This window comes from Streptomyces halobius (assembly GCF_023277745.1).
GTDB classification, from domain to species: Bacteria; Actinomycetota; Actinomycetes; order Streptomycetales; family Streptomycetaceae; genus Streptomyces; species Streptomyces halobius.
The window spans coordinates 2817868-2874745 of the sequence record NZ_CP086322.1; the positions used below are offsets into that span (position 1 = coordinate 2817868).

Here is a 56878-nt window from a genome sequence, read left to right on the forward strand (position 1 = left end):
GAACAGACCGCCCAGGTCCACCCGGCCCTCGCCCGGCTCCTTGACCTCCGAGGCGTCCCAGGGGCCGTCGGGCCGCGGCGCCGGCGGGAGGCTCACCCGCTCCTCCTCGTCCGCGACGGTCTCGTCCGAAGCCGCTTCCTCGGCGAGCTCCGCCACCTCGGCCGACTCTTCAGGAGCCTCGTTCTTCTTGCGACGTCCGAACACGTCACTGTCCTTCCCGGTCGGCACCGACCGATGCGTATTCATTCCCGCCCGTGGAGCCGCCCACCGCCGCATGACCGCCGGTGGAACCGAATCCCCCCTCGGCCCGCGCCGAGCCGGGAAGCTCCGCCACCTCGTGGAAGCGCACCTTCTCGACCTGCTGGACGACCAATTGGGCGATCCGGTCGAACCTCTCGAACCGCACGCTCTCGCGCGGATCCAGATTGACCACGATCACCTTGATTTCCCCACGGTACCCGGCATCCACCGTCCCAGGGGCATTCACCAACGCCAGTCCGCAGCGGGCCGCCAGACCCGACCGCGGATGCACAAAGGCGGCATAGCCGTCCGGCAGCGCGATCGACACTCCGGTGGGGAGCACGGCGCGCTCCCCCGGGGCGAGCTCGGCGGCCTCGGTGGTCACCAGATCCACTCCCGCGTCGCCCGGATGCCCGTACGCGGGGACGGGCACCTCCGGGTCCAGCCGCCGCAGCAGCACATCCACCGGATTCCGTACCTGACTCACGGGTTCACCTCAAACGCTCGCGCACGCCTGACCTGGTCCGGGTCGGCCATCGCCGCCTGGATCTCCTCGGCCCTTCCGTTGTCGATGAAGTGGTCGACCTTCACCTCGATGAAGACGGCCTGCGCGCGCACCGCGACCGGGCCGTCCGGGCCGCCTATCCGCCCGACGGCCGTCGAGTAGATCTTCCGCCCGTGCACCGCGGTGACCCGCGCGTCCAGATGCAGCACGGTGCCCAGCGGCACCGGCCGTACGTAGTCGGTCACCAGCCGGCCGGTCACCGCGATCACCCGCAGCAGCCAGTTCAGCGCGCCGAGCGTCTCGTCCAGCGCGGTGGCCAGAACCCCGCCGTGCGCCAGGCCGGGTGCGCCCTGGTGGGCCTCCTTGACGGTGAACTCGGCGAGCACGCGCACACCGTCACCGGCCCGCGCCTCCAGGTGCAGGCCGTGCGGCTGACCCGTGCCACAGCCGAAGCACCGGTCGTAGTGCGCGCCGAGGAGTTCTCCGGGCGCCGGCGCGTCGGGATGCCGGACCGGAGCGACGGCGTCCTTCGGTGGCGTCAGCCGCGGCAGCTCCGTCCTCGTTTCGTCAGTTCCACTCACGAGTGCAGACCCTACCCGCGCGCGTAACGGGCCCGCGCCGCCGTGCCAAGCTGGAGCCATGCAGTCGTACGAAGAACGCCTCACCGTGCCCCGCTCCTGGTGGGTGATCGCCGGCCTGGTCGGCGTCGCCTGTGCCCTGATGCTGCTCCCTCTCGGGACGCTGCCGATGCTCGGCGGGCTGATCGGCGGCGCGGCGCTGGCGGCGGTGGCGGCCAGCTCGTACGGCTCGGTGCGGATCCGGGTGGTCGGCGGTGCGCTGGTCGCGGGCGACGCGAGGATACCGGTGACGGCGCTGGGCGAGGCGACGGCGCTGAACGGGGACGAGGCGCTGGCGTGGCGTACGCACAAGGCCGATGCCCGTGCGTTCATGCTGCTGCGCGGCTACATTCCGACCGCGGTGCGGGTGGAGGTCGACGATCCGTCGGACCCGACGCCGTACGCGTACCTCTCGACGCGGGAGCCGGAGCGGCTGGTGGCGGCCCTGAAGGCGGTACGTGCCTAAGGAGGGGGTCGGCACGTAGTGCCGTCTTCTGGGGCGGAGGCGGGTGACGGGAGGGAGTCAGTCACCCGATCCGGGCCGGGCGGAGCCGGCCCACTTGCCCACCAGGAGGGCGTCACGCGAGGCGCCGGGCAGGACGTCCCACGGCACCCGCCGGGCGCGCAGATCCCTACGGACCCGGTCGGCGAGCTTTCTGGTGTCCCGCCGGTTCATGAACGCCCCGACGGCGGCGCCGATCATGAACGGCGCGAGGTTGGGAAGGTTGCGCAGGGTGCGCTTCATGATCTGCTGGCGCAGTTCGCGCTTCAGCTGCCCGCCGAGTGCGGCGTTCACCGTGGCCGGTTTGGTGACCTCGATGCCCCGTTCCTCGGTCCAGGACGTCAGATAGGCCGTCGCGCGCTGCTTGAGGTTCCCGGCCGGCCGCAGGCCGTAGACCTCGTGCAGCTCGGCGATCAGCTTGATCTCGACCGAGGCGACGCCGACCACCTCGGCGGCCAGCTCGGCCGGCATGGCGGGCGGTACGGGCAGCATCGCCGCCGCACCCACGCCCGCTCCGACGGTGGCACTGCCCCGGCAGGCGCCCACCACGAGCTTGTCGGCCAGTTCCTCGGGGGGCAGGCCGGGGAACTGGGCGCGCAGCGTGGCGAGGTCGCGGACCGGGATCCGCGGGGCGGTGTCGATGATCCGGTCGGCGACCGCGGCGAGCAGCCCCCGCAGCTTCGCGCGGGAGAGGGCCCCGGAACGCGCGCTCACCTTGCCGGCACCGCGCCGGACCTCGGCCGCGAGCGAGGCCGGGCGGCCCCGCCCCTGCACGGCGCGGGTGATCCGCTCCGCGGGGAAGGCGGTCGGGGCGGCGGGCACGGGCGCGGTGTCGTCGTGTGATCGTGCGCCGGCCGCCGGGCCTGTCCCGCCCTTGCGTCCCTTGCGGAACAGGTTCGCGCCTGCCACGGCGTCTGCCCGTCTCAGGCCGCGCAGTCGCGGCAGATCGGGTTGCCGTTCTTGTCCTCCGCGGCGAGCTGGCTGCGGTGGTGCACCAGGAAGCAGCTCATGCAGGTGAACTCGTCCTGCTGCTTGGGCAGAACGCGGACGGCGAGCTCCTCGTTCGAGAGGTCGGCGCCGGGCAGCTCCAGGCCCTCGGCCTGCTCGAACTCGTCGACGTCGACGGCCGAGGCGGACTTGTCGTTCCGCCGCGACTTCAGTTCCTCGATGCTGTCCTCATTGAGGTCGTCATCGGTCTTGCGTGGGGTGTCGTAATCCGTAGCCATTTGTCGCTCTCCCCCTCTGGGTGTCTGCGGTGTCTCAGCGCAGGTAACGCGTGAGAGGCCGGACTTGTGCCCGACCTGAGGCGGAGATTTTGCCTCACATCAAGGTCTGTTACTCAATCGACACCCAACCGGCCCCCTGAAGAGGTGATCGGTTTGGATGGCGATCAGGACCGTACACGGTCCGAATGTCGCACCTCGCGCAGCCCATCACGTGTACTTCCCGTGATCAGGGCCTTGGGAAACCAGGATTTTCCCGGCTTTCCACCAGGCGGTTTGATCACAGAACGTAGATGGCCGGAAATTCGCGGCTGTGAGGGATCACACACGATCAAGGTGGCCGGCGGACCGGCCGAATTCCGCGCAAAGCGAACTTGGCGAAGGATCCCCGCCGACCCACCCTCTCGTCAAACCGGCGGCAGGTCGCCGGACGGCGGCGCGGCGGGCGATCGTACGCACAGAAGTCCTACGGGGCGCCGGGGCCGCGCGGCGTTCACGGCCCGTACAGCCCCATACCGTTCCGTTACCGTCCCCGCCCTCCCGTCAGAGCGGCAGGACGACCCGCACCACCAGCCCGCCGCCTTCGCGGGGCTCGGCGGTGATGGCGCCGTCGTGCGCCCGCACCACGGACTTCACGATGGACAGCCCCAGACCGACGCCCTTGTCGCTGCCGGTCCGCTCGGTGCGCAGCCGCCGGAAGGGCTCGAAGAGATTCTCGATCTCGTAGGCGGGGACCACGGGGCCGGTGTTGGTGACCACCAGCACCGCGCAACCGGGCTGCGGCTCGGTGGTGACCTCGACCCAGCCCTCCTCGGGAACGTTGTAGCGCACCGCGTTCTGCACGAGGTTCAGCGCGATCCGCTCCAGCAGCACACCGTTGCCCTGGACGAAGACCTGCTGACGGACCCCGCGCAACGCCACGCCCTTGGTGTGCGCCTCCTCGCGGGTCTGCTCGACCGCCTGCGCCGCGACCTCCGACAGATCCACGGGCTTCTTGTCGACGACCTTGTTCTCACTGCGGGCGAGCAGCAGCAGCCCCTCCACCAGCTGCTCACTGCGCTCGTTCGTCGCCAGCAGCGTCTTGCCCAGCTGCGCCAGCTCCGGGGACGCGTCCGGATCGGCGAGCTGGACCTCCAGCAGCGTGCGGTTGATCGCCAACGGGGTACGCAGCTCGTGCGAAGCGTTGGAGACAAAGCGACGCTGCGACTCGAAGGCCCGGTCCAGCCGGTCCAGCATCTCGTCGAACGTATCGGCCAGCTCCTTGAGCTCATCGTCCGGACCGCCCAGCTCGATCCGGCGGTGCAGATCCGAGCCGGCCACCCGCTGCGCGGTCCGCGTGATCCGGCCCAGCGGCGACAGCACCCGCCCCGCCATCGCGTACCCGAACGCGAACGCCACCACGGTCAGCCCCATCAGCGCCATCAGCGAGCGCTGGAGCAGGGTGTCGAGGGCGGCCGCCCGCTGGTGCAGCAGACACTGACTGACCTCGCTGTTCAGCTGCGGGATGTCCCCCACCGCGGTCAGCCCGGGACAGGTGCTGCTGTAGATCTCCAGCTGCTTCGCGCCCACGATCTTGAAGGGCAGTTGGTTTCCGGCGCTCAGCGCGTTCGCGGCCAGCATGTAGATGATCGTGAGCAGCACGATGCCGGCCATCAGGAACATGCCGCCGTACAGCAGCGTGAGCCTTATCCGGATGGTCGGCCGCAGCCAGGGGAAGGGCCGGACATTGACCGGCTTGGGGTCCCAGGTGGGCTTGGGCGGAGCGGCGGGCGGCGGGGTGGACGCCGCCTTGGAGAACGAGGGCAGGGAGGGCATCGCCGGTCAGATCCGGTATCCCGAGCCGGGGACGGTGACGATCACCGCGGGTTCGCCGAGTTTGCGGCGCAGCGTCATGACCGTGACCCGTACGACGTTGGTGAACGGATCGGTGTTCTCGTCCCAGGCTTTCTCCAGAAGCTGTTCGGCCGAGACGACCGTGCCCTCGCTGCGCATCAGGACCTCCAGGACCGCGAACTCCTTCGGCGCGAGCTGCACCTCCCGGCCGTCGCGGAAGACCTCACGGCGGTTGGGGTCGAGCTTGATACCGGCCCGCTCCAGGACGGGCGGCAGCGCGACGGTGGTCCGCCGTCCCAGGGCGCGTACCCGGGCGGTCAGCTCGGTGAAGGCGAACGGCTTGGGCAGATAGTCGTCCGCGCCGATCTCCAGGCCCTCCACGCGGTCGCTGACGTCGCCGGAGGCGGTGAGCATCAGGACGCGGGTCGGCATACCCAGTTCGACGATCTTGCGGCAGACGTCGTCGCCGTGGACCAGCGGGAGGTCGCGGTCGAGGACGATCACGTCGTAGTCGTTGACCTCGATCCGTTCCAGGGCGGCCGCGCCGTCGTAGACCACGTCGACGGCCATGGCCTCCCGGCGCAGTCCGGTGGCCACCGCATCGGCGAGCAGCTGCTCGTCCTCGACGACGAGAACACGCACGTCGCTAGTCCTTCCTCAGGGCCCTCTCGGGCAGGGCACAACAATGTCTCGGAGCCCTTCCATCCTGCCCCGTAGAGCCATAAACCGGCAGTAAGAGGGGTGCGGAGGGGCGGAGCCGGATTCCGTCGGCCTGATCGGCGGGATTCCTCCACGGGTTGAGGTTTCCCTGAGGTTGCGGGTGGGGAGGACGACTGCACACCCGCGATCACGCCCTGTACGGCGCCACGCCACGACCCGGTCCACCGCAGGGGCAACGCCGTGATCACCCACCCGTCGGCACACCCCCGTGCCACCGACCCACGACGAGGGGGCGCACCATGGACGCGTTCACCGCAGGCATTCTGCAGCGCATAAAGAACACCGAAGCCGATCTGGACCGGGCCCGCGCGGCCGGCGACGACTTCCTCGCCGAGGTCGAGCAGGGCGAGCTGGAGGACCTGCAGCGCCTGGCCGTCGAGCACGGCGTCAAGGTCGGGGTCAGCAGCGTCTGATTCCCCGGCGCTCGGACATCGGCGCCCCGGCACCGCGTGGACGGTGCCGGGGCGCTGTCGTGTCCGCTACCGCGTCGCGGTCAGTCGTGCCAGGCGCCGAGTTCGTCCAGGAGCGGCTGGAGCTCCTCGAAGACGGCCGGGGAGGCGGCGACGGTCAGCTCGTGGGAGGCCGGCTCGCCGGGACGGCCCCCGGTGAGCGCACCGGCCTCACGGGCGATCAGCGCACCGGCCGCCAGGTCCCACGGATTGAGGCCGCGCTCGTAGTAGGCGTCGAGCCGGCCGCAGGCCACATCGCACAGGTCGATCGCGGCCGAGCCGCCGCGCCGGATGTCGCGCACCCTCGGGATGAGCGTGCGCACCACGTCCGCCTGGGCGGCCCGGCGCTCGGCGAGGTAGCCGAAGCCGGTGCCGACCAGCGCCTGGGAGAGCGGCGGCGCGGGCCGGTGGTGGACGCGCTCGCCGTTGTTGAACGCGCCGCGGCCGAGGACGGCCCGGTACGTCTCGCCGCGCATCGGGGCGGCGACGACCCCGACGACCGTCTCGCCGTCCTTCTCCGCCGCGATGGACACGGCCCAGGAGGGCAGCCCGTAGAGGTAGTTGACGGTGCCGTCGACCGGGTCGATGACCCAGCGCACACCGCTGCTGCCGGCGACGCTGGCGCCCTCCTCCCCCAGGAAGCCGTCGTCGGGCCGGTGCTCGGCGATGAAGCCGGTGATCAGCTTCTCGGAGGCGAGGTCCATCTCCGTGACGACGTCGATGGGGCTGGTCTTGGTGGCGGCCACGCCCAGGTCGGCGGGCCGGCCGTCGCGCAGCAGCGTTCCGGCGCGGCGGGCGGCCTCCAGGGCCAGTTCGAGGAGTTCGTCGTACAGCGGATCGTCGGACGCGGACGGTCCGGGCTTCTGTGGGTCGGGCACGTTGCTCCTTGCTCGGACGAGCGGTGGTCAGGGGGCGGCGGGGTGTCCGTCGGACTCCCGCCGGCAGGACCTACGAGGCGGGCGCCTGGGCTTCCGCGACCGGGCCCTCCCAGTCCGCGCCGGCGGCGGCCGGGCGCGGGGTCCGGGCGGGGCAGCAGCCGACCGGGCACAGGTCGTGCGAGGCGGCGAGGGCGCCCAGTGCGCAGCGCTCCGGGGAGCGGCCCCGTTCGGTCGCGGCACGCTCCAGGAGGAGGTCGCGGACGGCCGCGGCGAAGCGCGGGTCGGCGCCGACCGTGGCCGACCTGGCGACCGGCAGCCCCAGCTCCGCGGCCTTGGCGGTGGCCTCGGTGTCGAGGTCGTACCTGACCTCCATGTGGTCCGAGACGAATCCGATGGGGGCCATGACGACGGCGGGGACGCCCGCGCGGTGCGCCTCCTCCAGGTGGTCGCAGATGTCCGGCTCCAGCCAGGGGATGTGCGGGGCGCCGCTGCGGGACTGGTAGACGAGCTTCCAGGGGTGCTCCACACCGGTCTCCGCGCACACCGCGTCCGCAATCACCCGCGCCACGTCCAGGTGCTGGGCGACATACGCACCGCCCTCGCCGTCCCGGGTGTGGTCGGCGGGCGGGCCCGAGGTGTCGGCGGCGGCCGTCGGGATCGAGTGCGTGGTGAACGCGATATGGGCGCCGGCCCGCACGTCCTCGGGCAGTCCGGCGAGCGAGGCCAGCACGGCGTCGGCCATCGGGCGGACGAAGCCGGGGTGGTTGAAGTAGTGCCGGAGCTTGTCGACCCGGGGAACCGGCAGGCCCTCGGCCTGGAGGACGGCGAGCGCGTCGGCGAGGTTCTCGCGGTACTGGCGGCAGCCCGAGTACGAGGCGTACGCGCTGGTGGCCAAAACGGCGATACGGCGGTGACCGTCGTTGACCATGGTGCGCAGGGTGTCGGTCAGATACGGCGCCCAGTTGCGGTTGCCCCAGTAGACCGGCAGATCCAGGCCGTGCTCGGCGAAGTCCTCGCGCAGCGCGTCCAGCAGCTCACGGTTCTGCGCGTTGATGGGACTCACGCCGCCGAACAGAAAGTAGTGCTGCCCCACCTCCTTGAGGCGCTCTGTGGGGATGCCGCGGCCGCGGGTGACGTTCTCCAGGAACGGGACGACGTCGTCGGGGCCTTCGGGGCCGCCGAAGGACAGCAACAGCAGGGCGTCATAGGGGCTGGGGTCCCCTGCGGGGCGACTCAAGGGAGCTTCGCGCTGTTCGGGCATGTCGTCGATCCTGCCACCCCTGCCCCGGACAGGGCGGGCAGACCCCTGCGTGCCGTGGGTGCGGGCGGCCCGGTACGGCCGGTGTCACGGAGGGCGAAAAATCGGGAGCATCCGGTGACCCACCGCCCGTAAGCTGTATCGGCCCGAGTCATCCCTTACCGATTTTTCGGTCCTCACCGGCGGAGCACCCGTTGCCCAGTCCCTACCGCGCCATATTCGGCCGCCCCGGCACCATGTCGTTCTCCGCCGCCGGGTTCCTGGGCCGTCTGCCGCTGTCGATGATGAGCATCGGCGTCGTCACGATGATCTCCCAGCTGACCGGGCGCTACGGGCTGGCGGGAGCGCTGTCCGCGACGCTCGCGCTGTCCGCCGCGGTGATCGGCCCGCAGATCTCGCGGCTGGTCGACCGGCACGGCCAGCGCCGGGTGCTGCGCCCGGCCACCCTGGTCTCGCTCACGGCGGTCGCCGGTCTGCTGCTGAGCGCACAACAGGGCCGGCCGGACTGGACGCTGTTCGTCTTCTCGGCCGGTGCGGGCTGTGTGCCGAGCATCGGCTCGATGATCCGGGCGCGCTGGGCGGAGATCTACCGTGGCTCCCCGCGCGTCCTGCACACCGCGTACGCGTGGGAGTCGATCGTCGACGAGGTGTGCTTCATCGTCGGCCCCATCGTGTCCATCGGGCTGTCCACCGCCTGGTTCCCGGAGGCCGGGCCGCTGCTGGCCGCCGGCTTCCTGGCCGCCGGCGTCTTCTGGCTGACGGCGCAGCGCGCCACGGAGCCGGTGCCGCAGCCGCGCGAGCAGCGCTCCGAGGGCTCCGCGCTGCGCTCGCCTGGGCTCCAGGTGCTGGTGGTGACGTTTGTGGCAACCGGCGCGATCTTCGGGGCGATCGATGTGGTGACCGTCGCGTTCGCCGAGGAGGCGGGCCACAAGGCGGCCGCCAGCCTGGTGCTCGCGGTCTACGCGCTCGGCTCGTGCGTCGCCGGAGCCGTCTTCGGGCTGCTGCACCTCACGGGGCACGCCGCCCGCCGCTGGGTGATCGGTGTCGGTGCGATGGCCGTGAGCATGGTGCCGCTGCAGCTGACCGGTTCCCTGCCGGTACTGGCGGTGATGCTGTTCGTCGCGGGGCTGGCCATCGCGCCGACGATGGTGACCACCATGGCGCTGGTCGAGGAGCATGTGCCGCGGTCTCAGCTGACCGAGGGCATGACGTGGACCAGCACCGGACTCGCGGTGGGCGTCGCGCTCGGTTCGTCGGCGGCCGGCTCGGTCGTCGACGCCGCCGGGGCGGGACGCGGCTACCTCGTGCCCCTTGCGGCGGGGGCGCTGGCCGCGCTGGTGGCGGTCGCGGGCTACCGCAGGCTCCGGCCGCGTCCTGCGACGCCGTCGGCGGCGGTCGCGGAAGGCGGCCCGGCCGCGCGGCCGCGGGACGCGCACAGCGAGTCGCCCTGCTGACGCCCGTACGCGACCGGGCGTCATCGCACGCCACGGCGGTGTTCTCCGTTACCGGCGGTAGGCCATGCCATGGAGCCGAACCACTCCGGACCGCCCCTTGATCATGTGATTCCTGTCACCCCGCCTGGATGTCGCGTCGGTGGCTGACATCATGCGCACACACCAGCGGCCGCCGAACACGGCGGGCCCGTGCGGAGGGAGGGGACGTCACCATGGCAGTCAGCAATGCCGTCGGCGGCTCGGGAGGGCACGGCGCGACCACGTCACCACCACGGCCGTGGCGCAACTGGGCGGGCAATGTCACCGCACGGCCCGCACGGACCGTGGCCCCCGCGAGCACGGAGGAGCTGGCGGCCGCCGTCCGCTCCGCCGCCGAGGACGGGCTGACGGTCAAGGCCGCCGGCACCGGCCACTCCTTCACCGGGGTGACCGCCACCGACGGACTGCTGATCCGCCCCGAGCGGCTCACCGGCGTACGGAAGGTCGACCGCGCCGCCGGGACGGTGACAGTGGCCGCCGGCACTCCGCTCAAGCGCCTCAACGAGACGCTGGCCGCGCACGGACTGTCGCTGACCAACATGGGCGACATCATGGAACAGACCGTCTCCGGGGCCGCCGCCACCGGCACCCACGGGACCGGCCGCGACTCCGCCTCGGTCGCCGCCCAGATCACCGGCCTCGAACTGGTCACCGCCGACGGCACGGTCCGCACCTGCTCCGCAGGGCAGAACCCGGAGGTCTTCGCCGCGGCCCGGCTCGGCCTGGGCGCGCTGGGCGTGATCACCGAGCTCACCTTCGCCGTGGAACCGGAGTTCCTGTTGACGGCCCGCGAGGAGCCGATGCAGTTCGACGAGGTGACCGGCCGGTTCGACGAGCTGATCGCCGAGAACGAACACTTCGAGTTCTACTGGTTCCCGCACACCGGCAACTGCAACACCAAGCGCAACAACCGCAGCCAGGGCCCGGCCGCGCCGCCCGGCAAGGTCAGCGGCTGGGTCGAGGACGAGCTGCTCTCCAACGGTGTCTTCCAAGCGGCCTGTGCCGTCGGCCGGGCGTTCCCGGCGGCGATACCGGGCATCGCCAAGATCTCCAGCCAAGTGCTCTCGGCCCGTACGTACACCGACATCCCGTACAAGGTGTTCACCTCGCCGCGCCGGGTGCGGTTCCTGGAGATGGAGTACGCGGTGCCGCGCGAGGCCGCCGTCGCGGCGCTGGGCGAGCTGCGGGCGATGGTCGCACGCTCGGGCCTCAGGGTCGGCTTCCCGGTGGAGGTGCGGACCGCGCCGGCCGACGACATCCCGCTGTCCACCGCCTCGGGCCGGGACACCGCCTATATCGCCGTGCACATGTACCGGGGGACGCCGTACCAGGCGTATTTCGCGGCCACCGAACGGATCATGACGGCGCACGGCGGGCGCCCGCACTGGGGAAAGCTGCACACCAAGGACGCCGGCTACCTGGCGGACGCCTACCCCCGCTTCGCCGAGTTCCGCACGCTGCGTGACCGCCTGGACCCCGAGCGACGGTTCACCAACGACTATCTGCGGCGGGTCCTGGGCGACTGACCGCCGCCCGGCACATACAGCCGCGCCCCGGCGCCCGCCTCGGGCACCGGGGCGCGGCCCTGGCCGGTCCGCCCCGTATCAGGAGGCGTGCGGATCCGGGCTCTGCTGGGATTCGGAGTTCTCCTGCTCCTGCTGGGCCCCCGTCCCCTTGTCCTGGCCACCGTTCGAGCCGTCGCCGGAGTCGTCACCCGTACCGGAGCGGCTCGGGGACGGCGCCCCGGACGGGGACGTCTCGGGGTCCGGCGAGGTCTCGCCGCCGCCGGACGGTGTCGGCGTCGGGGACGGCGTGCCACGGCCCGGGTCACTGCCGGTCCGGCCGGGGTCACCGGGATCCGTGGACGGCTCGCGGGTGCCACCGCTCGTGCCGTTGCCGGTGGAGTGGCCGGGATCGGGCGTCTGCGGGGTGCCGGGCTGGTGCCGGCCGGAGCCGCCGCCGGTGATGAGCCGCCCCAGGGTGGTGCCCTTGCCGCCGCTCGGCGTCCGATCGGTGATCAGCTCGGTGGCGGTCACCGCGCCCATGGCGAGGACGAACACCGCGAGCGCGCCGAGCGCCGACCGCTTCCAGCCACGCAGCCGGGTGCCGTACGTCGTGGAGTTGACCTCCTCGACGTCCGCCGTCCCGTGGTCAGCGGACGTGCGGCCGGCCGGGCGGGGAGCCTCCTGGCGCAGTGCCATGGTCGCCTCGTCGAGGCGCGGCACCAGCTGCGTCTTGTCGGTGGGCCGTGCGTCACCGGGGAGCCCGCCCCGCGGGATCGGCTGGGTACGGTCCGTGCCCGGACCGGGGTTCCTGTCCGCGACGGACGTGATCGTGTCCGGCGCGCCCTGTTCCTCGAAGGTGGGCAGCACCATGGTGGGGTCGGCGCGGCGCGCGTCCCGTGGTGTGGATCGTGAGTGGGAATCGTCGGGATCGGAGCGGCGGCGCGGGACGCGGCGCGGCTTCGGCCGGGTGGTGACCGTGGCTTCCTTGAGCTGCTCGCCGGTGCGCCGGAACAGATGCTGGAATATCGAACCGCCGGTCGTGGCCACGACACTGACCACACCCGCGCCGATGATGGTTCCGTAGAGGCTGAACTGCCCCGCGAGATACGCGGCGACGGCCGCCGCGAGGGCGCTGCCCGCGACCTGAGCCAGACTCAGGTCGATCCGCTTCTCCTTCTTCTTCGTATCGCTCTTCTTCGTATCGCTTTCGGATTCTTCGCCCATCTCCTACCTTTGGTTGCCCCTTCGATCCGTCTTGCACAGAGAAGGGACCATTTGGCGGAGTGAGTAGTTCCGAAACTGGGGGATCTGTGAACCTCGCCACCTGCGCCGCAGGTAGAGAGGTCGACAAGACGACTCAACTCCGTTGTCCCACCAGAAACTCGGCGGCGCGGCGGTGCACCTCGGTGGCCCGAATGGAGTACTGTGGCGAGCCCTGGCCCCGGTTCCCGTCGGGCTGCCCGGACTCGCGGGAGAGGGCCCTGAAGGCGGCACTCGCCCAGGGGCGCCGCCGCTCGGTACGGGTGATCGGTAACAGGGCAAGCGGCATGGTCACCGAGCGTTGCGAACTGGTAACCGTGTCATAACGGCGTTTCTGGGCCAAGCCACGACACGCCGGGTAACTCGGCAATGTTGTGGCAGGCTGCACCCGGGCAGGCCACACTCGACTAGCGGAAGCAGCGACGCACGTGACGTCGGCAGGCACCACCCGGGAGGTCCCCATGCCCGAACTGCGTGTCGTGGCCGTCTCCAACGACGGCACACGGCTGGTGCTCAAAGCTGCGGACAGCACCGAGTACACGCTTCCCATCGACGAACGGCTGCGCGCCGCTGTCCGCAATGACCGTGCGCGGCTGGGCCAGATCGAGATCGAGGTGGAGAGCCACCTCCGCCCGCGGGACATCCAGGCGCGGATACGAGCCGGTTCCTCCGCTGAGGAGGTCGCACAGCTCGCCGGCATCCCCGTCGACCGGGTGCGCCGCTTCGAGGGCCCGGTGCTCGCGGAGCGCGCGTTCATGGCCGAGCGGGCCCGCAAGACCCCGGTACGGCGCCCCGGCGAGAACACCGGCCCGCAGCTCGGCGAGGCGGTCGCGGAGCGGCTGCTGATGCGCGGCGCCGACAAGGAGAGCGTCCAGTGGGACTCCTGGCGCCGGGACGACGGCACCTGGGAGGTGCTGCTGGTCTACCGCGTCGCGGCCGAACCGCACTCGGCGAGCTGGACGTACGACCCGCCGCGACGACTCGTCCAGGCCGTCGACGACGAGGCGCGGGCGCTGATCGGCGAGAGCGACGACACGCCCGAGCCGAGCTTCCCGTTCGTGCCCCGGATCGCGCGGCTGCCGCGTGATCGGCCGCTGGACCGCGCCCTGGACCGACAGAGCCCGGACCGTGCCGACCGCGCGGGCGCCGGCGGCGAGGAGACCGAGCCGCGGGACGCCGAGGAGGGCAACGGTGAGCGGGAGCGCGAGCGGGATTCGCTGACCAGCCTGCTGGAGGCGGTGCCGAGCTTCCGTGGCGACATGGTCGTCCCGGAGACCACCAAGGCGCCGCAGAGCGAGGAACCGGCCGACGAGGCCGAGGTCGAGGAGCCGCCCGCGGCCAGCGCCGGGGCCGGTTCCGCGTACGCCGATGTGCTGATGCCCAGGGCGGTGGCAGGTCATCGCGACCGGCTGACCGGGACGACGGACCGGCAGGCCGAGGCGGACGGCGTACGGCCGGGCCGCCGGGCCGCGGTGCCGAGCTGGGACGAGATCGTCTTCGGCACCCGGCGCAAGAAGCCGGAGTAACGGGCCGCGCCTGCGGAGAAACGACCCGTCCGGCCGCCCCGCTTCCAGGGGCGGCCGGACGTCGTGGTGCGGGGAGGCCCATCCAGGGGCCCGGCGGGGGCTCAGCCCGGCTGCGGGCCGGTGGCCACCGGGCGGGACGGGTCGGCGCACCATTCGCTCCAGGAGCCGACGTACAGCGCGGCCGGGACGCCCGCCACTGCGAGGGCGAGCACCTGCTGGGCGGCGGACACCCCGGAGCCGCAGTAGACACCGACCTCGGTGTCCGCGGTGGCACCCAGTGACGCGAAGCGCTCGGCCAGCTCGGCCGCGGAGCGGAAGGTGGTGCCGCCTTCGACGACGTTCTCGGTCGTCGGCGCGGAGACGGCGCCGGGGATATGGCCGGCGACCGGGTCGATGGGCTCGGCCTCGCCCCGGTAGCGCTCGCCGGCCCTCGCGTCCAGGAGGACACCACGACGGGCGAGTGCGGCCGCGTCGTCCGCCGTCAGCATGGGCAGCACCCCAGGGGCAGGCGTGAAGTCACCCACCCGCGGAGTCTCTTTATCGATACTCATGGCCCCGCCGGACACCTGCCACGCGGCGAGACCACCATCCAGGACCCGGACATCAGGATGACCCGACCAGCGCAACAGCCACCAGGCACGTGCCGCCGCCCAGCCCTGGCCGCCGTCGTAGACCACCACGGCACGGTCGGCGCTGACCCCGGCACGCCGCATGGCCGTCGTGAAGACGGTGAGATCGGGCAGCGGGTGCCGGCCTGCCATGCCGGGGGGTCCGGCCAGCTCGGCATCGAGATCGACATAGACCGCGCCCGGTAGATGGCCGGCCTCGTACTGGGGGCGGCCGGGCGGCCCGCCGAGCTGGTAGCGGACGTCCAGGAGCACCGGGGCGGCTGACCCCGCCAACTCGCTCGCGAGTTCGGTAGCGGTGATGATGGCATTCATGGGACTCATCCTTGCGTAGCAGCGGCTACGCACAGAAGGCGGGTGCCCACCCTCCGTATGACGGAGTTGCGGCGGCAAGCAACGCCGCCGAAACGGAAGTGAAACATCAAAACGGGCATTCTCCCTCGCGAACGCGCCAATGACGGCGCGGCCGGGGCGCACAGCAGATCAGAGGGTGCGAGCATCTGCTCGGGACCCGCGCCCGTACCTACCCCAAATGGCCACCACCCCTGGTCCGAGGAGAGAGTGACGATGACGACCGAGGCAGCGACTCGGCGGATGCCCGGCGCGCCCTGCTGGGTGAGCCTTCTTGCCCACAGCCTGTCCGCGACGCAGGAGTTCTACGGCGCGCTCTTCGGCTGGGAGTTCCGCCCGGGGCCGCAGCATCTCGGTCCGTACTGCCGTGCCTACCTCGACGGCCGGGAAGTGGCCGGCGTCGGCGAGCTGGCGCCGGACCGTCAGCTCCCGGTCGCCTGGACCACCTATCTGGCGAGTGACGACGCGGATGCGACCGCCGAGCAGATCCGTTCCTGCGGCGGCACGGTCGGCGTCGGGCCGCTGGACGCTGACGACGCGGGACGGATGGCGATCGCCTCCGACCCGCAGGGTGCGATCTTCGGCATCTGGCAGGGCAAGTCGATGCCGGGCACGACGCTCAGCGGAGAGCCCGGCACCCCGGTGTGGAACGAGCTGGTCACCCAGGAGACCGACGCCGTGGGGCCGTTCTACGAGCATGTCTTCGACTTCGAGGCGGAGCCGGTCGTCTCGGCCGACTTCGACTATCTGACGCTGCACCTCAAGGGGCGGGCGGTGGCGGGCATCCACGGCGTGGGCAACGCCCTGCTGCGCGACCGGGGGCCGCACTGGATGACGTATTTCGGCGTCTCGGACACCGACGCCGCGACGCGCCGGATCGGCGAGCTCGGCGGCCATGTGCTGCGGCCCGCACGGGATTCCGCGCACGGGCGGCTGGCGACGGTCGCCGACAGCGAGGGCGCCGTCTTCACCATCATCCAGCAGCGCTAGAGCCGGAGCGGGCCGGCCGGGGCTACTTGGAGGCGTCGACCGGCAGCACATCCGGCGAGAGCACGGCCGCGCGGGCGGTCGCGGAGGTCTGCCGGCGGCGGTGGTGGCGCCGGCACAGCACCTCGTAACCCACCTCGGGCGGCGGGCCGTCCGCCTCCCCGACCACATCGCCGACCACGACCTGCGCGCCCTCGACGACCATCCGGCCATCGACCGTACGGGCGTTGTGCGTCGCCCGTGCGCCGCACCAGCACAGCGCCTCGACCTGCAGCACCTCGACGCGGTCGGCCAGTTCCACCAGGCGCTGGGAGCCGGGGAAGAGCTTGCTGCGGAAGTCGGTGGTTATCCCGAAGGCGAAGACTTCCAGGTCGAGGTCGTCGACAACGCGCGCCAGCTGGTCGATCTGCTCGGGGGCGAGGAACTGCGCCTCGTCGGCGATGACGTAGTCGACCCGGCCGCCGGCGGAGAGGTGGCCGACGACGTGGACGTAGAAGTCCAGGTCGTCCGCCGCCTCGACGGCCTCGGTGACCAGGCCGAGGCGGGAGGAGAGCTTGCCGCGCCCGGCCCGGTCGTTGCGGCTGTAGATCAGGCCCTGCAGGCCGCGGGCCGACCTGTTGTGCTCGATCTGCAGAGCGAGGGTGCTCTTTCCGCAGTCCATCGTTCCGGAGAAGAACACCAGCTCGGGCATAGGAGGTCGCGGGCCTTTCAGGCTCGTACGGACAGGGCGGTGGTGCGGTGCGGGCGGCGGGTGCGTGCGGGTCAGGTACGGACTTCGAGGAGCGGCACCAGCTGCTCCACCGAGGTCATCGAGCCGTGCATCCCGACCATCTCCGATTCACGGGGCTCCCGTTCGGTCGCGATGATGACCATGTCGGCGTGTGCGGCGGCCACCACATCACCGATCCTGCCCCGGACCCGGTCGTCGACGCGCGGGCCGAACCACCCCGCCGCGATGGCCTCTTCACGGCTCGCCACCCACATCTGCTCGCCGACCACCTCACGCCATACGGCGAGCACATCGGCGGCCGCGCCCGGATGCGCGTACACATGCCGGGCCCGGCCCTCGCCGCCCAACAGGCGTACACCGGCGCGCAGTTCCCAGTCCTGGTCGAAGTCGATCCGGGAGTCGGGGTCGAAGGGGATGTCGATCATGCCGTGGTCGGCGGTGATGTAGAGCGCCGAGCGCGGCGGGAGTTGCTCGGCCAGCCGCTGTGCGAGCCGGTCGACATACATCAACTGGCCGCGCCAGGCGTCGGAGTCGACGCCGTAGCGATGTCCCATGCCGTCGACCTCGGCGTAGTACGTGTAGACCAACGCGCGGTCGCCGGCGGCGAGTTGCTGGGCGGCCAGGTCCATCCGCTCCTCACCGGAGAGCCGGCCGTGGAAGGTGCCGCCGCTGAGCGCGATCTTGGTGAGCGGGGTCTGTTCGAAGTGCGGTGCGGAGACCTGGCAGGTGCGGATGCCGGCGGCGTCCGCCAGCCGGAAGACCGTCGGATAGGGCTGCCACGCGTACGGATCGGTCCACGGCTGCCAGCGCAACTGGTTCATCAGTGCGCCGGTGTCCGGGTCCTGGCAGGTGTAGCCGGGCAGACCGTGCGCGCCCGGCGGCAAGCCGGTGCCGACCGAGGCGAGCGAGGTGGCGGTGGTGGACGGGAATCCCGCGGTGAGCGGTCGGCCGGTGCCGTTGAACGAGGTGCCCAGGAGGGAGGTGAGGAACGGCGCCTCTTCGGGATGGGCGCGCAGCAGGTCCCAGCCGAGGCCGTCGATCAGGAAGACGCAGGCGCGGTCGGCGGAGGCCAGTTCCATCCCGGTGGCGAGGTCCGTCAGCCCCTGCCCCGCGGCGATGGTGGGCAGCAGGTCGGCGAGCGAGCCGGTGCCGTAGCGGGGCACCGGGGCGGTGAGCGGATCGAGCGGTTCCGGTTCCGGCCAGGCGGGGACGGCGTGCACCATCAGCGGGTGCTGGTGGTGGGCGCGGTGGCTTCGGAGAGCGCCTGGGCGAAGGCGAGCGTCTCACGGACCGAGTCGGGCCCGTCGCCGGCCTCGCTGACCCGCAGCGAGAGATCGTCGGCGGTGGACGAGCCCGTATAGCCGTGGTCCGCCTCGCAGTTGGGGTCACCGCAGCTGGCGGGCTCCAGGTCCAGGCGGGAGACGGCGCCCCAGCCGATGGTGAGGACGACCTCGCGGGGCAGCTGCCCGGGGGTGTACGACTCGGGGTTGGCGACCACCCGGCTGAGCACCACGGACGAGATCCGGTCCAGCTTCACGGACTCGGTGGAGGTGGTGGCGTACGGCGACGGGGAGGTGGCGTCGGCGGCCTGCTCGTCGGTGTGGCTGACGATGAAGCGGGTGCCGGTCAGGACCAGGACCGTGACATGGCGACGGACCTCGTTGGCGTCGAAGGTCGTCTCCTGATGCACGAGGTACGACACGACCGGCTCACCACCGACGGCGGCCTGCACCGCCTCGGACACGAGGGTCGGGTAATAGCCACTGCGCTCGATCGCCGCGCGCAGCCCCTGGGTCGTCGTACCGGTCTTAGCCATGGAGTCCATCTTACGGGGCGTGCTGTACCTCGGAGACGCGTGCGTCATCAGTCCCTCCGGGCAGCACGAAGGCGCTGGCAGGGGCGGCGGACGAGCCCGTCCCGGCTCAGTAGGCGGGCAGGCGGCGGGGGCCGAGGTCGGTGGTGGCGGGCGGACGGGCGAGGCGGACGGCGGCTCCCAGGACGGAGAGGCCGTGCGGGGCGACGACGACCGGTTCGAGGTCGACACCGACCACCTCGGGGTGGTCGTCGGCGAGCCGGGAGACGCGCAGCAGCAGCTCCGCGAGCGCGGCGGTCTCGACGGGCTGGGAGCCGCGCCAGCCGAAGAGGAGCGGGGCGGCGCGGATCGACCGGATCTGCTCGGCGACATCGCGGTCGGTGGCCGGAATGAGACGGTGCGCGATATCGCCGAGCAGCTGGGAGGGGGCACCGGCCAGGCCGAAGGAGAGAACGGCGCCGGCGGCCGGGTCGATGGCGGCCCGGATGACGGTGTCGACGCCGCGCGGCACCATCGGCTGGACGACCGGACGCAGCTCTGCCGGGGAGCCGAGGAAGTCGGTCAATTCGGCGTAGGTGCGGCGAAGTTCGGTTTCGTTCGCGATGTCCAGGCGGATGCAGCCGAGATCGGCGCGGTGCCGCAGATGCGGGGCGGTGGTCTTGAGGGCGACCGGATAGCCGAGGCGGGCGGCGGCGCGGACCGCGGCCTCCGGGCCGGGGGCCGGGAGGGTGGGCACGGTGTGGATGCCGTAACGGGCGAGCAGGCCCACGGCGTCCTCCGGGGGGAGCGGTACGGAACGGCCGGCGGCGATGTCGGGGGTGAGCCGGTCGAGCAGCCGCTCGATGTCGGCACCGGCCGCCGCCTCCTGGATGTCGTCGTACTCCGGGACGCGGCCCGGGTCGGCGGCCTCCCGGCGCCAGGCCGCGTAACGGACGGCCTCGGCGAGCGAACGCACGGCCCGCTCGGCGGCGGGGTAGGCCGGGATGCGGACCGGCGCAGGACGGGCGCTGGGGGCGGCCGGGGGGACGGCTTCCTCGACGGGGGCGGGCGGGTAGGGCGGGGTGGAGGGCCGGGTGGGGGCGGAGGGCCGCGCCGGGGCCCTGGTGGGGGACGGGGTTTCCGTGGTGGCCGGGGATGCCGCGGGGGCGGGGGCTTCCGTGGAGACGGGTGCTTCGGTGGCGTCCGGATGCGGCGGCCCCGCCGATCGTACGGGGCGCTCTCCCGGCTGCCGCTTCTCCTCGGGCTCTCCCGGCTCCCCCGGTGCCGCGAGCGTCTCCGCCAGGTCGTCCATCGCGAGGTGGACGACGGTCACCGGCTTCGCGGGATGCGCCGCAGCGGCCGCTCGCAAGGCGGCGGCGAGCGCGATGCCCTCGCTCTCGCCGGCGGGCGCGATGTCCTCCTCCCCCACCCATGGAATGGCCGTGACGACGACGGCGTCGCAGTCGTCGCCCGCCAGCGCCTCGGCGAGGGCCGTGTGGAAGTCGTCCGGCGTCGCCGCGGAGGCCAGCACACGGGGGCGCAGCGGCCGCAGCCCTTCCGTCAGGCAGGCGTCGTACGTCAGCAGGGCGAGCGATTCGGAGTTGCCCAGGATGGCGATGCGCGGACCGGCCGGCAGCGGCTGGGAGGCCAGCAGCAGCCCGGCGTCGATCAGCTCGGTGACCGTGTCGACGCGGATCACACCGGCCTGGCGCATCAGGGCGGCGACGGTGCTGTCGGGGATCCGTACGGTGGGCACGGTGTGCCCCAGCGGGGCGGCGCCGGTGTGCCGGGCGCCCTTGGCGACGACGACCGGTTTGACGGCCGCGGTGCGGCGCGCGAGCCGGGCGAACTTGCTGGGGTTGCCGATGGACTCCAGATAGAGGATCACGACGTCGGTGTCCGGATCCTCGTGCCAGTACTGGAGGAGGTCGTTGCCGGAGACGTCGGCGCGGTTGCCGACCGAGACGAAGGCGGAGATGCCGGCGATACCGCCGTCACCGGGACCACGTGCGTGCAGCCCGCTGAGCAGGGCGATGCCGATCGCGCCGGACTGGGTGAACAGGCCGATCCGGCCGGCGCCGGGCATCTGGGGGGCCAGCGAGGCGTTCAGCCGGACGGCCGGGGCGGTGTTGATCAGGCCGAAGGCGTTGGGCCCGATGAGCCGCATACCGTACGAGCGGGCCTGGCGGAGCAGGGCACGCTGCCGCTCGCGTCCTTCGCGGCCCGATTCCGCGTAACCGGAGGAGAGGATCAGCACCCCCTGGACGCCGTGTTCGCCGCAGTCACGGACCACATCGGGCACACGCTCGGCGGGGACGGCGATGACCGCGAGGTCGACCGGGCCGGGGATCTCCCGGAGCGAGCGGACGGCCGGCACGCCTTCGGGCTCCAGCCGCTCCACGCCCTGGGGGAAGGCGTGGTTGACGGCGTAGGTACGGCCCGTGAAGCCGGAGTCGAGGATGTTGCGCAGAGTGGTGCGGCCGATGCCGCCGGGGGCGCGGCCCGTTCCGATGACGGCGACCGAGCCCGGGGCGAGCAGCCGCTGGACGGAGCGGGCCTCGGCGCGCTGCTCGCGGCCGCGCATCACGGCCATGGACTGCTCGGTCGGTTCGAGGTCGAATTCCAGCCGGACCACGCCGTCCTCGAAAGTGCGCTGGTGGGTGTAGCCGGCGTCCGTGAACACCTTGATCATCTTGGAGTTGGCGGGCAGCACCTCGGCGGCGAAGCGGCGGATGCCGCGCTCCCGGGCGACCGCGGCGATGTGCTCCAGGAGAGCGGAGGCGACGCCGCGGCCCTGGTGTGCGTCCTGGACCAGGAAGGCGACCTCGGCCTGGTCGTCCTCGGGGCTCTTGGCGGGCAGCCCCTGGTCGTTGATCCGGTCGTAGCGGACGGTGGCGATGAACTCGCCGCCCACGGTGGCGGCGAGGCCGACACGGCCGACGTAGTCGTGGTGGGTGAAGCGGTGCACGTCGCGGTCGGAGAGCCGCGGGTAGGGCGCGAAGAAGCGGTAGTACTTCGACTCGTCCGAGACCTGCTCGTAGAAGGAGACCAGTCGCTCGGCGTCGTCGGGGGTGATGGGGCGGATGCGGGCCGTGCCGCCGTCGCGCAGCACCACGTCGGCTTCCCAGTGGGTCGGGTACGCGTGGTCAGGCGGCTTCTGCATGCGGACAGAGTACGGCCGGGCACTGACAACGGCTCGGCATGCGTACGCTCGGGGCAGGCCAGGCACTGGGCACCGGGCCTCCGGAGCACTCTCGGCAGCGTGAGAGACTGGTCTAGACAACAGTCGCGACTGAAGGGCAACACCATGGCTGAGCGCCGCGTCAATGTCGGTTGGAACGAGGGTCTGCACGCCCGCCCCGCCTCGATCTTCGTCCGTGCGGCCACCGCGGCCGGCGTCCCCATGACGATCGCCAAGGCCGATGGCAACCCGGTCAACGCGGCTTCCATGCTGGCGGTCCTGGGCCTCGGCGCCCAGGGCGGCGAGGAGATCGTGCTGGCCTCCGACGCCGACGGGGCCGAAGCGGCGCTCGACCGTCTGGCGAAGCTTGTCGCCGACGGTCTTGAGGAGCTCCCCGAGACCGTCTGAGTCCGTCAGGAATCCCACGTCGGCGGCCCCGCCGCGGCGACCGGAAACGGCCGTCGCGGCGGGGCCGCTGCGCGCGCCCGATGCCACCCTGCCGGGGAAGCCGTGCCGGGGAAGTCATGCCGGATGAACGCACACCAGCGCCGCGAATTTCTCACCGGCGCCGGAATTATCGGGGCACGAGCACACCAATTACGGGTACCCGCACACCGAATATCCGGGCACCGGATAATTCCCGCCCCCGGCACTACGAAAACAACGAGCCGAAAGAATGAGGGCGTGCCGAATAACAGGAACGGCATCTCAGCAACGGCAGACGCCATTACGCGCCACCCGAACACCATTCCGCACCCCTTTGTATACGGGGCGTTTGTTAATGGCGGACGCGCGCCGTGTTGACGGGCGGTTTCGAACCGCTCACCTCGGCAGCGCCGGGACGCCGCAACCGGTGCACCAGGAGGGAGCGTTCGATATGAGCGGTCATCAGGGCGCGGGCCCGTTCGGCGTCCCTCCGGGCCACCGCGTCCAGCACCGCGCCGTGTTCGTCCCATGACTCGGCCACCCGGGCCGGCGGTTCCACGGTGTACATCCACTCGATCTTCCGACGCAGCTGGGTCAGCAGCGCCGTCAGGCTGGCGCTGCCGGCCGCCTGGGCCAGCGTTTCGTGGAACCAGCCGTCCAGTTGGCGCAGATCCGCGGGGTGGCCGTGGCGCGCCCGTTCGCGGCCCAGCCGCACCAGGCCGCGCAGCACCTTGAGGTGCGCCGGGCTGCGGCGGGCCGCGGCGCGGGCGGCGCCCAGCGGCTCCAACAGGGCCCGTATGTCCAGGAGGTCGGCCGCCTCCTGCTCGGTGGGCTCGGCGACACAGGCGCCCGCGTGATGACGGGTGGTGACGAAGCCCTCGGACTGCAGCGTGCGCAGCGCCTCGCGCACCGGGACCCGGGAGACGCCGTAACGCGCTGCCAGGATGTCCTCGATCAGCCGGCTCCCCGGCGCGAGCACACCGGAGACAATATCATCGCGAATCGCCGTGCACACCGCATGCGCGGAAATATGACCTCGCATCGTCCGTGCCTCCGCCGTAATCCCGTGGAAACATCGCCGAACGGCGACATTTTCCTCACCCTAGCCGCCGATCGGCGACTTTTCCGCGACTCTATTCGACTGGGGCGGCTTTTCCGACGGACTCCGAGTATTCATGGACATAATTTGGCCATCGGCGCGCAGTCGGCACCGAGCGCGGTCGGATACGCCGGAGCCCCGGCCGGGGCCGGGGCTCTCAAGGACGCTGCGACGGGGGCGGGACGTCAGACGCTGACGCCGTGCGAACGCAGGTAGGCGACCGGGTCGATGTCCGAGCCGTAGTCCGGGCCGGTGCGGGCCTCGAAGTGCAGGTGCGGCCCCGTGCTGTTGCCGGTGCTGCCGGAGAGGCCTATCTGCTGGCCCGGGGTGACGGTCTGGCCGGCCGAGACGCCGAGGGACGACAGGTGGCCGTACTGGGTGTACGTACCGTCGTTCATCTTGATCACGATGTTGTTGCCGTACGCGCCGCCCCAGCCGGCCTCGACGACCGTGCCCGCGGCGACGGCGCGCACCGACGTGCCGGAGGCGGCGTGGAAGTCGATGCCGCTGTGGCTGCCGGAGGACCACAGCCCGCCGGACGCCTTGTACCCGGTGGACACGTAGGAGCCGGCGATGGGCGCGACATAGGCGTTGAGGCGCTTGCGCTCCGCCTCACGGGCCGCGCGTTCCTTGGCGGCGCGCTCCGCCTCGGCCTTCGCCTCGGCCTTCTTCTTGGCCTCCTCGGCGCGGCGCTTGGCCTCTTCGGCCCGCTTCTTGGCCTCGGCCTCGGCCTTCGCCCGCGCGGCGGCGGCCTCGGCGGCCGCCTCCTGGGCATCGGCCTGGGCCTCCAGGCGGTCGGCGAGTTCGCCGCCGAGCACGACGGCCCGGGTCAGACCGGTGTCGGTGGTCGCCTCGTCGGTCGCGGCCAGCGCCGGGGAGGCCATGGAGCCGACGACACCGGTGGCCGCGAGGGTGGCTATGCCGGCGATGTTGCGGGTCGTCCGAGCGGAGCGGCTCGGACGACGGTGTTTCCCGGTGGCACGGATGAATGCCATCTGGTGGCTTGTCCTTTCCTTCCTTCTCGCCTACCGGGTTAGCTGACGGGTTCGGAGCAGGAAGGTCTCCTACGGACTCCTCCGGAGAGAGGTCCGATTCACCCCAGGGGATATGTGGGTCCCCGGCTCCCCTGGCTCGCGCCGTACGGGGACTCGGCGATGACTGTCCGGTGCCGCGGTTGCGGCGTACTGCTGGCGAACAGCCGGACCGACGCTAAACGGGACAACTTTCAATCGGCAAACAGAACCGCACCTTTGTGCCATACGCCACACGGTCACGAAGCAACCGGCCGCAATAATCCGGACATACGGGAGATCCCGTGGCGCGTGCACGCCACGGGATCTCATTTGTCGCGATATGACCAGTGGTCACCGGCTCCGCCGGATCGCTGCCCTGCCGCTCTCCTGCACGTCCCGGCCGGTCCCCTGCCCCTTCCCGCCGGTCTCCTGCCGGCTTCCCGGTCAGGTCCGTGCCACCACGGCGGATCAGCCGCTGACGACCGTCACCTCGCCGATGCCCAGCTCCCGGGCGGGCCCGGCGATCTGCGCCGCGTCGCCCACCAGCACCGTCACCAGGCGGTCCACGGGGAACGCGTTCACCGCCGCCGCCGTCGCCTCGACGGTGCCCGTCTCCGCCAGCCGGAGGTACAGCTGCGCCTGGAAGTCGTCGGGAAGATGCTGCTCCACCTGGTCGGCAAGGGTCCCCGCGACGGCCGCGGCGGTCTCGTACTTCAGCGGCGCGACCCCGACGAGGTTCTGCACGGCGACATCCCGCTCGGCGTCCGTGAGGCCCTCGTCCGCCAGGGTGCGCAGCACCTGCCACAGGTCCTGCAGCGCCGGCCCCGTGGAGCCGGTGTCCACCGAGCCGCTGATGGCCAGCATCGCGGCACCGCCGCCGGCCGCGTCGGACCGCAGCACCTGGCCGAAAGCGCGCACCCCGTAGGTGTAGCCCTTCTCCTCGCGCAGCACCCGGTCCAGCCGGGAGGTGAGGGTGCCGCCCAGGCAGTACGTGCCGAGGACCTGCGCGGGCCAGACACGGTCGTGCCGGTCGGCGCCGATACGGCCGATGAGCAGCTGCGTCTGGACGGCCCCGGGACGGTCCACGATCACCACGCGGCCGGTGTCGTCGGCGGTGATCGGCGACGCCTTCAGCGGCTCGGCGGTGGAACCGGTCCAGGCGCCCAGGGTGTCGGTGAGCGCCGCGTCCAGGTCGACGCCGGCGAAGTCACCGACGATGACGGCGGTGGCCGTGGCGGGCCGTACATGGGCGTCGTAGAAGGCGCGGACGGCCGCCGCGTCGATCCGCGCGACGGTCTCCTCGGTGCCCTGACGGGGCCGCGAAATCCGGGAGGCGGCCGGGAACAGCTCCTTGGACAGGGCCATCGCGGCGCGCCGGGCCGGGTTGGCGAGCTCGTGCGGGATCTCGTCGAGCCGGTTGCGTACGAGCCGCTCGACCTCGCTCTCCGGGAAGGCGGGGGCCCGCAGGGCGTCGGCGAGCAGGCCGAGCGCGCGCGGCAGCCGGGAGGCCGGGACTTCGAGGGAGACCCGTACTCCGGGATGGTCGGCGTGCGCGTCCAGGGTGGCGCCACAGCGCTCCAGCTCGGCGGCGAACTCCTCGGCGGTGTGCTTGTCGGTGCCCTCGGACAGGGCACGCGCCATGATCGTGGCCACGCCGTCCAGGCCCTCGGGCTCGGCCTCCAGAGGAGCGACGAGATTGATCTCGACGGCGACGACCTGCTGGCCGGGACGGTGACTGGTCAGCAGCGTCAGCCCGTTGGCGAGCTGACCGCGCTCGGGCGCCGGGAAGGCCCACGGCTTGGGCGCGCCGCCCCGGGGCTGCGGGTGGAAGACCATAGTGCTCTCGACGGGGCCTGCGCTGGCAACGGCGTCGCTCACTGGGCCGCCTCCTCTTCCTCGGTCTCGGCAGCGGTGTCGGTGGGCTCAGTCGGTTCGGTGGGCTCGGTGGGCTCGTAGACGAGCACCGCTCGGTTGTCGGGGCGCAGCCGGGCCTTGGCGACCGCCTGCACCTCCTGCGGGGTGATCTCCAGTACGCGCTGGACGGCGGTCAGCGCGAGCTGCGGGTCGCCGAACAGGACGGCGAACCGGCACAGTTCGTCGGCGCGGCCGCTGACCGTCGCGAGGCGGTCCAGCCACTCGCGCTCCAACTGGGCCTGCGCGCGCTCCATCTCCTCCGGGGTCGGCCCCTCGGCGGCGAAGCGGGCCAGCTCCTCGTCGACCGCGCGCTCGATGTCCGGGACCTCCACGCCGCCGGACGTCTTCACGTCGAGCCAGCCCAGCGAGGGCGCCCCGGCCAGCCGCAGCAGACCGAAACCGGCCGCGACGGCGGTGCGGTCGCGGCGTACCAGGCGGTTGTAGAGGCGGGAGGACTCGCCGCCCCCCAGGACGGTGAGGGCGAGGTCCGCGGCGTCCGCCTCACGGGTGCCGTCGTGCGGCAGCCGGTAGGCCGCCATCAGGGCGCGGGAGGGGACCTCCTCCTCGACGATCTCGCGCAGCTCGCCGCCGATGACGTCGGGCAGCGTGCCGTCCCGCGGCGGCTGCTTGCCGTCGTGCGACGGGATGGAGCCGAAGTACTTCTCCACCCAGGTGAGCGTTTGCTCCAGGTCGATGTCACCGACGATCGACAGGACGGCGTTGTTGGGCGCGTAGTACGTACGGAAGAAGGCCCGCGCGTCCTCCAGGGAGGCGGCGTCCAGATCGGCCATCGACCCGATGGGCGTGTGGTGGTACGGGTGGCCCTCCGGGTACGCCATGGCCGTGAGCTTCTCGAAGGCCGTGCCGTACGGGACGTTGTCGTAGCGCTGGCGGCGCTCGTTCTTGACGACGTCACGCTGGTTTTCCAGGGACTCCTCGTCGAGCGCGGTGAGCAGCGAGCCCATCCGGTCCGCCTCCAGCCAGAGCGCGAGCTCCAGCTCATGGGCGGGCATGGTCTCGAAGTAGTTGGTGCGTTCGAAGCTCGTGGTGCCGTTCAGCGACCCGCCGGCACCCTGGACGAGCTCGAAGTGGCCGTTGCCCTTCACCTGTGCGGACCCCTGGAACATCAAGTGCTCGAAGAGGTGAGCCAGGCCCGTACGACCCTTGACTTCATGGCGTGAGCCGACGTCGTACCACAGGCACACCGCCGCGACCGGCGTCAGGTGGTCCTCGGAGAGCACCACGCGCAGGCCGTTGGCCAGCCGATGCTCGGTTGCTGTCAGGCCGCCGGAGCCGGCTTGTTCTGTGGCCGTGTGACCCATGGGCATGTACGTCCCTTCGATCCGCTTGCGAGGAAGTTCTGTCACTGTATGCAAGCGCGTCGGCATCTGGCGAAGTTACGGTCCGAGCAGCCCCGTACGGGGGTCGTGTGCCGTTCCCCGGAGAGCCGAAAGGGGAGTCGCGGTCGGCATTGTCAGTGGGGCGGTCCACAATGGTCCGCGTCAGACTCAGGCAGAGTCGGCGGCCGGTCCGACAGCCGACCGCCCGACAGCGTTGATCCAACATCGGCAGTAGACGCAGCAGAAGGAGCCGCAGCCGCGATGGCCCGCCGCAGCACGAAGACCCCGCCGGACGACTTCGAGGAGAAGATCCTCGACATCGACGTCGTCGACGAGATGCAGGGTTCCTTCCTTGAGTACGCGTATTCGGTCATCTACTCCCGCGCCCTGCCGGACGCCCGCGACGGCCTCAAGCCCGTTCAGCGCCGCATCCTGTACCAGATGAACGAAATGGGGCTGCGCCCCGACCGCGGGTATGTGAAGTGCGCCCGCGTCGTCGGCGAGGTCATGGGCAAGCTCCACCCGCACGGCGACGCGTCCATCTACGACGCGATGGTGCGGATGGCGCAGCCGTTCTCGATGCGGCTGCCGCTGGTCGACGGGCACGGCAACTTCGGCTCGCTGGGCAATGACGACCCGCCCGCCGCGATGCGGTACACCGAGAGCCGGATGGCGTCGGCGACGTCCCTGATGACGGAGTCCATCGAGGAGGACACCGTCGACTTCGCACCGAACTACGACGGCCAGGAGCAGGAGCCGGTGGCCCTCCCGGCCGCGTACCCGAATCTCCTCGTCAACGGCTCGTCCGGCATCGCGGTCGGTATGGCGACAAATATGCCGCCGCACAACCTCGGTGAGGTCATCGCCGCGGCCCGCCATCTGATCCGGTATCCGAACGCCGATCTCGATGCCCTGATGCGCTTCGTGCCCGGGCCCGATCTGCCGACCGGTGGCCGGATCGTGGGCCTGAGCGGCGTACGGGACGCGTACGAGAAGGGCCGCGGCACGTTCAAGATCCGCGCGACGGCCACGGTGGAGAACGTCACGGCCCGCCGCAAGGGACTGGTCGTCACCGAACTCCCCTTCACCGTCGGCCCCGAGAAGGTCATCTCCAAGATCAAGGACCTGGTGGGCGCGAAGAGGCTCCAGGGGATCGCCGACGTCAAGGACCTCACCGACCGCGAGCACGGCCTGCGACTGGTGATCGAGGTCAAGAACGGCTTCAATCCCGAGGCCGTGCTGGAGCAGCTCTACAAGCTCACACCGATGGAGGAGTCCTTCGGCATCAACAACGTCGCACTGGTGGACGGCCAGCCGCTGACACTGGGCCTCAAGGAGCTGCTGGAGGTCTATGTCGACCACCGCTTCGAGGTGGTACGCCGGCGCAGCGAGTTCCGGCGCGGCAAGCGGCGCGACCGTCTCCACTTGGTGGAGGGACTGCTGACCGCCCTGGTCGACATCGACGAGGTGATCCGGCTGATCCGCTCCAGTGAGAACAGCGCGCAGGCCAAGGAACGGCTGATCGAGCGCTTCGCGCTGAGCGACGTCCAGACGCAGTACATCCTCGACACCCCGCTGCGCCGGCTGACCAAGTTCGACCGCATCGAGCTGGAGTCGGAGCGCGACCGGCTGCAGTCCGAGATCGAGCAGCTGACCCGGATTCTGGAGTCCGACGCGGAGCTGCGCAAGCTCGTCTCCGGCGAGCTGGCCGCGGTCGCCAAGAAGTACGGCACGGACCGGCGCACCGTCCTGCTGGAGTCGGCGGGCACCGCGGTCGGCGCGGTGCCGCTGGAGGTCGCCGACGACCCGTGCCGGGTGCTGCTGTCCTCCACGGGCCTGCTGGCGCGCACGGTCACCGGCGAGGTGCCCTTCGACGCCCACGCCAAGCGTGCCAAGCACGACGTGATCGTCTCGGCGGTGCCGGCGACGACCCGGGGTGAGGTCGGCGCGGTGACGTCCATGGGGCGGCTGCTGCGGCTCTCGGTGATCGATCTGCCGCAGCTCCCGGACACCGCGGCGGCACCGAACCTCTCCGGAGGCGGGCAGATCTCCGAGTTCCTGACGCTCCAGGACGACGAGCGGCTGATCTGTCTGACGACCCTGGACGAGTCCTCGCCGGGCCTGGCGCTCGGCACGGAGCACGGCGTCGTCAAGCGGGTGGTGCCCGACTACCCGTCCCACAAGGAAGAGTTGGAGGTCATCACCCTCAAGGAGGGCGACCGCATCGTGGGCGCGGCCGAGCTGCGCACCGGTGAGGAGGATCTGGTCTTCATCACGGACGAGGCGCAGCTGCTGCGCTATCAGGCGTCGCAGGTGCGGCCCCAGGGCCGGCCGGCGGGCGGCGTGGCGGGCATCAAGCTGGGCGAAAGCGCGAAGGTGATCGCCTTCGCCGCGGTCGATCCGGCCTCGGACGCCATGGTGTTCACGGTCGCCGGCTCGCACGGCACGCTCGACGACTCGGCGGTGACGGCCAAGCTCACACCGTTCGACCAGTATCCGCGCAAGGGCCGGGCGACGGGCGGCGTGCGCTGCCAGCGGTTCCTGAAGGGCGAGGACTGTCTGGCCCTGGCGTGGGCCGGGCCGGCACCGGTGCGGGCGGCGGACGCCAAGGGCGCTCCCGTGCCGCTGCCGGAGCCCGATCCGCGGCGGGACGGCTCGGGGGTACCGCTGCTGAAGCCGGTAGCGGCGCTGGCGGGGCCGGTGTAGCGGGTCCGTAGCCCCTGTGCACGAGGGCTGGGCCCGGTCGGCGTGATGTCGGCCGGGCCCAGCCCTCCTCGCTCTTCCTCACGCCTCCCGGGAGGGCACATACCGCAGGACGCCCCACATGCTGTTCGCGTCAGCGGCCGTCGGCCCGGTCTCCCGGCAGTTCTCCAGCTCCTTGTGCAGGGCCGCCGCGTCGATGCCGCTGCCGATCATGACGAGTTGGGTGCACCTCTCCTCGCCCTTCGGCCATGGCGAGGGGTAGAAGCGCAGAAAGTCCCCGACCGCGTGCACCGTGAACTTCTGGCGGCTGTCGGGGACGTCGAAGTGGACGAAACCCTTGATGCGGTAGAGGCCGGCGGGGCGGCTGTCGAGGAAGTCCATGAGGCGGCGCGGGTGCATCGGCTCCCGGGACGTGAACTCCACGCTCTGGTAGGCGGCGTGGAGATGATCGGTGTGGCCGCATCCGCCCGCGTGAGGGGTGTGATCCGCATGTCCCGGGTCGCCCGACTGCCCTGAGTGATCGCAGTCGTGGTCGAGGCTGCGGGGGCCTGCGGGGCCGTCGGCACCCTCTTCCCGGTTCGCGGTCGCCTCCCGCAACAGGTCCTCGAAGGACAGCTGCCGCACGGCCGCATCATCGTCCTCGCCCGGGCCACGGTCGAAGAACAGCTCCGGGTCGATCCGCCCGTACGCCGTGCAGACCACGGGTCTGCCGGGCGCGAGATCCGCGAGTGTGTCCATGAGCTGCTTCCGTGCCGCGTCATCGATCCGGTCGGCCTTGTTGAGCACCACGAGATCCGCGATGCCGACGTGCCGGTCGAGTTCGGGATGCCGCTCACGGGTTGCATCGAACTCGGCGGCGTCGATGACCTCGATCAGCCCGCCGTAGACGATCCGTTCGTTGTCGCTGGCGAGGATCATCCTGATGAGTTCCTGGGGCTCGGCCAGCCCACTGGCCTCGATGACGATCACATCGATACGGGCCGCGGGACGCGCGAGCCGCTCCAGGTACTCGTCCAGTTCACTGGTGTCGACGGCGCAGCACAGACAGCCGTTGCCGAGCGAGACCATCGAGTCCACCTGTCCGGCGACGGTCATCGCATCGATCTCGATACTGCCGAAGTCATTGACGATCGCACCGATACGGGTGCCGTCGCCGGCGGCGAGCAGGTGGTTGAGGAGGGTGGTCTTGCCCGACCCGAGGAAGCCCGCGAGCACGACGACCGGGATCTGTTGCGGGGCCAAGAGGGCGCCTCCATGGTGCGGGTGGCGGGGCCGCGCGGACCGGCGGCAGACGAGCTGTCGATCGTAACGGACCGCCTACGGCAGGCTCGGCTCACCCTCCCGGACGGACCCTGTCAGCGGGACGCGACAGCGGTCAGCGGAGCGCGACGGCGGGCAGTGACTGCGGCGCGGGTGGGCCGACGTACCGGGCAGCCGGGCGGATGATCTTCGATTCCTCGGCCTGCTCCAGGATGTTGGCGCTCCAGCCCACGACGCGGGCCGCACAGAACGTGGGCGTGAACATCGCACGCGGCAGACCGCACAGCTCCATCACGACACCCGCGTAGAACTCGACGTTGGTGTGCAGCTCACGCCCCGGCTTGAGCTCGGCGAGCAGTGCCTCCACCCTCGCCTCCACCTGGACGGCGAGTTCCACGAGCGGGCCACCGAAGCCCTCGGCGATACCGCGCAGCATCCGGGAGCGCGGGTCCTCGGTGCGGTAGACGGGGTGCCCGAAACCCATGATCCGGTCGCCGCGCAGCACCCGCTCGCGGATCCAGTCGTCGATGCGATCCGGTGTGCCGATCGCGTCAAGCGTGTCCAGGGCGCGACTGGGTGCACCGCCGTGCAACGGCCCGGAGAGCGCGCCGACCGCGCCGACGAGACAGGCCGCGAGGTCGGCCCCAGTGGAGGTGATGACACGGGCGGTGAACGTCGAGGCATTGAAGCCATGATCGATCGTCAAGATCAGATATTCCTCGATCGCCCGTACACGCTCCGGCTCCGGCTCGTGACCGGTGAGCATGTAGAGGTAGTTGGCGGCATAGGACAGGTCGCTGCGCGGCTCCACCGGCGGCTCCCCCTGGCCGAGCCGATGGAGCGCGGTGAGCAGGGTCGGCACAGCGGCACATGCGGCGAGCGCGTCGGCGCGACGACGGTCGGCGTCCATGTCGTACAGCGGCCGGAACCCGGCGGACGCACCCAGCAGCGAGAGCGCGGTACGCAGCCCCGCGAGCGGTCCGGAGAGCGCGCCGGCGCGGGCGATGCCGGGCAATGCGTCGCGTACAGCGGCAGGCAGCTCGCGCAGGGCAGCGGTCTTCGCCGTGAAGGAGGCCAGCTGCGCCGCGTCCGGCAGCTCGCCGTGGAACATCAAGTACCAGGCATCCTCAAAGCTGCGAGCCGCAGCGAGCTCCACAGCCGAGTACTGCCGGTAGTGGTAGAAGCCCTCGCGGCCCCGTACGTCGCCCAGTTCGGTCTCGGTGACGATGACGCCCGCAAGCCCGCGAGGCGCCTCGATCGGCGCGTTCACCTCAGCGATCGGCATAACGAACTCCTTGTCTCTTCCCGCCAAATATTGATCCGACTGTCTACGCTTGACTCAACCCTTGTCAATGTTGATTGAATCAATGCACATACGGCTGGATACGGTGGACCCATGGCGGATCAAGACACGGCTCACGGCACAGCGCATCCCCCTGCCGACAACTCGACAGGGCGGCGGCTGAGCACCCGGGAAGCGGCCGACAGGCTCGGCGTGAAGCCGGAGACGGTGTACGCCTACGTCAGCCGCGGCCAGCTGACCAGCCGCCGCGAGCCCGGCAGCCGCGGCAGCACCTTCGACGCGAAGGAGGTGGGCGCACTCGCACGGCGCGGCGGCCGACGCGAACCATCCGCCTCCGGCGGCGAGTTCGCGGTTCGTACAGGCATCACGCTCATCGACCGCGACCACTGCTACTTCCGCGGCGTCGACACAACGGAACTCGCCGCCAACTACAGCTACGAGGAAGTCGCCGAGTGGCTGTGGACCGGCGAAATGCGCCGCGGCATCCGCTTCGCGGCACCGCCCGACCCACTGACCTCAGCCCGCCGCGCCGTACAGGCGCTGCCTGCACACGCCGGGCCAATGGACCGATTGCGCGTCGCGGTGATCGCCTCGGCGGCCGCCGACCCGCTGCGCTTCGACTTGTCCGAGGACGCTGTCCTCAACACCGCCCGCAGCCTCATCCCGACCCTCGTCGACTCACTGCCGCAACAGGCCGCCGAGCAGCACGAAACAACCCCACTGGCACCGCGGCTGTGGTCGCGGCTGGCCTCCGCCCCGGCCGACGCGGCGTCACTGCGCGTCCTGGACGCAGCGCTGGTACTGCTCATCGACCACGACCTCGCTGCCTCGACACTCGCGGTCCGAGTCGCCGCTTCAGCACGCGCCCATCCGTACGCGATCGTCTCGGCCGGCTTCGGAGCGCTGGACGGCACCCTGCACGGCGCGGCAAGCGGTCTCGCCCACCGCATGCTGCTTGAGGTCCTGGAACGTGGCAGCGCAGCCGCGGTGGTCGCCGATCACCTGCGAGCAGGTCGGCGGGTACCGGGCCTCGGCCACCGCCTGTACCGAGGCGAGGATCCGCGAGCCCGCGCGCTCTTCCGGCTGCTGGAGGACGTACCGCTGGCGCGGCCGGCCCTGCAGGCGGCACGCCAGGTGATCACGACCACAGCCCGGCACGCAGAGCTGCACGCCAATGTCGACCTTGCGCTGGCCGTCCTGACCGTATCGGCTGGCATGCCGGCCGAAGCCGGCGAGACGGTCTTCGCCATCGCCCGTACGGCCGGCTGGATCGCACACGCCATCGAGGAGTACGACGAGCCCCCACTGCGAATGCGTCCCAGCGGCCAGTACCAAGGCCCCCGCCCGCCACAGCCACTGCCGTGATGGCGCGGACCACTTCTGCTGGAGCCTGACGCTGACGAACGGCCTCACTCGGGAGATGTCGCCGGCGGCGAAGGTGTCACTCGCGTCACCTGCCGCCGGGCCGGACCACGCCGTCGACGGTGACCAGGCCGCCGTGTCCGCCCAGGCGCTGTTCCAGCCGGGCTCGCCGCACCCTTCAACGACGGAGGACGTGCCGCTGCCGCTGCCCTGGCCGTAGATGAAGATCCGGCCACGTGGGAAGTGGAATCCGTCACCACCCTCCCCTCCCGACCTCAGCCCTCCCACGGCGCGGGTTAGGCTCACCTTTGTGAGCACCTGCGCGACCGCCTCCCGCGAATCGGCCGAGGCCCTGGCCGGAACCGCGGCCACTGCCCCGACCTGGCTGCTCATCGAGCAGACCGGGCCGTGGGGCGCCAAGGCGCTGACGGACAGCCACCTCGACCCTGACATCGGCCGCGCCCTGGAGGCCGCGACCGACGGCACAAATGTTCGCGTCGCCTTGATCCGTCGGCCTGGACGCCATGCCGACTGCCACGGCGTCTCCCGGCGTCGGCTGTTCATCGCGCACACCGCGCCGGGCCACTCCTGGATCCGTACGACCACCGTCACCGACCCGAGAGCGGCTCTCGGGCTGGACTTCGCCGCGCTGGGGGCCGGAAAGCACGGCGGCCTCTGGGAGCCGTACACCGGTGAACCGCTGGTCCTCGTCTGCACGAACGGCAAGCGGGACCGCTGCTGCGCGCTCCTCGGCCGCCCGCTGGCCGCTGAGGTCGCCGCCAGCGGAATCGAAGCCTGGGAAGTCACGCACATCGGCGGCCACCGCTTCTCCCCCACGCTTTTCGTCCTCCCCTACGGCTACGCGTACGGACGGGCCTCGGCTCATCTGGTCAAGGACGCTGTCGAGGCGGCGCGCAGTGGACGGATCATGTTGGACGACTGCCGCGGGCGCTCGGCGTGGGACCCGCCGGCCCAGGCCGCCGACCTCGCGGTCCGCGAGCTGATCCGCGAGGAGCGGGCGGACGCACTCGACGTCGTAAGGGCCGACGCGGTGCGGCCCGAACCGGTGCGGGGCGATGGCCCGGCGCCCGTCAGCGGACCGATCACGGGAAGCTCCCCTGCCTGGACCGTTTCCATCGCGCACGCCGACGGCCGCACGTGGCGCGTCACGGTCGAGCAGCGGGCCGATGGTGCTCCTGCGCCCGCCAGCTGTGGTGCGCCGCTCAGTCCACCGGCGCGTATGACGGTCACGGCCATCGCGGGAGTCACTGCCTCGGCGTGGCCCATCGCGGCCGCTGCTCCGCTCCCCTGACGCCGGGGCAATGTCCGGCTGAACGGTCTTCCCGTGGCACCGGCAGCGGCATTCCTCGCCCTGCAGCTCCGCTCGCGCTCTTCGCCCCCTACCGAACACCACCCCTATCGTCATCCCCAGCGTCACGGCCAGACCCAGACCGAACACCGCCGCCGCGACCTGCCCCGCGGAGATCGGGCGCGCATCCCCCCTCTTTGCCGGCCCCTGTCCTCCGTTGCCCGCAATCGAGCGCATGGGCGTTCCCCTCCTGTCTCTGGCCTCGTCGTGTCCGTCGGGCTGCAACTGCCCGCAGCCGAGCAGAGCGCCAGTGCCACTCACCCGCAACCGCCCTGGCCACGCCAGAGCCGCTTTGAGCGCCCCGAACCGACGTTCACGCTGCGAAGCTAGGCGCGTACGATCTGCGGCCGAAAGCCCTGTGGATAACTCCGCACAGTCCTCCCCGCCTGCCGATAAGTCGCGGCGAGCATGCCCGGCCCCCTCCGGAGTCAGAACAGCGAGAACTACCGGAACTGCTGCCGCCACGCTTACTGTTCATCCGTATGGGCGAGAGGGACGCATCGGCTCCACACGCGAGCGCCGCCGGGTCTTCGGGTTCCGCACCATTTCCCAGCGACTCGCCACACACCGGTGCCTCTACGGAAGAGACATGCAACGCCGGTCCTGCCGATCAGCCTGACCGCAACCGGTGGGCCACCGACGGTCCGTCCCCGGCCAGCAGTCGGCGAACAGCCCCGTGGCTGCGCCTGACACACCCTCGTCTGGGCTGGCCACGCCGGGTCTTTTCCCAGGTGCTGATGATGCAGCTGGCCATCGCCACCGGCGTCACCGCGCTCGCAACCGGCCTGTTCCTCGCCCCGCTCAGTGCCGAGCTCGACGAGCAAGCCATGCACCGCGCGCTCGCCATCGCGCAAACCACCGCCGCCGAGACACACCTGGACGATGACCTGGAGGCATCACGCCCCACGCGCCACGGCCCCGTCCAGAATGAGGCCGAGCGGATACGCGCCGCCACTGGCGCCAAGTACGTGGTGATCATGGACAAGCACGGTGTGCGCTGGTCCCACACCGACCCAGACGAGATCGGACACCACGTCTCCACCGACCCGACTGTCGTGCTCTCGGGCCGAGAGATTATGCAGATCGACGAGGGCACACTCGGCCGCTCCGCGCGGGGCAAGGTCCCGCTGCGGGACGAGGCCGGCAAGGTGGTTGGAGCCGTATCCGTGGGCATCGCGTACGAGAGCGTGCAACAACGATTGCTCTCCACGGTCCCCGAGCTGCTCGCCTACGCGGGCGGAGCGCTCGCCGTGGGTGCCTTCGCCTCGTACCTCGTCTCCCGCCACCTCCAGCGCCGGACCCATGACCTGGCATTTTCCGACATTTCCGCGTTGCTCACCGAGCGCGAGGCGATGCTGCACGGCATCCGTGAGGGGTCCCTCGCGCTCGACAAGCTCGGCCGGATCCGCCTCATGAACGATGAGGCGCGGCGCCTTCTCGACCTGCGCGCCCAGGACACCGGCCGCCCGCTGGACGACGCCCTTCCACCGGGACGTACCACCGATGTGCTGGCGGGGCGGGTAGCCGGCGTGGATCTGCTGGCCGTCAGGGGTCAGCGTGTCCTCGTGGCGAATCGGATGCCGACCGACGACGGCGGGGCCGTGGTCACCTTACGCGACCGCACCGAGCTGGAGCGTCTGGGGAGGGAACTGGACGGCACGCGCGGCCTGATCGACGCACTCCGTGCCCAGGACCACGAGCACGCCAACCGGCTGCACACGCTCCTTGGGCTGCTTGAACTTGGGCTTTATGAAGAGGCTGTGGAATTCGTGACACTAGCGGTGGGCGTACACCGGGCGACGGCCGAACAGGTCACCGAGCGCATCCACGATCCGCTGCTGGCCGCTCTCCTGGTCGGTAAGGCCACCGTTGCCACGGAGCGGGACGCCTCGTTGAGTATCTCGGCCGATACGCATCTCCCCGATTGTCTGATCGACCCGCACAGCCTCGTCACCGTTCTGGGCAACCTCGTTGACAACGCCCTGGACGCCACTGCAGGCAAGCGGGACGCTCAACTGGAGGTGACGGTCCGCACCGAAGGGCGCACCGCGATCGTCCGCGTCAGTGACAACGGACCGGGCGTACCCGAGTCCCGTCGCGCGGAAATCTTCACTGAGGGCTGGACGACCAAGGAGCCACCCGCCCACGGGCAGCGCGGTATCGGGCTGGCACTCGTACGCCGCCTCACCGAGCGCTATGGAGGCAGCGCCGAGGTTGCCGAACGCCCTGGTGGCGGTGCAGAGTTCACCGTCACGCTCCCCGATTCGCTGTCCGATGAGCTTCCCCCACCGCATGAAGCCCATCGTCACGAAACACTCACGGACACCCGCGCCACCGCCAGCCACCATGACGCCGAGGGTGGTCACCACTTTGAAGACGCGACAGGAGCCGACCGATGTTCGACGTGCTGATCATTGACGACGACGTGCGGGTCGCGAAGATCAACGCAGCGTACGTCACCAAAATCACGGGTTTCCGGGTCAGTGGCCTCGCGCACACCGCGGCCGAGGCCCTGGCCGCCCTCGACACGCAGCATGCCGATCTCATCCTTCTGGACCATTACCTCCCCGATGGGACCGGGCTCCAACTGGTGGGGGAACTGCGGCGACGCGACCTGGTCACCGACGTCATCATGGTGACGGCAGCGCGCGATATCGCGACCGTTCAGACCGCCATGCGCCACGGTGCGCTGCAGTACCTGGTCAAGCCGTTCACCTTCGCAGGCCTGCGCTCCAAGCTGGAGGGTTACGCGGCACTGCACCGCACGTTCGAGGGGGGTGGCCAGGCAGAGCAGTCCGAAGTCGATCGGCTCTTCGGGGCGTTGGGGGCCGCCAACGCCGGCCCCTCCGAGCTGCCCAAGGGGCACTCCACCGCCACCGCAGACCGTGTGCGCTCGGTGTTACGTTCTGCGGACGCCCCTCTGTCGGCCCAGGACGTCGCCCTCCGGACCGGCATGAGCCGGCAGACCGCCCAGCGCTACCTCAAGCTGCTCGAACGTACCGGCCGGATCAGTCTCACCCTCAGGTACGGCGAGACCGGTCGTCCCGAGCACCGTTACGAGTGGGGCTAGGCAACACGGTAGGTGAACCTACCCACCACAACCACGTCGCCTAATGGGAGCTACGGGGCCGGGGAATGCTCGGTTCCGTAGCCGCCAGCAGGTGAGCACTATCGCCGCCGGAAGCAGTCGAGTTCTGGTGTCAGACCGTGCCCCTGCTGGTGGCCGGGAGGCCAGACCGCTGATGGGGTGGCGTGCCCGCCCCGCGGGGCGTGAGCACTGGATCCATTAGGCCGCGCGCCGTGCCTTCCGCAGGCTACGACGCGCAACGAGAACACACTTGGGGAGGGTTTGTTGCTGCTGATCGGTGACGACTGGGCCGAAGACCACCACGACGTCGAGCTCCAGGACGAGGCCGGCCGCAAGCTGGCCACCGCGAACCTGCCCGAAGGAGTCGCCGGCATCGCCAGGCTCCACGAACTCATCGCCCGTCACGGCGGTGAGCTGGATCCTGGGGAGGTGGTCGTCGGGATCGAGACCGACCGGGGCTCGTGGGTCCAGGCCCTGGTTGCCTCCGGCTACCAGGTCTACGCGATCAATCCCCGGCAGGTGGCCCGGTTCAAGGAGCGGTACGCCTCCTCGGGGGCCAAGAGCGACAAGGGTGACGCGCACGCGCTCGCCGACATGGTCCGCATCGACCGCGACCAGCTGCGGCCGGTGGCCGGAGACAGCGGCCAGGCCCAGGCCGTCAAGGTCGTCGCCCGCGCCCACCAGACCCTGATCTGGGAACGAACCCGCACCTTCCAGCGGCTACGCAGCACGCTGCGCGAGTACTTTCCCGCCGCCCTGACCGCCTACGCCGACCTGACTCTGACCAGCTCCGACGCCATGGAACTGCTGATCAAGGCGCCCACGTCGGCCACGGCGGCGAAGCTGACCCGCACTCAGGTCACGGCCGTCCTGGCCCGGCATCGCCGACGCAACCGCGACGCGAAGGCGGCCACCATCCAGGCCGCGCTCCGCGAGCGACAGCTCGCCCTGCCCGGGCAGGTCACCGCAGCCTACGCGGCAGCCGTGACCGCTCACGCGCGGCTGATCATCGCGCTGAACGAGCAGATCACCGGGATGGAAGAGCAGGTGAAGGCGCATTTTCTCGCGCACCCGGACGCTGAGATCTACCTCTCGATGCCCGGCATCGGGGAGATCACCGGGGCCCGGGTGCTCGCCGAGTTCGGAGATGATCCCACCCGTTACGCCTCCGCGAAGGCACGCAAGAACTATGCCGGGACCAGCCCCGTCACCCGGGCCTCTGGCAAGAGCCGCACCGTCCAGGCCCGATACGTCCGCAACAACCGTCTCGCCGATGCCCTCCAGCGCCAGGCGTTCTGCGCCCTGCGGGCGTCCCCCGGCGCCCGCCGCTACTACGACAAACAACGCGCCCGTGACATCGACTACAACCCGGCCCTGCGACAGGTCGGCAACCGCCTCGTCGGCATCCTCCACGGCTGCCTCAAAACACGAACCCGCTACGACGAAGCGACCGCATGGTCGCACCACGCCCAACCCCATGCCGCTTGACCTTCAACGACATGGGGTGTCTGACACCGGAACCCTCGTTAAGCCGCGCCCGCTCCCGTGAGCGCCCGGACTTCGGTCTTTGTATGCCGGGCCTCATCGGCGGCGTCCCGGGAGAGCACCGATCCCAGCCACCCCATGAAGAAGCCCAGCGGGATCGACACGCTACCGGGGTCCTCCAGGGGGAAGTAGGCGAAGTCCAGTCCAGGAAGTAGTGACTCCGGGCTGCCGGAGACCACCGGCGAGAGGACGACAAGCACGATCGCCGGGATCAGGTCGCCGTAGACCGACCAGACTGCGCCGCGAGTCGTGAAGCGCCGCCAAAAGAGGCTGTACAGCAGCACCGGCACATTGGCCGAGGCAGCGACGGGCGAATGCGAGGCCGACGAGGAAGGCGACATTCAAATCCTGGGCCAGCAGCGCGAGGCCGATAGCGACCGCGCAGACCCCGCCGATCCGCGCCGGCGGCGGCTCACCCAGGTGGTGATCGCGAGGGTCACCGCGATGAATGCGCTGAACAGGACCAGCGCGAGAGTCTGCTGGTCGCCGGTCAACGGACGTTCCTTCGGGTCAGTTCCTGGGCGTCCCAGCGAATGTCGAGCGCGACGCGGTCACGGCACAGCCGTGCGTGCCGCGCGTACGCCCAGGTGAACAGGAAGGTCGTGGCGAACTGCCCGATTCCGGCGAGCATCGCGACGTTGAGCGCACCGGCGACGCTTCGGGACATGAAGTCCGGTGCCAGGGTCGCCGCGATCACGTAGGCGAGGTACCAGGCCAGGAAGACGGCCGTGGCGGGCACGACGAATCGCCGGTATCTGCGGCGTACTTCCTGGAAGGCGGCGCTCTTCTGCACCCCCAGGTACACCTCGACGTGGGACGCGGACCGCGGTCCCGGTACCGGCGGCGGTGACTGCGCGCGGTCCCGCGCTCCCGTCCCGTCCACTGCATCGTTCAACTCGCCCCATCCGGAGGCGAGAGCGTCATACCAAGGGTCGTTGAGCCACAGGGCCGCCCCTGGCTCATCGGCCGCGCGGCCGTCCTGCTTGTCCACCGAACACTCCTTGTTGCACGGGCCTGTTGACCGTGCGCCCAAGAATGGGACAGAAAGGAATATCAAGAAAGACAAGGATTCTTCATGCAGAATGCTTCACCCCATAAGGTGAGGGACTATCCGGGCGGCTGTGCGAGTCCGTGGCGGTACGCGTCATGGATCGCCTGGTCTCGGTCCCGCACGCCCGCTTTGGTGAAGAGGTTGTTGACGTGGGTCTTCACGGTCGCCGTGGAGACGTGCAGCCCGCCCGCGATCTCGGGGTGCGTCTGCCCCTCCGCGACGAGCCGCAGCGCCTCCACCTCGCGGGGGGGGGCAGTCCGTCCGGGGGCTCTTCCGGCCGTTCCGGAAGGCTCGATGCGGATTCTGCGAGCGCTCCAGCAGTCTGCGCTGGATCCGGGGCGACAGACGGGCCTCACCCGAGAGCACATTGTCGATGGCGTGGACGATCTCGTCTCCGTCCGCACCCTTGGTGAGGTAGCCGCGGGCGCCGGCCTGCAGTGCGGGGCAGAGCGAGTCGCCGTCGGCGTAGGTGGTGAGCACCACGACCTGGGTGCCGGGATGTCCCGCACGGATACAGCGGGTCGATTCGACACCGTCACAGCGTGGCATCCACAAGGCCATGAGGACGACGTCGGCGGGCGAGTTCCTCGACCTGACGGACCGCCTCCTCGCCGAAGGGCCGCCGCGATGCCGACGAGCCCGATACGTACCGCGATCCCGACAAGCCAGACGTCCCCGGGTCGCCCAGCCACCTTGGTCCAGACGGCTCCCCCTGTCGTCCGTCCACATGTGTCTGGCCCCGGCCCAGGCGGCGCCACTGGCCAGTCCGATGACGAGTTCCGCGGCGAGCAGCACGGTCGGACTCACGTGGTGCGCGGGGTCCAGGGGCTCAGCGAGCTGCTCATGTCCTGGGCCTCCGTGAGGATTTGACGACCCGGCGACGGTACGGCGCGAGACCCACCGGCCGGACCGGCGCCAGGGTAGGGCCGAGGTGGAAAACGCGACGGGCGCCTCTCCACCCGTGGGTGGACAGACGCCCGTGCTGGGACCCGCGCGGCTCAGGTGTCGATGCGCGAACGGTCCAGAGTGGACGCGGAGTTGGTGATGAACTCCTTACGGGGGGCGACCTCGTTGCCCATCAGGAGGTCGAAAGCCTTCTCCGCCACTTCCAGATCACTGATGTTGATCCGTCGCAGGGTGCGGTGACGTGGGTCCATGGTGGTCTCGGCGAGTTGGTCGGCGTCCATTTCGCCCAGGCCCTTGTAGCGCTGGATGCTGTCCTTGTAGCGGACCTTCTTGCGTTCGAGTTCGAGCAGGGTCTGGCGCAGTTCGCTGTCCGAGTAGGTGTAGATGTACTTTTCCTGACCCTTCTTGGGATTGACCAATTCGACGCGGTGCAGCGGCGGAACGGCGGAAAAGACCCTGCCCTGCTCGACCATCGGACGCATATAGCGCTGGAAGAGGGTCAGCAGCAGACAGCGGATGTGGGCGCCGTCGACGTCGGCGTCGGCGAGGAAGATGACCTTGCCGTAGCGGGCGGTGTCGATGTCGAAGGTCCGGCCGGACCCAGCCCCTATGACCTGGATGATGGCGCCGCACTCGGCATTCTTCAGCATGTCCGAGACCGATGACTTCTGGACGTTCAGAATCTTGCCGCGGATCGGCAGCAGCGCCTGGAATTCCGAGTTCCGCGCGAGCTTCGCGGTGCCCAGCGCCGAGTCTCCCTCGACGATGAACAGTTCGCTGCGGTCGACGTTGTCGCTGCGGCAGTCGGCGAGCTTGGCCGGCAGCGACGAGGATTCCAGCGCCGTCTTCCGCCGCTGGGCCTCCTTGTGCTGGCGGGCGGCGATGCGCGTACGGGCCGCGGCCACGACCTTCTCCAGGACGGCGCGCGCCTGTTGCTTGGCGTCCCGCTTCGTGGACGTCAGGAACGCCTTGAGTTCCTTGCTCACCACTTGGGCGACGATCCGCGAGGCGGCGGAGGTGCCGAGCACCTCCTTGGTCTGGCCTTCGAACTGCGGCTCCGCGAGCCGCACCGTGACGACGGCGGTGAGGCCCTCCATGGCGTCGTCCTTGACGACGTCGTCCTCGGCGACGCGCAGCAGCTTGCTCGATCTCAGCACTTCGTTGACGGTCTTGGTGACCGAGCGCTCGAAGCCGGAGACATGGGTGCCGCCCTTGGGCGTCGCGATGATGTTGACGAACGACCTGACCGTCGCGTCGTAGCCGGTCCCCCACCGGAGGGCGATGTCGACGCCCAGTTCACGGGTGACTTCGGTGGGTGTCATGTGGCCGCGGTCGTCCAGGACGGGCACGGTCTCCTTGAAGGTGCCCTGGCCGCTGAGCCGCAGTACGTCGGAGACGGCTTTGTCCTGCGCCAAATATTCACAGAATTCGCTGATGCCGCCGTCGTAGTGGAAGGTCTCCTCGGTTTTGCCGGCGCTCTCGATGCCACGCTCGTCGCGGACGACGAGGGTCAGGCCCGGTACGAGGAAGGCCGTCTGGCGAGCGCGGGCGTGCAGCGTCTCCAGGGAGAGCTTGGCGTCCTTGAGGAAGATCTGTCGGTCGGCCCAGTAGCGCACCCGGGTGCCGGTCTTCGTCTTGGGCACCCGCTTTCCCTTGCGCAGGCCGTTCGCGGGGTCGAACGGGGCGTCGGGGCCGGATTCGGTGAAGACGCCGGGGACGCCGCGGCGGAAGCTGATCGAGTGGGTCCTGCTGCTGCGGTCCACCTCGATGTCGAGGCGCGCGGAGAGCGCGTTGACGACCGAGGCGCCGACGCCGTGCAGACCGCCGGAGGCGGCATAGGAGCCGCCGCCGAACTTTCCGCCGGCGTGCAGCTTGGTCATGACAACCTCGACGCCACTGAGTCCGGTCTTGGGCTCGACGTCGACGGGGATGCCGCGGCCGTTGTCGCGGACCTCCACCGACCCGTCGTCGTGCAGGACCACCTCGATGTGGTCGCAGTGGCCGCCGAGCGCCTCATCGACCGAGTTGTCGATGATCTCCCACAGGCAGTGCATCAGACCGCGGCTGTCCGTCGAGCCGATGTACATACCAGGTCGCTTGCGGACGGCCTCCAGCCCCTCAAGGACGAGCAGATGCCGCGCGGTGTAGTTGGAACCGTCCCGGTCTGCCCCGGTCAGCACTGCGGTGGACGGCACGGACATCTCGGCGGTCACGCGGTTCGCTCCTCGCTGAATTTCTGGCAGTCCGCATTCCGCGGACTCGGTTGTGGCGGTGTGGCCGATCAGAGGGTACCGAGGCCTGGTAGAGCCGATGTGACGCCACCCGCCGTAGCACTCATGGTAGTAGAGTTTCGATCGTACGTTCGATCCCTCGTTGGGGTGACATGGGGATGACGTGCACATCACGTTCCCTTCGAGGCATGAACCATTTAGGCTCCGGGCACGTCCTCAACAACAACCGGCAAGCCAGCCGGGAGGGCAGACCCCAGAAACAACGTGAATCTGACCACCACGCAATACGGCTCATTCGCCGCCACCCGGCAGCACCCGGCCACCTCGGAGAATTTTTTTCGAGAAAAAGGCACAAGCGGGAACGTTTTCGGCCTGGTTGGATGTTGACCCTGGTACGACAGCTCGTCGAGCTAGAGAAGAGGCGACGTGACTACTGTTCTGACACCCGCGAGCCCGCTGACGGCCGCTGACCGCTGCGACCGCTGCGGCGCCCAGGCATACCTGCGCGTCGTCCTGATGTCCGGCGGAGAACTGCTCTTCTGCGCCCACCACGGTCGCAAGTTCGAGCCAGAACTCAAGAAGATCGCCGCGGAAATACAGGACGAGACGGAGCGGCTCACCGCTTCTCCGGCGTCTGCGACCGACGAGGAACGCTGACACATCGCATCCACGACGAGCGAGTAGCGGCCCAGGCCGTGCGGCGGGTGGTCTCCCCGGCACAAGCGGGGAGACCACCCGCACTCGTACGCTCTGGCGCGCCTGAGAGCCCCTGGCGTCGCTCAGTCGGCTCCATGTTCGGACACGGCCGGGAGCAGCGCTGAGGCGCGCGTATACACCCCGGGATGACTCGCCTGGCCGCAGCCCGTCCCCCACGACACCAGCCCCACCAGGCGTCCCCTAGCCACGAGCGGTCCACCGCTGTCCCCCTGGCAGGCGTCCCGCCCGCCACCCTGCGCCCCCGCGCACAGCATCGACGCGGGCTTGTACGTGCCGTCGGCGCTGCCCGGGTAGGCCTGCGAGCAGACCGAGTCCTCCAGGACGTTCACGCCGGCCGACCGCAGACCGGTCGCGTAGCTGCCCGCGCCTGTCGTGTCCCCCCAGCCGTAGACCGTCGCCCGTGTCCCCGGCTTGTAGGCGGCGTCCCCCCGGCCGGCTATCGGTATCGCCCGTCCGCCGGCCGGGCGCTCCAGCTTCAGGACGGCCATGTCGCCCTCGTTCGTCCAGCTGTCGTACCGCGGGTTGACCCACACGTTCGCGGCTTTGAGCTCCTTGCCGCCTCTGCCCGCCAGGTTGTCGCGTCCTATGACGACGCGCAGATCCCGCACCTGCTGCCACGGCACGCCCAGGACCTCCTTGCTGAGGCAGTGCGCGGCCGTGACCACCGTCGAGCGCCCGACGAGCACACCGCCGCAGAACTGTCCGGAGCGGTCGGTGCCGAAGCGCTCATGGGAGGCGAGGGCCACCACCCAGGGGCTCTCCGATACGTGTACAGCGTCGCCGCCGACCACCGATCCGTCCGCGGCCGCCGTGGTCGGAGCGGCCAGGACCAGCACGAAGGCTCCGAGAGTTGCATAGGAGATCGAACGCATACGGACTCCTGACTCTGGGACAGTGCACGCCCACCCAGAGTGACCCAAACGGCCGCGTCCCGCACCCGGACGGCCGCGAGCCCGGCACCTCCATCGGGGAGGTCCGGGCTCGCGGCGTCGTCCGTACGCGTTCGGCTAGTCGAGGTAGTCGCGCAGCATTAGTGCATAAGCGCTGTGCTTGACCAGCGTAGTTGCAGGTGGGAGGGAAGCGCAGACAGCCAAATATCCTCGATTGAAGATGATCTCGATGACCGCCTCCGACTCCTACCGAGCCCGCGCCGACGCCCTCATAGCCAGCAGCAACCCGAAAGCCCGCACCATGAACGCCACCGATCGACCGTGGGAGCCATTCTGCGACGCCATAGAGAACGCGCCGCCTGAGCTTGTGATCTGCGTCTTCTATCGCGTAATCCAGGCCCTTCGGGAGGCATACCGCGACCACGCCGACGGGTGGAGCCCGGAGGAACTGGAAGACGCCGACCAGTTGGACCGCCGCCTCTGCGAGCACCTGGTGGCGCATGGCTGGGCGGACATCGAGACGATCATGATCCGGTGAGGCATCTCATAGAGGGGTCTTGACCATCGCCAGAAACGCCGACCAGACCCGGGCATCGAACTCCAGGAGAGGGCCGCCCGGGTCTTTGCTGTCCAGGACGGCTACGGCTCCCGCCGCCACCCCTGCGGACGTCCACGCTCCTGCGACTCCAACGCACTCGTCACCCGCTCGACTGTACGAGGAGAAGAGGAAGGGCTCTCCTCGGTGGGTTCGGGTGACTCCTGCTTTACGGACCGCCATGACTCCAGGACCTCTCGGATGAACCTGCGGGTGGACTGCGGTGTCATGGCTTCCCTCGCAATGTCGCTGTACGTCGAGTGCAGCTTCGCAACGTCGGCGAGACGCGTGGAGTACCAAGACCCCATGATCGTCTCAACGTAGCCAACGCGGTGGTCATCGTCCAGGCCATACAACGTGAACTGATCAGCGAGCCCCGGCGTGACGACCCGGTCAGGCAGCACCTGAACGACGATCTTCGCGTGCGCCGACAGCATCAGCAGGTGTTCCAGCTGGGCGGCGTGCATGCCGCCCTCATCGTCCAGGTCGATGCACCGCGTGATGGCCCGCTCCCCGAGGACGAACCACGCGCCCCTCAGGCCCTCGTCGAAGGTGCGGCGCAGGAAGGTCTTGGCCCTCTGGTCCTTGAGGTTGACGCGGCGGCGTGTCTCGTAGTGCGGGAGTTTGGGGTGTGCGGCCGACAGGATCGCCCCGGAGTAGGCCGGGGTCTGGAGGTTGCCGGGGATGACGGTGCTGTCCCACACGCGGATCGTTTGCGCTCTGGCGTCCAGCGTGGCGAGCCGGTCGATGTTGGTGGCGCCGGACTCGGCGGTTTCGATACGCCCCATGTCGCTTTGGCTGGGCGCTCGTAGGTCTCTGAGAAGCTCATCTGTCCGCATGGCATGCCCTCTTGACGAGACGTGAGATCGTCCGGCCCACGCTACTCGCCGCAACAGCTCCCTGACTAGCTGCAAACCATTGGCGCAGATCTGCAGCGCGAGGCCGGGATGTCCACCCGCGCCATCGCCTCCGGGCTGGGGGTCAGCCACGAAACGGCTGCTGATGATCAGCGAGGTGTCAGAAATCTGACACCTGCCCCCGCGCCATCGGCTCCGGGCTGGGCGTCGATCCCATGACCGTTGTCCGTGATCTTTCAGGTGTAGCAAATGCGACACCTGCTCCGGTGACCGGCACTGACGGCAAGACACGCGAACGGGCCGCCAAGATCGTCACATTGAAGCGGGGCGGATACCGGGCCGGACCATTCTGATTCGGCCGGGCGGCGGATTCAGAATGATCACGCAGGGGAGCGCAGGGGCCTCGGGCCGACCGGAAATAGGGCCGCCCGGCCCTATTTCGGCAGGCGTCAGCCTCTATCAGAGACGCGTGTCGCCCCAGGACCGCGAGAACCGCTGCCAGCACCCGTACTTCTCGATCCACGCCCACCCCGGCGAGGTAGCCGATGCCGGTGATCTTGACGTTGTCCATTTGGACAGAGTCAACGGTCGCCCCACGTCCGGCTGAAGTGGGCCCAATGGCCAGGGAAGCGATCGGTACGGCCGATCCACGCCCAACCACCGCTGTTCGCCGTCGGTTCGGGCCCGGGTGCGGGTGGCCGCGAACCGTCCGGTAGTTCGCAGAGTTCCTCGCGGGGCCGCACCTTCGACCTGTGACCCCGTGGCGACGTACGCGGAGGTGGCGGTGCGTCGAAAGCACGGGGATTATTACCTGGGTAATTTTTCCCGCCATCCGGGTCGGGGTCCAGACCGGCCAGCGCACGCCGACCAGCCTCCCGCAACCGCTCGTTGTACTCGACACCAGCGCGGCGATTACACGCTCCGTGACTGACCCCAATGTATCCGTCACCGTCGTCGGCGTGATCGAGATGGATCTCCTGCCCGCGAAGCATGATCTCGCCGCAGCGGACACAAGGCTGACCCCACGCCTGCTCCCTGGTCTGCTCCGACAGCTTCCTGTGCTGGTAGCCGTACCTCGGCCGACACCCCGGACAGTGCGACGGGTGACGTCCAGGCCCGCCGCGATCATGCCGGAAATCCCGCCCGCAGCCTTTACAGGTGATCGAGATGTGCTTGTCGGCCATTTCAGACCCTCCCGACGCAATGCGGGCACAGCGGCGGCCGTAGGCGGCCAGGAAGCCCGTAAATCACTTTTCCGCACTTCTGGCACGGCAAATAGCTCGGAATCATCGTTTTACCTCCGAAATTCGCTGAAAATAGTCTACGCGCGTCGAAAAGAGCCGAAAAGTGCCGTCTGGCCTCTGATCAGCCCTTTTAGCCCCTCAAGATCGTTCCGCTGGGCGTTTTCGGCGGGGAGAGGCCGGATAGCGACAGCAGAGCCACAGACGGTCACGAAGTAAAGGCGCGCACCCACCCCCCCGGCCCCGCCGGGCGGGGGTGCCCTGGTACCACCGGCGGAACCGCCCGTGCTCCCGCCGGTGGTGCCGCCCGCGGTCCCGCCTAGGTCGCGCCGGATGGGACCACGAAGGGCACGCCACGGGGCCCCATAGGGGGCACCTGACACGGGCCTGGATGGGACCCATGGGCACCGGATGGGACCATATCGGGGGCCTGGATTGGGGGCATCTGAGGGGGGGCTGCATGGGACCCAATTCGGACCTTGCATGGGACCCAATTGCGCGAATTACTCTTTTAACGACTCCAAAACCCGAAAACCCTAAACCGCATGTGCCTGATACCTACGCACACGCACCACGCACCACACGGCAGGGGCAGGCAGGGGGCAGGGTGGGGGTGGGGCAGGGGCAGGGTGGGCAGGGGGGAGGGGAGGGGTGGTGGGGTGGTGGGTGTGCATGTAGGTAGATGTAGTTAGTAGATGTAGATGTGCAGCATGTGCACACAGGCAAGGGTGCAAGCACACAAGGCAAAGGCAAGTAGGTGTGCTGTTGCGTCACACAACAATGTGAGGATGCACAGTCGTGATGGCTTTGTCTACGTAATCCAACCAGGCTTGACCATGCTGCCGGTACATCGCATCCGACTGCTCCTGAGTGAGCCCTTGTTTGCGGAGCCACTCCTTAAAAGCCTCGCCCTTATCTTCATCGCCCACAACAACCTCCCCTGCGTAAAAGCCCCGCCCTCCGGCAGGCCGACAGAAGGGGGAAGAACAGCCTGCCGGAGGGGGAGCCCCCGCTTTCTTGTACCGCGCAGGACCCCCGAAGAATGGAAAGGGGTCCTTGGCCGGAACCACGAAAAGGCGGCTTTGACGCGGCCGGAGAAAGCAGGGGCCTCGATGGCCAGCCCCGGAGCGAAGGACGGAGCCGGGCCACAATGACGAAGAACCGAAGGCCCTCGCCACGCTATTGAGTTACGCCGCCGGAATGATGCCCTGCAACCGCACCACAGCCTTCGGGTTCGGTACGACAAGATCGGCCCGCATCACCGCTCGGACTTCCGTTTGATCCTGATGGAAAAGTCGGGACCTATCGGTTTCGAGCCGCGTGTCCTCGCGCATCACCGCGACGATCTCCGACGCCTGGTAGATGTACGCGGACGAGGCATCCGTGGCAGTTCCCTGCGTCTCCGTAATGGAGAGCTGACTTGAAAGGAAAACCGGGACGCCGTAGATCGATCGCTGCACGCCGTCCGTACCAGCACCAGCATGCTGCTGAAGAAGCGCCTTATTATTGCCGGTCGGAGCCTCTTTGACCTGGAGCAAGTCCTTCCATGTCCGTGGATGCATGACGATGGCGGTGGCGTGAGCGTTCTGTTCTTCCAGCAGGCCGATTGCTTCGGCGTACTCGTCGAGGTCCACGGGCGCGGAGCCATTGGTGCCCATGGAGACGCTTTGGATGCCCGTGACGTTCTTGATGCCCCGGATTTCCGGGGCCGTGCCGGACCCCTCAAAAAAGCCGAGGTCGAGCTTGAGTGCGAGGCTTCGGATCATCTGCGTCGCGGACACTTGCAGGACAGCCGGATTACTGTCCGCGACGACTTCGTTGGAGAGGACCTGCAAGGCCGCGAGCTTGCGGGGCGTCGCCTTGATCTCGTCGGCGGTAGCATCGGTGGCCGTGATGGTCGCCGCTTCTGCCGTCCAATTCGCCGCAGTATCGGCGGTCAGCCTCGGAAGGATGAACTCGTGAGCCGACGTGCTGATCGTGGTGAACCCGGAGGTGAGTCCGACGCTCGTCGCCGCGAGGCGGTCCCAGAAAGTGTTCGAATACTGCGTGGGTGAGAATGCGCCGCCATTGGTGGTGCCGGAGGTGGTCCAGCCTTTCAGGCCCGCAGCGAGCCATTCGCCGGCCTTGGTGTCGCCGCCACGCAACCCCGATGCATGGTCGTCACCATAATGGCTTGAGTTGTACGTCTCGTAGCCGCGTCGGCCGCTAGCCTGCCGCTGCACGCCCTTCAGTTCGTCTATCTCGCGATTAAGCTGCTTCACGCGGTCCAGCTTCTCCGCGTTGGTGCCCTTGATACACGTGACCAGGCTCAGGTCGCTGTCGGGTCCGGCTTCGCGGAAGATTCGCCGGAGTTCGTCTTGTTTCGCCTCTAGGGCGGGGAATTGCGCCATGGGGTTGTCCTTTTCGGAGCGCGTTGAGGAGTGACTTCGCCCCGGGGACGAGACCACGACTCGTCGCGCACGGTTTTCCGGGACCACGACCCGGAGGCTGACGACCGGTGAAGTCTTTCCGGCCGCTGGCCCTTGCGCTGTTGGCCTGTCGGGCTTCCCGGGAACAGCGGGGGCATCGCCCGCGCCGCTCGCCCCCGGGAATCCGACCCGCAGACCACCTACGCAATACATATTATAAACATCGTCAGGTGTTTTAGGCAATTACTTCGAGGGATCTCCGAAGATCAACAAGTGGGGCAAACGCCCCAGATGACGATCTCGATCACTCCTCCATCAGGCGGCGGATTTCGTCCCGGACCCTGCAGATCTCCTGTGCCATTTCGAAACTCAACAGTGACTGCATGATCATCAGCTCCTCCAGGCGGTCGCTCACCGATTCTTCGCTCATCTCGCCGATGTCGAAAAGCACCGCGAGCTGCTTCGCCCGGTCGTAGAGATCATGGCTGAATTGCCGGATCAGCTCGGCGGCATTGGCATTCGATTCCATCATTTTGGCTCCTTGGTGCTGCTGTCGGTGTCGGTGGTGCGGAAGCGGAGCGCGCAGGAAAAGGCATGTGTGCCGGTTAGGGCGTGCTCCATGCACAGGAGGCACTCCCGGCCTGGCGCCCACCGCTCCGGGCCCTGAGAGCCCTCTGAGGCGGCTTCTACGGCGGCGTCGCCGCACGGATCCAGTCGCCGGGTCATCCAGTCGCCCCCCCCCGGGCCGGGCTCGGAGGCATCCGGGGCCGGGTCGTGGCCGTGGACAGTCAGGGCGCGATCGAGTTCGTAGCGTTCGATGCGCTCGGAGGCCAGGTGTCCGAAGCCGGTGCCGCCCGGCCGGTGCCGCTGGTACCACGAAGCGCGGGCGACGGTCCATCTGGTCCAAGCTTCAATGATTTGCTCGCGGGTCAACCAGGCATGATCGTCTTCTCTCCAGTCGCTCGGAATGAATTCATACAGGCGCTGCCGTATAGGCATTTGCTTGATCCTTTCCTTGGTTGTTGATCTCCGTTGGGATCTCTGTCAGGGGTGGACACGTTGGACGTTTGTCCACCCCCCCCCTCGAAAATCGCGGTTCCTAAAAAATCATGAAACGCTCTGACCTGGGGAAATGAAATGTCAATATTGACTTTCAAGAGGGTTTTGAGAGAGAGGGGGTTGGACATGTCCAACGTCCAACCTTGTTGATCTTCATGGTGTGTTCCGTCCCAGCTCCACATGCTCGTCATCCGGCTGGATGAGCCAGCCCTGGGCGATCGCGTACTCCAACGCCTCATCCCGCAGATGCCGGTCCCTTGAGGCGAGAGCCGTGCGCGTCTTCCCCCTCGGCATCCGTTTCCCGTCCGCGCGGTACACGGCACGGTGGATGACCTTCGCCGCACGGATGACCGCCGCCTCGTGCTTCCGGCCGTCGACGTAGACCTCACGGTCGCCGTAATGCAGCTTCTTCAGCTCCCGCTCCCTCTCCTGCTGCAGCCGACCGCGAGCGATGAGGTGGTCGCGTACCGCGCACGAGGTGGTCCACACCAGCCCGGACAACGCCCAGTCGCCGTCGGTGACCGACCTGCGGCCGCCGAGCAGAGCCAGCAGCGCGGCGACCTTCATCCGCATCAGATGCCCGTGCCCGTCCAGCACAGGCGGCACGACCTCGCCCCGCCCGACGGCCAACTTGTGCCGCCGTATCTCATCCCGGACGTTCTGCGGGAAGGCGATGCTCAGCGGCCCATAGGGGAGCTCGGGGAGGTGGAGGTGCGGCGGCCAGTCGACGCTGTCGGGGATGGTCGGGTCGGTCGCCCACAGCCACAGGAAGCGTTGCGGGGTGCCCGCCGCCGCGTCCGCCAGCAGAGGCCGCGCGGTTTCCGGCTGGAACCCGACGACCATGCCCAGCGCGTAGCTGCCCCTCTTGACGATTCGAGTGGTGTCCCTGTTGCCGTTCGACTGGCCGAGCGTCTGCCCGGTCCAGGCGCGGCGGAGGGTTTCGCCGACGGTCGCGCCGTTCCGTTCCCACATCTTCGTCATCGCTTCGCCTTCGTCGGCGTAGATGGTCGCGTTGTGGCGGACCTGCGCGCGGACCTTGACGGTCTTCGGTTTCCCGTCCTTGTCGGGTTCGGTGACTTCGGCCCAACCCATGTAGAGCTCCGCCAGGCCCTCACCGCTGCCGAGCGGACTACCGTCCCGGAAGTCGGAGAACAGGGGAGGCGGGAAGACGTGCGTGGCACATTCGTGGGCTTGGGACTTGCCGGCGGCCGAGGGGCCCGCGAGGACGGTGAACAGGTTGAGGCTGGCGTCTCCGAGCCCGGCGTCGGCCCGCACGGTGTGGTCGACCATGCCCGCCATGCGGGCCAGGACGGCACCCAGGACGGCGTCGGCGGAGCATGCTCGGGCGTGTGCCGCTTGCCGGATGAGTTTCAGTTCGGCCCGGTGCCAGAACTCTTCGGGGAGGTTCAGCCCGGCGGAGGGCGTGGGCGGCGGGCTGTCCGTGTCGTCGCCGAACACGGTGCCGCTGATGAGGCCGTGCGCGACGTCGCCGCGGGGCTCCCGGTCGCCGTAGCCCTGGTCGGCCAGCGCTTTCGCCGCCGCCCGGTAGTCCCCGCCGTGGTGCAGCACGGCGTATGCGGCGAACTTGGTGTACGGATTCTTCTTCGGGTCCGCGTCGAACTCCGTGCTGGTGGTGAAGACGTAGAGGCGGTCGCGGTCGGTGTTGCGGCCGGTGGTGGCGGATGTGCCGAGGCGTTTGCCGGGTCGCCGCCAGTGGACGGTGCTGCCCTGGGTGTAGACCTGTTCCCAGCCCTGAGGCTCAAGGATGTCGGCCCAGGTGTGGCGCTGTTCGTAGTCGTCGCCGGGCTTCAGCCGCCCGTCGTCGGCGGCGGAGATGCTCTGCGTGGGTGGCGGCGCCTCGGCTTTGGCGGGCATCTGGTCGAGCACGCGGGCCACGGTGAACAGGGCGTCTCGTTCGTCGGCGGTGATGGTGGCGAGCTGGTCGGGGCCGCCCGTAACGAGCCACCATGGCTTCCCGGTGGGGTGTACGGGGCCGTGGGAGGGGGCGACGATGACGAAGCCGCCTTCGCCGCGGGTCTCGATCAGGACTTTGATTTTGTCGGTGGGGTCGTGGGCGAGCTCGTCGTCGGTGGCGGGCCTGCTGGCGAGTTTGGTGTTGCCGCCGACAGGCTCGCCCGTGACGCGGTAGAAGAGGTGGAACCCGCCGGACGGGGTCTGCTCCAGGTAGCTGCACTCGATGCGGTCGAGGACGTCTCCGAGCCCGGAGTTCCGGGCGATCTCGATGAACTCGCCGTAGATGCCTTCGGTGACGGCGCGGCCCTCAAACTCCAACATTTCGAGGTTGTCGGAAACCTGTCCGCAGACGACGCCGACGCCGAGCTGGGGGTTGTCGGCGAAGTGCTTCCGGAGCGGGAGCAGGGGCATCCGCTGGTTCTGGTATTGCTTCCAGGCGTTGACGGCGGGGCGTTTGGTGCCGTCAACGCGGACGGGGAGCACGGAGGCTCCGGCTGCGTGCCAGGCGGTGGCCTGGGCGACGACGGCGGCTTCGGCTATGCTCATGGGTGAAGCCGCTGCCGCCGCTTCCTCGGAGCCGCCCTCGCCGGGGCGGCTTCGTTCGTTGGTCATGCCGCCGCCCCGCCTTCGCGGCGCGCGGCGGCCTTGGCGGCGCGGACCTGGGATGACTTCAGGGCGAGCGTCTTGAAATACCGCTTGCGGGCATGCTCGGCGCGGCGTGCGCGCTCTGCGGGGTCGAGGACGCCGTCGGGGTCGACCTTGCGCTCAAAGCGGTCGAGAAACGCCTGGCGGGCGGGAAGAGTGTGGGCGGCGGGATCTTGGCAGTTCGCCCACAGCTCGTGGGCGGCGATCTGTGCCCGCAGACTGAGCTGTTCGGGGGTGAGGGAAGTGGACGCAGCCACCTGGAACCTCCACGTGATCCGTGGTCGGTTGCAGGTGCTCGCCTACGTCTACATGTTCAGGAAGCCGGAGCGCCCGAACGAGCTTGAGAGCTAGCGTACCGCACGTGCCCGAAGCGTCGTCGGCCTGCCCTTGGTTCGGGCGGCGACCACCTTGGGCTTCACGTTGTCCATGCCGATGTCCAGGCGACCGTGAGTCGGGCAGTCCACGTAGGGCACGGTTTCGAACCTGCGGCCCCGCCAAAGAGTGACGATGCCCTCTTCTTCGCTCCATTCGACAGTCGCGATGCGGTCACCGCATTCGCCGCAGACGATGTGCACGAGAGGCGTGCCGCGCTTCAGGTAACTGCCGATGACCTGTTTCCAGAACTGGTGGATGGTCGTCATCACAAGTCTCCGAGGTTCAAGCGTCCCGCCTCTTCAGCGGCACGCTGCGACGCACTGGCCCGGACATACCTGTGGAGCATGTCCGGGCGGGTCCATCCGGCGACGGCCATCAACCCTCCCTCCGAGCCGCCCGCGGCGAGCCAGCGGGAGGCGGCGGTGTGCCGGAGCAGATGGGGGTGAAAGCCCGTCAGGTTGGCGCGTTCGGCGCGGAATTGGAGGGTGCTGTACAGGCCGTCGTAGGAGAGTCCCTTGCCTCGGTCGCCGAGCCACAGCGCCTCGGTGTGGGCGAGCCGATGCTGCTTGCGGAGGCGCAAGTAGCGGACCAGGCTCTGAGCGGTCTGCGGTCCGAACGGGACGACGCGGCCACGGCCGCCCTTGCCTCTGACGATTGTTGCTAGACCCTGCTTCACATCCACACCCTCCAACGTCATGTCCACAACCTCCCCGGCTCTCAGCCCGGTTTCGATCATCAGGCGGACGATGGCCTCGTCGCGCCGGTCACGGAAGTCCGGACCGCGACAAGCGGCCACGAGCGCCTTGCACTGCTCGTCGGTGAGGGCCTCGGTCACCTTCTCGTCGAGCTTCGGCGGCTTGAGGTCCGACAGCTGGTCCGCCGGTATCTCGCCCTCCTTGGCCAACCACGCAGAGAAGCGGCGTACGGCCAGCTGTCGCGAGCGGGCGGTGGTGGCTTGGGCTCCGTCGGCCAGCAAGCACGAGATGAAAGCGTTGACGGTCGGCCGGTCGAGCGCGGGGGCGTGGCCGGTGAGGTCTGCCCATCGCAAGAAGGCTCGGACGCCGTCGGTGTAGGTCTTGACGGTCTGCGGGGACTTGCGTTCGGCGCGGAGGTGGATGGCCCAATAGTCGAGAAGGTCTTGGATGTCCTGTTTGTCGTCCATATGGCCTAGCGTACGCCCGTGCATCCTGGGTGGGACCGCTGTGCGACACAGAAAAACGCCCCCGATCCGCGAATCCGCAGACCAGGGGCGTTCCGTAGGGGTTGACTTAATCCAGGTAGTCGCGCAGCACCTGGGAGCGCGACGGGTGACGCAGCTTCGACATCGTCTTGGACTCGATCTGACGGATCCGCTCACGCGTGACGCCGTAGACCTTGCCGATCTCGTCCAGCGTCTTGGGCTGGCCGTCGGTGAGTCCGAAGCGCATGGAGACCACGCCGGCCTCGCGCTCGGAGAGGGTGTCCAGGACCGAGTGCAGCTGCTCCTGCAGCAGCGTGAAGCTGACCGCGTCGGCCGGGACGACCGCCTCGGAATCCTCGATGAGGTCGCCGAACTCGCTGTCGCCGTCCTCGCCCAGCGGGGTGTGCAGCGAGATCGGCTCGCGGCCGTACTTCTGGACCTCGATGACCTTCTCGGGGGTCATGTCGAGTTCCTTGGCCAGCTCCTCCGGGGTGGGCTCGCGGCCCAGGTCCTGGAGCATCTGGCGCTGGACGCGCGCGAGCTTGTTGATGACCTCGACCATGTGGACGGGGATACGAATGGTACGGGCCTGGTCGGCCATGGCGCGGGTGATGGCCTGGCGGATCCACCACGTCGCGTAGGTCGAGAACT

At 69.6% G+C, this 56878-nt stretch carries 50 protein-coding genes, 3 pseudogenes and 1 riboswitch (2 of these 54 running past the window's edge); of the genes and pseudogenes, 16 read left to right on the plus strand and 37 right to left on the minus strand.

Annotated elements, in window-relative coordinates:
* The 3 genes in view from K9S39_RS12955 to K9S39_RS12965 are tightly spaced (at most 1 nt apart) and all read right to left on the minus strand, a layout consistent with a single transcriptional unit that may run on beyond the window.
* Positions 1 to 204: the 5' portion of a DUF3710 domain-containing protein gene (locus K9S39_RS12955; protein ID WP_248863494.1), read on the minus strand. The gene continues 558 nt to the left of window position 1, outside the view; the window shows 204 of its 762 coding nt (coding positions 1-204); it begins with the start codon at positions 202 to 204; its stop codon lies off the left edge, out of view.
* Position 205: 1 nt separating this feature from the next.
* Complete coding sequence (gene dut, locus K9S39_RS12960; RefSeq protein ID WP_248863495.1) at positions 206 to 727, minus strand: dUTP diphosphatase; 522 nt, start codon at positions 725 to 727, stop codon at positions 206 to 208.
* A complete protein-coding gene (locus K9S39_RS12965; protein ID WP_248863496.1) occupies positions 724 to 1326 on the minus strand; it encodes a PaaI family thioesterase in 603 nt (200 codons plus the stop codon). Before K9S39_RS12965 ends, dut begins: the two co-directional genes overlap by 4 nt.
* Before the next feature lie 58 nt (positions 1327 to 1384).
* On the opposite strand from K9S39_RS12965, the gene K9S39_RS12970 reads away from it, so the two are divergent.
* The gene (locus tag K9S39_RS12970) at positions 1385 to 1828 is read left to right on the plus strand and encodes a DUF3093 domain-containing protein (protein WP_248863497.1); all 444 of its coding nucleotides are present in this window, start codon (positions 1385 to 1387) and stop codon (positions 1826 to 1828) included.
* A 57-nt stretch (positions 1829 to 1885) separates the two neighbouring features.
* Here K9S39_RS12970 and K9S39_RS12975 read toward each other — a convergent pair whose 3' ends face one another.
* The 4 genes from K9S39_RS12975 to K9S39_RS12990 form a co-directional block, all read right to left on the minus strand.
* Positions 1886 to 2773: a hypothetical protein gene (locus K9S39_RS12975; RefSeq protein ID WP_248863498.1), complete on the minus strand. Its 888-nt coding sequence runs from the start codon at positions 2771 to 2773 to the stop codon at positions 1886 to 1888.
* A gap of 14 nt (positions 2774 to 2787) precedes the next feature.
* Entirely contained in the window at positions 2788 to 3090 is a 303-nt protein-coding gene (locus K9S39_RS12980) for a DUF4193 domain-containing protein (protein WP_016575747.1), read from the minus strand.
* Between the two features lie 540 nt (positions 3091 to 3630).
* Complete coding sequence (locus tag K9S39_RS12985) at positions 3631 to 4902, minus strand: sensor histidine kinase (protein ID WP_248863499.1); 1272 nt, start codon at positions 4900 to 4902, stop codon at positions 3631 to 3633.
* 6 nt (positions 4903 to 4908) lie between these two features.
* Entirely contained in the window at positions 4909 to 5562 is a 654-nt protein-coding gene (locus tag K9S39_RS12990; protein WP_248863500.1) for a response regulator transcription factor, read from the minus strand.
* A gap of 317 nt (positions 5563 to 5879) precedes the next feature.
* Here K9S39_RS12990 and K9S39_RS12995 point away from each other — a divergent pair, with 317 nt between their 5' ends.
* Positions 5880 to 6053 (plus strand): hypothetical protein, encoded by a 174-nt coding sequence (locus K9S39_RS12995; RefSeq protein ID WP_248863501.1) that lies wholly within the window; start codon positions 5880 to 5882, stop codon positions 6051 to 6053.
* 80 nt (positions 6054 to 6133) lie between these two features.
* Here the strand turns inward: K9S39_RS12995 and K9S39_RS13000 are convergent, their stop codons facing one another.
* Both K9S39_RS13000 and K9S39_RS13005 read right to left on the minus strand, forming a co-directional pair.
* Positions 6134 to 6967 carry an inositol monophosphatase family protein gene (locus K9S39_RS13000; RefSeq protein WP_248863502.1) on the minus strand — a complete coding sequence of 278 codons (834 nt, stop codon included), beginning with the start codon at positions 6965 to 6967 and terminating at the stop codon, positions 6134 to 6136.
* Between the two features lie 70 nt (positions 6968 to 7037).
* Entirely contained in the window at positions 7038 to 8228 is a 1191-nt protein-coding gene (locus tag K9S39_RS13005) for a ferrochelatase (protein WP_248863503.1), read from the minus strand.
* A 191-nt stretch (positions 8229 to 8419) separates the two neighbouring features.
* Between K9S39_RS13005 and K9S39_RS13010 the strand changes: the two genes are divergently transcribed.
* Complete coding sequence (locus K9S39_RS13010) at positions 8420 to 9679, plus strand: MFS transporter (RefSeq protein ID WP_248863504.1); 1260 nt, start codon at positions 8420 to 8422, stop codon at positions 9677 to 9679.
* A 212-nt stretch (positions 9680 to 9891) separates the two neighbouring features.
* Complete coding sequence (locus K9S39_RS13015) at positions 9892 to 11244, plus strand: D-arabinono-1,4-lactone oxidase (RefSeq protein WP_248863505.1); 1353 nt, start codon at positions 9892 to 9894, stop codon at positions 11242 to 11244.
* A 78-nt stretch (positions 11245 to 11322) separates the two neighbouring features.
* Here the strand turns inward: K9S39_RS13015 and K9S39_RS13020 are convergent, their stop codons facing one another.
* On the minus strand, positions 11323 to 12447 hold the full coding sequence (locus K9S39_RS13020) for a hypothetical protein (protein ID WP_248863506.1): 1125 nt from the start codon (positions 12445 to 12447) through the stop codon (positions 11323 to 11325).
* Positions 12448 to 12944: 497 nt separating this feature from the next.
* Between K9S39_RS13020 and sepH the strand changes: the two genes are divergently transcribed.
* A complete protein-coding gene (gene sepH, locus K9S39_RS13025) occupies positions 12945 to 14009 on the plus strand; it encodes a septation protein SepH (protein WP_248863507.1) in 1065 nt (354 codons plus the stop codon).
* Between the two features lie 101 nt (positions 14010 to 14110).
* On the opposite strand, the gene K9S39_RS13030 is transcribed toward sepH, so the two are convergent.
* Positions 14111 to 14950 carry a sulfurtransferase gene (locus K9S39_RS13030; protein ID WP_248863508.1) on the minus strand — a complete coding sequence of 280 codons (840 nt, stop codon included), beginning with the start codon at positions 14948 to 14950 and terminating at the stop codon, positions 14111 to 14113.
* Between the two features lie 252 nt (positions 14951 to 15202).
* Between K9S39_RS13030 and K9S39_RS13035 the strand changes: the two genes are divergently transcribed.
* Entirely contained in the window at positions 15203 to 15976 is a 774-nt protein-coding gene (locus tag K9S39_RS13035) for a VOC family protein (RefSeq protein WP_248863509.1), read from the plus strand.
* A 22-nt stretch (positions 15977 to 15998) separates the two neighbouring features.
* Here K9S39_RS13035 and K9S39_RS13040 read toward each other — a convergent pair whose 3' ends face one another.
* The 4 genes from K9S39_RS13040 to K9S39_RS13055 all read right to left on the minus strand — a co-directional run bounded on the left by K9S39_RS13040 (position 15999) and on the right by K9S39_RS13055 (position 21658).
* On the minus strand, positions 15999 to 16664 hold the full coding sequence (locus K9S39_RS13040) for a thymidine kinase (protein WP_248863510.1): 666 nt from the start codon (positions 16662 to 16664) through the stop codon (positions 15999 to 16001).
* Between the two features lie 71 nt (positions 16665 to 16735).
* Positions 16736 to 17926, minus strand: a complete 1191-nt coding sequence (locus K9S39_RS13045; protein ID WP_248863511.1) for an alkaline phosphatase family protein — start codon at positions 17924 to 17926, stop codon at positions 16736 to 16738.
* Positions 17926 to 18519, minus strand: a complete 594-nt coding sequence (locus K9S39_RS13050; protein ID WP_248863512.1) for a DUF5998 family protein — start codon at positions 18517 to 18519, stop codon at positions 17926 to 17928. The genes K9S39_RS13045 and K9S39_RS13050 overlap by 1 nt, the downstream gene beginning before the upstream one ends.
* Before the next feature lie 106 nt (positions 18520 to 18625).
* Positions 18626 to 21658 carry a bifunctional acetate--CoA ligase family protein/GNAT family N-acetyltransferase gene (locus K9S39_RS13055; protein WP_248863513.1) on the minus strand — a complete coding sequence of 1011 codons (3033 nt, stop codon included), beginning with the start codon at positions 21656 to 21658 and terminating at the stop codon, positions 18626 to 18628.
* A 144-nt stretch (positions 21659 to 21802) separates the two neighbouring features.
* On the opposite strand from K9S39_RS13055, the gene K9S39_RS13060 reads away from it, so the two are divergent.
* Entirely contained in the window at positions 21803 to 22084 is a 282-nt protein-coding gene (locus tag K9S39_RS13060) for an HPr family phosphocarrier protein (protein WP_248863514.1), read from the plus strand.
* 370 nt (positions 22085 to 22454) lie between these two features.
* Here K9S39_RS13060 and K9S39_RS13065 read toward each other — a convergent pair whose 3' ends face one another.
* From K9S39_RS13065 to K9S39_RS13080, 4 genes are all read right to left on the minus strand, one after another.
* The gene (locus K9S39_RS13065; RefSeq protein WP_248863515.1) at positions 22455 to 23144 is read right to left on the minus strand and encodes a GntR family transcriptional regulator; all 690 of its coding nucleotides are present in this window, start codon (positions 23142 to 23144) and stop codon (positions 22455 to 22457) included.
* Between the two features lie 242 nt (positions 23145 to 23386).
* The gene (locus K9S39_RS13070; protein WP_248863516.1) at positions 23387 to 24196 is read right to left on the minus strand and encodes a M23 family metallopeptidase; all 810 of its coding nucleotides are present in this window, start codon (positions 24194 to 24196) and stop codon (positions 23387 to 23389) included.
* A 12-nt stretch (positions 24197 to 24208) separates the two neighbouring features.
* Positions 24209 to 24365: riboswitch (cyclic di-AMP (ydaO/yuaA leader) on the minus strand.
* A gap of 317 nt (positions 24366 to 24682) precedes the next feature.
* Positions 24683 to 26050, minus strand: coding sequence for a M16 family metallopeptidase (locus K9S39_RS13075; protein WP_248868716.1), 1368 nt, complete (start codon positions 26048 to 26050; stop codon positions 24683 to 24685).
* A 38-nt stretch (positions 26051 to 26088) separates the two neighbouring features.
* Positions 26089 to 27450 (minus strand): M16 family metallopeptidase, encoded by a 1362-nt coding sequence (locus K9S39_RS13080; protein ID WP_248868717.1) that lies wholly within the window; start codon positions 27448 to 27450, stop codon positions 26089 to 26091.
* A gap of 279 nt (positions 27451 to 27729) precedes the next feature.
* Between K9S39_RS13080 and K9S39_RS13085 the strand changes: the two genes are divergently transcribed.
* Positions 27730 to 30174 carry a DNA gyrase/topoisomerase IV subunit A gene (locus tag K9S39_RS13085; RefSeq protein ID WP_248863517.1) on the plus strand — a complete coding sequence of 815 codons (2445 nt, stop codon included), beginning with the start codon at positions 27730 to 27732 and terminating at the stop codon, positions 30172 to 30174.
* A 78-nt stretch (positions 30175 to 30252) separates the two neighbouring features.
* Here K9S39_RS13085 and K9S39_RS13090 read toward each other — a convergent pair whose 3' ends face one another.
* Together K9S39_RS13090 and K9S39_RS13095 are read right to left on the minus strand one after the other, a co-directional pair.
* Positions 30253 to 31413 (minus strand): CobW family GTP-binding protein, encoded by a 1161-nt coding sequence (locus K9S39_RS13090; protein ID WP_248863518.1) that lies wholly within the window; start codon positions 31411 to 31413, stop codon positions 30253 to 30255.
* A 133-nt stretch (positions 31414 to 31546) separates the two neighbouring features.
* Entirely contained in the window at positions 31547 to 32716 is a 1170-nt protein-coding gene (locus tag K9S39_RS13095) for a citrate synthase/methylcitrate synthase (protein WP_248863519.1), read from the minus strand.
* Positions 32717 to 32827: 111 nt separating this feature from the next.
* Between K9S39_RS13095 and K9S39_RS13100 the strand changes: the two genes are divergently transcribed.
* The 6 genes from K9S39_RS13100 (at position 32828) to K9S39_RS13125 (ending at position 40041) form a co-directional block, all read left to right on the plus strand.
* Positions 32828 to 34099, plus strand: a complete 1272-nt coding sequence (locus tag K9S39_RS13100; RefSeq protein WP_248863520.1) for a citrate synthase — start codon at positions 32828 to 32830, stop codon at positions 34097 to 34099.
* A 55-nt stretch (positions 34100 to 34154) separates the two neighbouring features.
* Positions 34155 to 34316, plus strand: a complete 162-nt coding sequence (locus K9S39_RS13105) for a hypothetical protein (RefSeq protein WP_248863521.1) — start codon at positions 34155 to 34157, stop codon at positions 34314 to 34316.
* Positions 34317 to 34406: 90 nt separating this feature from the next.
* Positions 34407 to 35408: a sucrase ferredoxin gene (locus K9S39_RS13110; protein WP_248863522.1), complete on the plus strand. Its 1002-nt coding sequence runs from the start codon at positions 34407 to 34409 to the stop codon at positions 35406 to 35408.
* A gap of 794 nt (positions 35409 to 36202) precedes the next feature.
* Entirely contained in the window at positions 36203 to 37876 is a 1674-nt protein-coding gene (locus tag K9S39_RS13115) for an ATP-binding protein (RefSeq protein ID WP_248863523.1), read from the plus strand.
* Entirely contained in the window at positions 37861 to 38535 is a 675-nt protein-coding gene (locus K9S39_RS13120; protein WP_248863524.1) for a DUF7342 family protein, read from the plus strand. Before K9S39_RS13115 ends, K9S39_RS13120 begins: the two co-directional genes overlap by 16 nt.
* A gap of 282 nt (positions 38536 to 38817) precedes the next feature.
* Positions 38818 to 40041, plus strand: coding sequence for an IS110 family RNA-guided transposase (locus tag K9S39_RS13125; RefSeq protein ID WP_248861321.1), 1224 nt, complete (start codon positions 38818 to 38820; stop codon positions 40039 to 40041).
* 38 nt (positions 40042 to 40079) lie between these two features.
* Here K9S39_RS13125 and K9S39_RS13130 read toward each other — a convergent pair.
* From K9S39_RS13130 to K9S39_RS13145, 4 genes and pseudogenes are all read right to left on the minus strand, one after another.
* Positions 40080 to 40488 (minus strand): annotated as a pseudogene (locus K9S39_RS13130) (sodium:solute symporter family transporter); the annotation flags it as partial.
* Between the two features lie 100 nt (positions 40489 to 40588).
* On the minus strand, positions 40589 to 41089 hold the full coding sequence (locus tag K9S39_RS13135; protein ID WP_248863525.1) for a DUF485 domain-containing protein: 501 nt from the start codon (positions 41087 to 41089) through the stop codon (positions 40589 to 40591).
* Between the two features lie 116 nt (positions 41090 to 41205).
* A pseudogene (locus tag K9S39_RS13140) lies at positions 41206 to 41841 on the minus strand (response regulator).
* 306 nt (positions 41842 to 42147) lie between these two features.
* Entirely contained in the window at positions 42148 to 44268 is a 2121-nt protein-coding gene (locus tag K9S39_RS13145) for a DNA gyrase/topoisomerase IV subunit B (RefSeq protein ID WP_248863526.1), read from the minus strand.
* A gap of 444 nt (positions 44269 to 44712) precedes the next feature.
* Between K9S39_RS13145 and K9S39_RS13150 the strand changes: the two genes are divergently transcribed.
* The gene (locus tag K9S39_RS13150; protein WP_248863527.1) at positions 44713 to 44943 is read left to right on the plus strand and encodes a DUF7455 domain-containing protein; all 231 of its coding nucleotides are present in this window, start codon (positions 44713 to 44715) and stop codon (positions 44941 to 44943) included.
* Between the two features lie 122 nt (positions 44944 to 45065).
* Here the strand turns inward: K9S39_RS13150 and K9S39_RS13155 are convergent, their stop codons facing one another.
* Positions 45066 to 45875, minus strand: coding sequence for a S1 family peptidase (locus K9S39_RS13155; RefSeq protein ID WP_248863528.1), 810 nt, complete (start codon positions 45873 to 45875; stop codon positions 45066 to 45068).
* A 247-nt stretch (positions 45876 to 46122) separates the two neighbouring features.
* Here K9S39_RS13155 and K9S39_RS13160 point away from each other — a divergent pair, with 247 nt between their 5' ends.
* On the plus strand, positions 46123 to 46431 hold the full coding sequence (locus K9S39_RS13160; RefSeq protein ID WP_248863529.1) for a hypothetical protein: 309 nt from the start codon (positions 46123 to 46125) through the stop codon (positions 46429 to 46431).
* 6 nt (positions 46432 to 46437) lie between these two features.
* Here the strand turns inward: K9S39_RS13160 and K9S39_RS13165 are convergent, their stop codons facing one another.
* The 11 genes and pseudogenes from K9S39_RS13165 to K9S39_RS13215 all read right to left on the minus strand — a co-directional run.
* Positions 46438 to 46671 (minus strand): DUF397 domain-containing protein, encoded by a 234-nt coding sequence (locus K9S39_RS13165; RefSeq protein ID WP_248863530.1) that lies wholly within the window; start codon positions 46669 to 46671, stop codon positions 46438 to 46440.
* 23 nt (positions 46672 to 46694) lie between these two features.
* Positions 46695 to 47327 (minus strand): annotated as a pseudogene (locus K9S39_RS13170) (DUF5753 domain-containing protein); the annotation flags it as partial.
* A 2029-nt stretch (positions 47328 to 49356) separates the two neighbouring features.
* Positions 49357 to 49515: a hypothetical protein gene (locus K9S39_RS13175; RefSeq protein WP_248863531.1), complete on the minus strand. Its 159-nt coding sequence runs from the start codon at positions 49513 to 49515 to the stop codon at positions 49357 to 49359.
* A 258-nt stretch (positions 49516 to 49773) separates the two neighbouring features.
* Positions 49774 to 50976 carry a phage major capsid protein gene (locus K9S39_RS13180; RefSeq protein WP_248863532.1) on the minus strand — a complete coding sequence of 401 codons (1203 nt, stop codon included), beginning with the start codon at positions 50974 to 50976 and terminating at the stop codon, positions 49774 to 49776.
* A gap of 322 nt (positions 50977 to 51298) precedes the next feature.
* Positions 51299 to 51526, minus strand: coding sequence for a hypothetical protein (locus K9S39_RS13185; protein ID WP_248863533.1), 228 nt, complete (start codon positions 51524 to 51526; stop codon positions 51299 to 51301).
* Positions 51523 to 51927, minus strand: coding sequence for a hypothetical protein (locus K9S39_RS13190; RefSeq protein WP_248863534.1), 405 nt, complete (start codon positions 51925 to 51927; stop codon positions 51523 to 51525). The genes K9S39_RS13185 and K9S39_RS13190 overlap by 4 nt, the downstream gene beginning before the upstream one ends.
* Positions 51928 to 52206: 279 nt before the next feature.
* Positions 52207 to 54639, minus strand: coding sequence for a bifunctional DNA primase/polymerase (locus tag K9S39_RS13195; RefSeq protein WP_248863535.1), 2433 nt, complete (start codon positions 54637 to 54639; stop codon positions 52207 to 52209).
* Positions 54636 to 54929: a hypothetical protein gene (locus K9S39_RS13200; protein WP_248863536.1), complete on the minus strand. Its 294-nt coding sequence runs from the start codon at positions 54927 to 54929 to the stop codon at positions 54636 to 54638. Before K9S39_RS13200 ends, K9S39_RS13195 begins: the two co-directional genes overlap by 4 nt.
* A gap of 90 nt (positions 54930 to 55019) precedes the next feature.
* Positions 55020 to 55313 carry a hypothetical protein gene (locus K9S39_RS13205; protein ID WP_248863537.1) on the minus strand — a complete coding sequence of 98 codons (294 nt, stop codon included), beginning with the start codon at positions 55311 to 55313 and terminating at the stop codon, positions 55020 to 55022.
* A complete protein-coding gene (locus tag K9S39_RS13210) occupies positions 55313 to 56209 on the minus strand; it encodes a tyrosine-type recombinase/integrase (RefSeq protein ID WP_248863538.1) in 897 nt (298 codons plus the stop codon). The genes K9S39_RS13205 and K9S39_RS13210 overlap by 1 nt, the downstream gene beginning before the upstream one ends.
* A 106-nt stretch (positions 56210 to 56315) precedes the next feature.
* A protein-coding gene (locus tag K9S39_RS13215; RefSeq protein ID WP_283112311.1) for an RNA polymerase sigma factor crosses the window boundary here: on the minus strand, positions 56316 to 56878 show its 3' portion. Its footprint extends 991 nt past the window's final position; the window shows 563 of its 1554 coding nt (coding positions 992-1554); its start codon lies beyond the right edge, outside the window — the gene reads right to left on this strand; it ends in the stop codon at positions 56316 to 56318.

What these genes read in the sequence shown, in the direction of transcription:
- K9S39_RS12970 (WP_248863497.1), top strand. Translation starts at nt 1,385, where the DNA reads ATGCAGTCGTACGAAGAACGCCTCACCGTGCCCCGCTCCTGGTGGGTG.
- K9S39_RS12980 (WP_016575747.1), bottom strand. Translation starts at nt 3,090, where the DNA reads ATGGCTACGGATTACGACACCCCACGCAAGACCGATGACGACCTCAAT.
- K9S39_RS12985 (WP_248863499.1), bottom strand. Translation starts at nt 4,902, where the DNA reads ATGCCCTCCCTGCCCTCGTTCTCCAAGGCGGCGTCCACCCCGCCGCCC.
- K9S39_RS12995 (WP_248863501.1), top strand. Translation starts at nt 5,880, where the DNA reads ATGGACGCGTTCACCGCAGGCATTCTGCAGCGCATAAAGAACACCGAA.
- K9S39_RS13005 (WP_248863503.1), bottom strand. Translation starts at nt 8,228, where the DNA reads ATGCCCGAACAGCGCGAAGCTCCCTTGAGTCGCCCCGCAGGGGACCCC.
- K9S39_RS13015 (WP_248863505.1), top strand. Translation starts at nt 9,892, where the DNA reads ATGGCAGTCAGCAATGCCGTCGGCGGCTCGGGAGGGCACGGCGCGACC.
- K9S39_RS13020 (WP_248863506.1), bottom strand. Translation starts at nt 12,447, where the DNA reads ATGGGCGAAGAATCCGAAAGCGATACGAAGAAGAGCGATACGAAGAAG.
- sepH (WP_248863507.1), top strand. Translation starts at nt 12,945, where the DNA reads ATGCCCGAACTGCGTGTCGTGGCCGTCTCCAACGACGGCACACGGCTG.
- K9S39_RS13030 (WP_248863508.1), bottom strand. Translation starts at nt 14,950, where the DNA reads ATGAATGCCATCATCACCGCTACCGAACTCGCGAGCGAGTTGGCGGGG.
- K9S39_RS13035 (WP_248863509.1), top strand. Translation starts at nt 15,203, where the DNA reads ATGACGACCGAGGCAGCGACTCGGCGGATGCCCGGCGCGCCCTGCTGG.
- K9S39_RS13040 (WP_248863510.1), bottom strand. Translation starts at nt 16,664, where the DNA reads ATGCCCGAGCTGGTGTTCTTCTCCGGAACGATGGACTGCGGAAAGAGC.
- K9S39_RS13045 (WP_248863511.1), bottom strand. Translation starts at nt 17,926, where the DNA reads ATGGTGCACGCCGTCCCCGCCTGGCCGGAACCGGAACCGCTCGATCCG.
- K9S39_RS13050 (WP_248863512.1), bottom strand. Translation starts at nt 18,519, where the DNA reads ATGGCTAAGACCGGTACGACGACCCAGGGGCTGCGCGCGGCGATCGAG.
- K9S39_RS13055 (WP_248863513.1), bottom strand. Translation starts at nt 21,658, where the DNA reads ATGCAGAAGCCGCCTGACCACGCGTACCCGACCCACTGGGAAGCCGAC.
- K9S39_RS13060 (WP_248863514.1), top strand. Translation starts at nt 21,803, where the DNA reads ATGGCTGAGCGCCGCGTCAATGTCGGTTGGAACGAGGGTCTGCACGCC.
- K9S39_RS13065 (WP_248863515.1), bottom strand. Translation starts at nt 23,144, where the DNA reads ATGCGAGGTCATATTTCCGCGCATGCGGTGTGCACGGCGATTCGCGAT.
- K9S39_RS13070 (WP_248863516.1), bottom strand. Translation starts at nt 24,196, where the DNA reads ATGGCATTCATCCGTGCCACCGGGAAACACCGTCGTCCGAGCCGCTCC.
- K9S39_RS13075 (WP_248868716.1), bottom strand. Translation starts at nt 26,050, where the DNA reads ATGGTCTTCCACCCGCAGCCCCGGGGCGGCGCGCCCAAGCCGTGGGCC.
- K9S39_RS13080 (WP_248868717.1), bottom strand. Translation starts at nt 27,450, where the DNA reads ATGGGTCACACGGCCACAGAACAAGCCGGCTCCGGCGGCCTGACAGCA.
- K9S39_RS13085 (WP_248863517.1), top strand. Translation starts at nt 27,730, where the DNA reads ATGGCCCGCCGCAGCACGAAGACCCCGCCGGACGACTTCGAGGAGAAG.
- K9S39_RS13095 (WP_248863519.1), bottom strand. Translation starts at nt 32,716, where the DNA reads ATGCCGATCGCTGAGGTGAACGCGCCGATCGAGGCGCCTCGCGGGCTT.
- K9S39_RS13100 (WP_248863520.1), top strand. Translation starts at nt 32,828, where the DNA reads ATGGCGGATCAAGACACGGCTCACGGCACAGCGCATCCCCCTGCCGAC.
- K9S39_RS13105 (WP_248863521.1), top strand. Translation starts at nt 34,155, where the DNA reads ATGTCGCCGGCGGCGAAGGTGTCACTCGCGTCACCTGCCGCCGGGCCG.
- K9S39_RS13115 (WP_248863523.1), top strand. Translation starts at nt 36,203, where the DNA reads ATGATGCAGCTGGCCATCGCCACCGGCGTCACCGCGCTCGCAACCGGC.
- K9S39_RS13120 (WP_248863524.1), top strand. Translation starts at nt 37,861, where the DNA reads ATGTTCGACGTGCTGATCATTGACGACGACGTGCGGGTCGCGAAGATC.
- K9S39_RS13155 (WP_248863528.1), bottom strand. Translation starts at nt 45,875, where the DNA reads ATGCGTTCGATCTCCTATGCAACTCTCGGAGCCTTCGTGCTGGTCCTG.
- K9S39_RS13160 (WP_248863529.1), top strand. Translation starts at nt 46,123, where the DNA reads ATGACCGCCTCCGACTCCTACCGAGCCCGCGCCGACGCCCTCATAGCC.
- K9S39_RS13165 (WP_248863530.1), bottom strand. Translation starts at nt 46,671, where the DNA reads ATGGCGGTCCGTAAAGCAGGAGTCACCCGAACCCACCGAGGAGAGCCC.
- K9S39_RS13180 (WP_248863532.1), bottom strand. Translation starts at nt 50,976, where the DNA reads ATGGCGCAATTCCCCGCCCTAGAGGCGAAACAAGACGAACTCCGGCGA.
- K9S39_RS13185 (WP_248863533.1), bottom strand. Translation starts at nt 51,526, where the DNA reads ATGATGGAATCGAATGCCAATGCCGCCGAGCTGATCCGGCAATTCAGC.
- K9S39_RS13195 (WP_248863535.1), bottom strand. Translation starts at nt 54,639, where the DNA reads ATGACCAACGAACGAAGCCGCCCCGGCGAGGGCGGCTCCGAGGAAGCG.
- K9S39_RS13205 (WP_248863537.1), bottom strand. Translation starts at nt 55,313, where the DNA reads ATGACGACCATCCACCAGTTCTGGAAACAGGTCATCGGCAGTTACCTG.
- K9S39_RS13210 (WP_248863538.1), bottom strand. Translation starts at nt 56,209, where the DNA reads ATGGACGACAAACAGGACATCCAAGACCTTCTCGACTATTGGGCCATC.